The organism is Anaerosporobacter sp. (assembly GCF_031551385.1).
GTDB lineage: Bacteria > Bacillota > Clostridia > Lachnospirales > Lachnospiraceae > Anaerosporobacter.
This window is the reverse complement of sequence record NZ_JAVBNS010000198.1, coordinates 1-57,671: the sequence shown is the minus strand read 5'-3', so window position 1 is coordinate 57,671 and position 57,671 is coordinate 1. Positions and strand designations below refer to the sequence as shown.

56 protein-coding genes and 1 riboswitch (1 of these 57 running past the window's edge) are annotated in these 57,671 nt (G+C 35.7%); of the genes, 41 read left to right on the top strand and 15 right to left on the bottom strand.

Annotated elements, in window-relative coordinates:
• From RMR19_RS15685 to ald, 5 genes are all read left to right on the top strand, one after another.
• Positions 1–1,815, top strand: the 3' portion of a protein-coding gene (locus RMR19_RS15685) for an endoglucanase (protein WP_310604440.1). Its footprint begins 621 nt before the window's first position; only the last 1,815 of its 2,436 coding nucleotides appear in the window; its start codon lies beyond the left edge, outside the window; it ends in the stop codon at positions 1,813–1,815.
• A gap of 387 nt (positions 1,816–2,202) precedes the next feature.
• On the top strand, positions 2,203–3,045 hold the full coding sequence (locus RMR19_RS15680) for a MerR family transcriptional regulator (RefSeq protein ID WP_310604439.1): 843 nt from the start codon (positions 2,203–2,205) through the stop codon (positions 3,043–3,045).
• A 170-nt stretch (positions 3,046–3,215) separates the two neighbouring features.
• On the top strand, positions 3,216–3,605 hold the full coding sequence (locus RMR19_RS15675; RefSeq protein WP_310604438.1) for a hypothetical protein: 390 nt from the start codon (positions 3,216–3,218) through the stop codon (positions 3,603–3,605).
• Between the two features lie 55 nt (positions 3,606–3,660).
• Entirely contained in the window at positions 3,661–4,248 is a 588-nt protein-coding gene (locus tag RMR19_RS15670) for a hypothetical protein (protein ID WP_310604437.1), read from the top strand.
• A gap of 168 nt (positions 4,249–4,416) precedes the next feature.
• Positions 4,417–5,523: an alanine dehydrogenase gene (gene ald, locus RMR19_RS15665; RefSeq protein ID WP_310604436.1), complete on the top strand. Its 1,107-nt coding sequence runs from the start codon at positions 4,417–4,419 to the stop codon at positions 5,521–5,523.
• An 81-nt stretch (positions 5,524–5,604) separates the two neighbouring features.
• On the opposite strand, the gene RMR19_RS15660 is transcribed toward ald, so the two are convergent.
• From RMR19_RS15660 to RMR19_RS15650, 3 genes are all read right to left on the bottom strand, one after another.
• A complete protein-coding gene (locus RMR19_RS15660) occupies positions 5,605–6,036 on the bottom strand; it encodes a hypothetical protein (RefSeq protein WP_310604435.1) in 432 nt (143 codons plus the stop codon).
• A 217-nt stretch (positions 6,037–6,253) separates the two neighbouring features.
• Complete coding sequence (gene carB, locus RMR19_RS15655; protein WP_310604434.1) at positions 6,254–9,478, bottom strand: carbamoyl-phosphate synthase large subunit; 3,225 nt, start codon at positions 9,476–9,478, stop codon at positions 6,254–6,256.
• Positions 9,479–9,603: 125 nt separating this feature from the next.
• Entirely contained in the window at positions 9,604–10,020 is a 417-nt protein-coding gene (locus RMR19_RS15650) for a MerR family transcriptional regulator (RefSeq protein WP_310604433.1), read from the bottom strand.
• Positions 10,021–10,221: 201 nt separating this feature from the next.
• Between RMR19_RS15650 and RMR19_RS15645 the strand changes: the two genes are divergently transcribed.
• On the top strand, positions 10,222–11,199 hold the full coding sequence (locus tag RMR19_RS15645; protein WP_310604432.1) for an aldo/keto reductase family protein: 978 nt from the start codon (positions 10,222–10,224) through the stop codon (positions 11,197–11,199).
• Between the two features lie 4 nt (positions 11,200–11,203).
• Here the strand turns inward: RMR19_RS15645 and RMR19_RS15640 are convergent, their stop codons facing one another.
• The 7 genes from RMR19_RS15640 to pflB form a co-directional block, all read right to left on the bottom strand.
• On the bottom strand, positions 11,204–11,764 hold the full coding sequence (locus RMR19_RS15640) for a DUF6323 family protein (RefSeq protein ID WP_310604431.1): 561 nt from the start codon (positions 11,762–11,764) through the stop codon (positions 11,204–11,206).
• On the bottom strand, positions 11,757–12,611 hold the full coding sequence (locus RMR19_RS15635; protein ID WP_310604430.1) for a DUF6179 domain-containing protein: 855 nt from the start codon (positions 12,609–12,611) through the stop codon (positions 11,757–11,759). Before RMR19_RS15635 ends, RMR19_RS15640 begins: the two co-directional genes overlap by 8 nt.
• 303 nt (positions 12,612–12,914) lie before the next feature.
• Entirely contained in the window at positions 12,915–13,775 is an 861-nt protein-coding gene (locus RMR19_RS15630) for a hypothetical protein (RefSeq protein ID WP_310604429.1), read from the bottom strand.
• Complete coding sequence (locus RMR19_RS15625; RefSeq protein WP_310604428.1) at positions 13,772–15,082, bottom strand: MerR family transcriptional regulator; 1,311 nt, start codon at positions 15,080–15,082, stop codon at positions 13,772–13,774. Before RMR19_RS15625 ends, RMR19_RS15630 begins: the two co-directional genes overlap by 4 nt.
• A gap of 273 nt (positions 15,083–15,355) precedes the next feature.
• Positions 15,356–15,526, bottom strand: coding sequence for a DUF362 domain-containing protein (locus RMR19_RS15620; protein WP_310604427.1), 171 nt, complete (start codon positions 15,524–15,526; stop codon positions 15,356–15,358).
• A gap of 109 nt (positions 15,527–15,635) precedes the next feature.
• Complete coding sequence (gene pflA / locus RMR19_RS15615) at positions 15,636–16,373, bottom strand: pyruvate formate-lyase-activating protein (RefSeq protein WP_310604426.1); 738 nt, start codon at positions 16,371–16,373, stop codon at positions 15,636–15,638.
• Between the two features lie 89 nt (positions 16,374–16,462).
• A complete protein-coding gene (gene pflB, locus RMR19_RS15610) occupies positions 16,463–18,694 on the bottom strand; it encodes a formate C-acetyltransferase (RefSeq protein WP_310604425.1) in 2,232 nt (743 codons plus the stop codon).
• Between the two features lie 442 nt (positions 18,695–19,136).
• Between pflB and RMR19_RS15605 the strand changes: the two genes are divergently transcribed.
• Complete coding sequence (locus RMR19_RS15605; RefSeq protein WP_310604424.1) at positions 19,137–19,340, top strand: DUF1858 domain-containing protein; 204 nt, start codon at positions 19,137–19,139, stop codon at positions 19,338–19,340.
• Positions 19,341–19,441: 101 nt separating this feature from the next.
• Here RMR19_RS15605 and RMR19_RS15600 read toward each other — a convergent pair whose 3' ends face one another.
• A complete protein-coding gene (locus RMR19_RS15600) occupies positions 19,442–20,251 on the bottom strand; it encodes an adaptor protein MecA (protein WP_310604423.1) in 810 nt (269 codons plus the stop codon).
• A 369-nt stretch (positions 20,252–20,620) separates the two neighbouring features.
• On the opposite strand from RMR19_RS15600, the gene RMR19_RS15595 reads away from it, so the two are divergent.
• The 22 genes from RMR19_RS15595 (at position 20,621) to RMR19_RS15490 (ending at position 41,191) form a co-directional block, all read left to right on the top strand.
• A complete protein-coding gene (locus tag RMR19_RS15595; protein WP_310604422.1) occupies positions 20,621–21,985 on the top strand; it encodes a serine/threonine protein kinase in 1,365 nt (454 codons plus the stop codon).
• A gap of 15 nt (positions 21,986–22,000) precedes the next feature.
• Positions 22,001–22,606, top strand: coding sequence for a hypothetical protein (locus RMR19_RS15590; protein ID WP_310604421.1), 606 nt, complete (start codon positions 22,001–22,003; stop codon positions 22,604–22,606).
• 83 nt (positions 22,607–22,689) lie between these two features.
• Positions 22,690–23,484 (top strand): hypothetical protein, encoded by a 795-nt coding sequence (locus RMR19_RS15585; RefSeq protein ID WP_310604420.1) that lies wholly within the window; start codon positions 22,690–22,692, stop codon positions 23,482–23,484.
• A 255-nt stretch (positions 23,485–23,739) separates the two neighbouring features.
• Complete coding sequence (locus RMR19_RS15580; RefSeq protein ID WP_310604419.1) at positions 23,740–24,687, top strand: hypothetical protein; 948 nt, start codon at positions 23,740–23,742, stop codon at positions 24,685–24,687.
• 162 nt (positions 24,688–24,849) lie between these two features.
• The gene (locus tag RMR19_RS15575) at positions 24,850–26,544 is read left to right on the top strand and encodes a glycosyl hydrolase family 18 protein (RefSeq protein WP_310604418.1); all 1,695 of its coding nucleotides are present in this window, start codon (positions 24,850–24,852) and stop codon (positions 26,542–26,544) included.
• Positions 26,545–26,757: 213 nt separating this feature from the next.
• The gene (locus RMR19_RS15570) at positions 26,758–28,827 is read left to right on the top strand and encodes a glycoside hydrolase family 31 protein (RefSeq protein WP_310604417.1); all 2,070 of its coding nucleotides are present in this window, start codon (positions 26,758–26,760) and stop codon (positions 28,825–28,827) included.
• A gap of 150 nt (positions 28,828–28,977) precedes the next feature.
• On the top strand, positions 28,978–29,694 hold the full coding sequence (locus RMR19_RS15565) for an N-acetylmuramoyl-L-alanine amidase (protein WP_310604416.1): 717 nt from the start codon (positions 28,978–28,980) through the stop codon (positions 29,692–29,694).
• A gap of 216 nt (positions 29,695–29,910) precedes the next feature.
• The gene (locus tag RMR19_RS15560; protein WP_310604415.1) at positions 29,911–30,966 is read left to right on the top strand and encodes an L-threonylcarbamoyladenylate synthase; all 1,056 of its coding nucleotides are present in this window, start codon (positions 29,911–29,913) and stop codon (positions 30,964–30,966) included.
• Positions 30,967–30,984: 18 nt separating this feature from the next.
• Positions 30,985–31,437: a low molecular weight protein arginine phosphatase gene (locus RMR19_RS15555; RefSeq protein ID WP_310604414.1), complete on the top strand. Its 453-nt coding sequence runs from the start codon at positions 30,985–30,987 to the stop codon at positions 31,435–31,437.
• A 5-nt stretch (positions 31,438–31,442) separates the two neighbouring features.
• Positions 31,443–31,871 (top strand): ribose 5-phosphate isomerase B, encoded by a 429-nt coding sequence (gene rpiB / locus RMR19_RS15550; protein ID WP_310604413.1) that lies wholly within the window; start codon positions 31,443–31,445, stop codon positions 31,869–31,871.
• Between the two features lie 401 nt (positions 31,872–32,272).
• Complete coding sequence (locus RMR19_RS15545) at positions 32,273–32,575, top strand: AtpZ/AtpI family protein (RefSeq protein ID WP_310604412.1); 303 nt, start codon at positions 32,273–32,275, stop codon at positions 32,573–32,575.
• A gap of 47 nt (positions 32,576–32,622) precedes the next feature.
• A complete protein-coding gene (locus RMR19_RS15540; RefSeq protein ID WP_310604411.1) occupies positions 32,623–33,012 on the top strand; it encodes an ATP synthase subunit I in 390 nt (129 codons plus the stop codon).
• 59 nt (positions 33,013–33,071) lie between these two features.
• The gene (gene atpB, locus RMR19_RS15535; RefSeq protein WP_310604455.1) at positions 33,072–33,788 is read left to right on the top strand and encodes a F0F1 ATP synthase subunit A; all 717 of its coding nucleotides are present in this window, start codon (positions 33,072–33,074) and stop codon (positions 33,786–33,788) included.
• 30 nt (positions 33,789–33,818) lie between these two features.
• A complete protein-coding gene (gene atpE, locus RMR19_RS15530; RefSeq protein WP_310604410.1) occupies positions 33,819–34,073 on the top strand; it encodes an ATP synthase F0 subunit C in 255 nt (84 codons plus the stop codon).
• A 102-nt stretch (positions 34,074–34,175) separates the two neighbouring features.
• Complete coding sequence (atpF, locus tag RMR19_RS15525; RefSeq protein WP_310604454.1) at positions 34,176–34,694, top strand: F0F1 ATP synthase subunit B; 519 nt, start codon at positions 34,176–34,178, stop codon at positions 34,692–34,694.
• Complete coding sequence (atpH, locus tag RMR19_RS15520; RefSeq protein ID WP_310604409.1) at positions 34,682–35,227, top strand: ATP synthase F1 subunit delta; 546 nt, start codon at positions 34,682–34,684, stop codon at positions 35,225–35,227. Before atpF ends, atpH begins: the two co-directional genes overlap by 13 nt.
• A gap of 88 nt (positions 35,228–35,315) precedes the next feature.
• Positions 35,316–36,827, top strand: coding sequence for a F0F1 ATP synthase subunit alpha (gene atpA / locus RMR19_RS15515; RefSeq protein ID WP_310604408.1), 1,512 nt, complete (start codon positions 35,316–35,318; stop codon positions 36,825–36,827).
• A 14-nt stretch (positions 36,828–36,841) separates the two neighbouring features.
• Complete coding sequence (gene atpG / locus RMR19_RS15510; protein ID WP_310604407.1) at positions 36,842–37,717, top strand: ATP synthase F1 subunit gamma; 876 nt, start codon at positions 36,842–36,844, stop codon at positions 37,715–37,717.
• Positions 37,718–37,820: 103 nt separating this feature from the next.
• Entirely contained in the window at positions 37,821–39,212 is a 1,392-nt protein-coding gene (atpD, locus tag RMR19_RS15505) for a F0F1 ATP synthase subunit beta (RefSeq protein ID WP_310604406.1), read from the top strand.
• A 37-nt stretch (positions 39,213–39,249) separates the two neighbouring features.
• Entirely contained in the window at positions 39,250–39,669 is a 420-nt protein-coding gene (gene atpC / locus RMR19_RS15500) for an ATP synthase F1 subunit epsilon (RefSeq protein WP_310604405.1), read from the top strand.
• Positions 39,670–39,886: 217 nt separating this feature from the next.
• Positions 39,887–40,729: a YwmB family TATA-box binding protein gene (locus RMR19_RS15495; protein ID WP_310604404.1), complete on the top strand. Its 843-nt coding sequence runs from the start codon at positions 39,887–39,889 to the stop codon at positions 40,727–40,729.
• A gap of 228 nt (positions 40,730–40,957) precedes the next feature.
• On the top strand, positions 40,958–41,191 hold the full coding sequence (locus RMR19_RS15490) for a UDP-N-acetylenolpyruvoylglucosamine reductase (RefSeq protein ID WP_310604403.1): 234 nt from the start codon (positions 40,958–40,960) through the stop codon (positions 41,189–41,191).
• Between the two features lie 62 nt (positions 41,192–41,253).
• Here the strand turns inward: RMR19_RS15490 and RMR19_RS15485 are convergent, their stop codons facing one another.
• Positions 41,254–41,637, bottom strand: coding sequence for a hypothetical protein (locus RMR19_RS15485; protein WP_310604402.1), 384 nt, complete (start codon positions 41,635–41,637; stop codon positions 41,254–41,256).
• 215 nt (positions 41,638–41,852) lie between these two features.
• Between RMR19_RS15485 and RMR19_RS15480 the strand changes: the two genes are divergently transcribed.
• From RMR19_RS15480 to RMR19_RS15435, 10 genes are all read left to right on the top strand, one after another.
• The gene (locus RMR19_RS15480) at positions 41,853–42,680 is read left to right on the top strand and encodes a hypothetical protein (RefSeq protein WP_310604401.1); all 828 of its coding nucleotides are present in this window, start codon (positions 41,853–41,855) and stop codon (positions 42,678–42,680) included.
• A gap of 258 nt (positions 42,681–42,938) precedes the next feature.
• Positions 42,939–44,111 (top strand): class I SAM-dependent methyltransferase, encoded by a 1,173-nt coding sequence (locus RMR19_RS15475; RefSeq protein ID WP_310604400.1) that lies wholly within the window; start codon positions 42,939–42,941, stop codon positions 44,109–44,111.
• A 24-nt stretch (positions 44,112–44,135) separates the two neighbouring features.
• Positions 44,136–46,673, top strand: a complete 2,538-nt coding sequence (locus tag RMR19_RS15470; protein ID WP_310604399.1) for a hypothetical protein — start codon at positions 44,136–44,138, stop codon at positions 46,671–46,673.
• 82 nt (positions 46,674–46,755) lie between these two features.
• Positions 46,756–47,943 (top strand): phosphopentomutase, encoded by a 1,188-nt coding sequence (locus RMR19_RS15465; RefSeq protein ID WP_310604398.1) that lies wholly within the window; start codon positions 46,756–46,758, stop codon positions 47,941–47,943.
• A gap of 157 nt (positions 47,944–48,100) precedes the next feature.
• Positions 48,101–48,805: a purine-nucleoside phosphorylase gene (deoD, locus tag RMR19_RS15460; RefSeq protein ID WP_310604397.1), complete on the top strand. Its 705-nt coding sequence runs from the start codon at positions 48,101–48,103 to the stop codon at positions 48,803–48,805.
• A 25-nt stretch (positions 48,806–48,830) separates the two neighbouring features.
• Positions 48,831–49,496: a deoxyribose-phosphate aldolase gene (gene deoC, locus RMR19_RS15455; protein WP_310604396.1), complete on the top strand. Its 666-nt coding sequence runs from the start codon at positions 48,831–48,833 to the stop codon at positions 49,494–49,496.
• Between the two features lie 82 nt (positions 49,497–49,578).
• Complete coding sequence (gene cdd / locus RMR19_RS15450) at positions 49,579–49,989, top strand: cytidine deaminase (protein WP_310604395.1); 411 nt, start codon at positions 49,579–49,581, stop codon at positions 49,987–49,989.
• Between the two features lie 142 nt (positions 49,990–50,131).
• Entirely contained in the window at positions 50,132–51,457 is a 1,326-nt protein-coding gene (locus RMR19_RS15445; RefSeq protein ID WP_310604394.1) for a pyrimidine-nucleoside phosphorylase, read from the top strand.
• A gap of 96 nt (positions 51,458–51,553) precedes the next feature.
• Complete coding sequence (locus RMR19_RS15440) at positions 51,554–52,426, top strand: Yip1 family protein (protein WP_310604393.1); 873 nt, start codon at positions 51,554–51,556, stop codon at positions 52,424–52,426.
• 208 nt (positions 52,427–52,634) lie between these two features.
• A complete protein-coding gene (locus RMR19_RS15435; protein ID WP_310604392.1) occupies positions 52,635–53,651 on the top strand; it encodes a glycosyltransferase family 2 protein in 1,017 nt (338 codons plus the stop codon).
• A gap of 83 nt (positions 53,652–53,734) precedes the next feature.
• Here RMR19_RS15435 and RMR19_RS15430 read toward each other — a convergent pair whose 3' ends face one another.
• Positions 53,735–54,304, bottom strand: coding sequence for a folate family ECF transporter S component (locus RMR19_RS15430; protein ID WP_310604391.1), 570 nt, complete (start codon positions 54,302–54,304; stop codon positions 53,735–53,737).
• Positions 54,305–54,427: 123 nt separating this feature from the next.
• Positions 54,428–54,526, bottom strand: a riboswitch (THF riboswitch).
• 261 nt (positions 54,527–54,787) lie between these two features.
• Between RMR19_RS15430 and RMR19_RS15425 the strand changes: the two genes are divergently transcribed.
• Positions 54,788–55,381 (top strand): lysozyme, encoded by a 594-nt coding sequence (locus RMR19_RS15425; RefSeq protein WP_310604390.1) that lies wholly within the window; start codon positions 54,788–54,790, stop codon positions 55,379–55,381.
• A gap of 108 nt (positions 55,382–55,489) precedes the next feature.
• Here RMR19_RS15425 and RMR19_RS15420 read toward each other — a convergent pair whose 3' ends face one another.
• Positions 55,490–56,170 (bottom strand): hypothetical protein, encoded by a 681-nt coding sequence (locus tag RMR19_RS15420; RefSeq protein ID WP_310604389.1) that lies wholly within the window; start codon positions 56,168–56,170, stop codon positions 55,490–55,492.
• 136 nt (positions 56,171–56,306) lie between these two features.
• Complete coding sequence (locus tag RMR19_RS15415) at positions 56,307–56,927, bottom strand: phosphatase PAP2 family protein (RefSeq protein ID WP_310604453.1); 621 nt, start codon at positions 56,925–56,927, stop codon at positions 56,307–56,309.
• A gap of 560 nt (positions 56,928–57,487) precedes the next feature.
• Between RMR19_RS15415 and RMR19_RS15410 the strand changes: the two genes are divergently transcribed.
• On the top strand, positions 57,488–57,671 hold a 184-nt coding region (locus RMR19_RS15410; protein WP_310604388.1), incomplete at its 3' end, for a hypothetical protein.

The window sequence follows — 57,671 nt, the reverse complement described above, 5'->3', positions numbered from 1 at the left end:
GGAAAATTGCGTGGACATAGTTTATATATATCTACGGATGGAGCACAGACATTCGTTCCATTACAACAACCAGAGTCTTTATTGCCAAAGACAGAAGAATCTGGATACACAGGATATGTTGGCGCTAGATATGTGTTTGATAAAGAGTATCTCTATGTAACAATGTCGGAAGCGGCGACTTATGGTTGGAGTTTTGCTTGCTATAGTTGTGATTGTGGTATGCAAAAGAGTGGTAAGGTAGTTCGTTATCATATTGAGTCTAATGGTGAAGTTTCAGAATACAAAGACATAACACCGACAGCAGCAGATTTTGGTGTGGAGAGCTTAGATGATATTTCCTTTGGTATGGGAGGAATTGCACTTACTTATGAAAAAGAAACGGATACATCAGTATTGATTTGTAGTACAATCTGCTATCAACATCCTGGAGATATCGTATTCATATCAAGAGATGGTGGACAAACATGGAAGAAAAATCTGCAAGGGCTAGAGGTAGGTCGTATTGAATTTACCGTTCCATATATGAAACCAGAATATAATGGTCAAGAATCCTTATTACATTGGTTAACAGATATAAGGATTAATCCATATAATCCGAATCATGCCCTATTCAATAGTGGTTCAGGAGCGTTTGTAACATATAACTTACTTGCAGAGGATTGTACGTGGGAACCTGAGTGTAAAGGAATTGAAGAAACCGTACATTTGAATCTCTATGCACCGAGTCAAGGTGATGTTAAGTTAATTGATATACTAGGTGATTTAGGTGGTTTTGCATTCACAGACTTAGACCAACCGGCTGAGAATACATTTGCAGATGAATGCGGTAATCGTTATATCACTTGTATCAATGCAGACTATAGCGAGAATAATCAAGAATATGTAGTTGTAACACCTAGAGGAAATTGGACTGGTAAAACAAAGGGTGGATTAATTGTATCGAGAGATCAATGTAAGACATTTGAACATTTGCCTCAACCATACGGATTATCATCATTTATAGATGGATTGTTAGATGAGATTGTGAGACCAAATGTAAATTCTGGTTGGGCTGCAATGTCAGCTGACAGTAAAACAATTATATGGTCAATTGCGAAGGTGCTATCCCTTACAGTAAATGCTGTTGTCTATACAAAAGATGGCGGTAAGACATATCATAAATGTAAAATCTATGACAAGCAAGGTGAATGCATTAGTGAGACTTATGAATGTCCTCCTGTTCCAAATTGGAAGACTTACGATGAATTCTTTGCATATTGTAATTCCCTTCGTAATATTAAAGTAATGGCAGACCGAGTAAATCCAGAAGTGTTCTATGGTTTTGGAGAAGCTTCTCAGTTCTATGTAAGTACAGATGGTGGAGTTACATTCTATCAAAAAGATACACCAGAGAATTTCCCTATCATGGTTCTATCAGGTTTTGACTGTAATAATTATGCAGAGATTCGACTTGAGGCGAAAGAAGAGGGCGTTATCTGGATGGCATTAGGAGAGCATGGTCTTTGGAAAGTGGTGTATGATGCAGAGAATCAAGCATTTAATGCAGAACGAATTACTAAGGAAGGCGATGCCGTTAAGTGTCAAGGTATGGGACTTGGTTTGCATGGAGAGAAAGCAATCTATGTAAGTGGTACAATAGACGGAGAATATGGTTTCTTTGTTACAGAAGACGAAGGTAAGACATATGCTCGTCTTAACAATGAAAAACAAATGTATGGTGATATTATGAGTATTACAGGTGATCCTAGGGTTGCAGGTAGATTTTATCTTGCGACCGGCTCAAGAGGTGTGTTGTACGGAGTGCCAACAAAGTAAAACGGTTGAACAGTTACGAATATAAGATTATAAAACAGACTGAGGGTGTTAAGAGTGTAATTAACAAACACCTTCAGTCTTTTCATATATAAGTCTTACCATATGAAATTAAAAAAAAGCTAATATGCTCAACCATCCTGTCAGACGAAAGTGGTTGGAGTGGAAGTCAGAAGTTATCTGTCGATAACTTCTTTTTTTATTTAAAATTATAATATTGCGATATGAAAACACTATGCTATAATGTAAATATATGGTAGCTGGTAATGGGTGGCGAATATAATAGTTACCAGCTTTGTATTTAAAATTGTAGTACAAGCCATGTTACTGGTCACGGAGTGAACAGTAACGAAATATACGAATTATCAAAATAACAGAGGAGGATTATTCATGGGTGAGATTCGTTATATTATATCCGATGCGTCGAAAAAGATAGATGTTGAACCACATGCATTACGATATTGGGAAGAAGAGTTAGGACTTAACATACCTAGAAATGAGATGGGGCATCGGTATTATAGAGAGGAAGATATTAAGATACTTAAGAACGTAAAGCTTTTAAAAGAACAGGGATTTCAGTTAAGAGCAATTAAGATGATACTCCCTAATATACATAAAATTGAAACACTAGACGCAAAGAGTATGTTACTATTAAGAAACGAATTGAACGAAAGAGTATTTGAATTGGAAAGTAGACAGGAATTACGAGAATTACATGCAACAACTCACAAGATAGAGAAACAGACAGAGAATGATTGCAGCAATTTAATTCATTTGGATGAAGTACGAGGAGAACACATGAATATGAATTCAGAGGAAAATGCGAAGGTAGTAGAGGGAGAATCAGAGCAGAATGAGGAAACGACGGAGATTTGCTCTGCAAATATAGAGGAAGAAGAGACAGCACTCGATTCTATGGATACAATAAAAGAAGATATTACAAATCGGGAAGATAAGATGATTCAGTTTAAAAATATTATGAGTGAATTGATTTTAAATGCGCTTCGTGAGAGTACAGATGAGATGGCAGGAAACATTGGGAAAGTTGTATCTTTGAATGTATCAAAGGAGATAGATTTTCAATTCAGAGAAAAAGAGCAAAGAGAGGAGGAACGTTACAAGCACTTAGATGAAACAATTCGAGCATTTCAGCGTGGGAGAGCTGAAATTGCTGCGGCACAGGCAGAAGGAGGGAAGAAGAAGACGATTTTTAAACGAAAAGAGTTGATATAAGTAAAAGGTGTATGTGTGTGGAGCTACGGCAAGTGATGCGTAGCTCCTTTTTTGTGAAACCAGAAATTTTCCAGTAAGGTATACATTTAAATAGTCCTTTGATATAATTAAGAAAAGTAGAATTTGGTAACTGTAGTAGTAGAAGGTCTGAATAAAATAGAGGAGATTTTATGAAGTTTACAAAGTTTATACCACATTATTTGTTATTCTTTTTCTTGCTAATTTTAAAAGTAATATACATAGTAGATGATCCGTTAGGTAATAAGTTGGCCAACATAGCAGGTGCAACGTTTTTGCTGTGTTTAGTTGTTATGTTGGTTCTTAATATTATAAAAGGTAAAGGAACATTCAAAATCGTTTTTAACATATTGAAGATAGTACTGTATCTAGTTTTAGCATATTTATTTATAAAAGAATACAATCTAATTGATGTGAATGCGAAAGAGAGAATATCTGGTTATCTTATTAAGATAGGTTGCTTGTTTTATATAGTCTTTCCTGTGGAAACAATTATAGATTCAGCTTTGAAGGGCATGAATAAAGAGAGAGAAGAAAAGTAATGGGAAAAGATGATATGATGAATATGGAATTTCATGACTAGAAGGAGGTGCGGTGATGAAGCTCAAAAAAGTATTTATTATATGGACAGGTATCTTGTGCATACTACTTATGGCTTGTGGGAGAGAAGACATAACAGAAGATTCTATAGTAGAAACCAAGAAGACACCTAGTCAGATAGAAGACTTTTATACAATCATGAATAATGTGGATGAAACCTACACGCTTAAACTTATTGATAATAATAAAGAGGTTATTGATGAGATAACTATACCAAATAAACCTCATATAAACAAATTAGAAGATGATATCATCCAAGTTGTAATCAGCTATGGTAGTCCTTTCTACATAACGTATTTTTACGATACAAAGAATAGCCTGCTTTCACAAGCATATGATACGCCTGTACTGGTTGATAAAGGGAAGATTGTGTTTATGGAAGGTGATAAATTAATTGTCACGGATATATTTGATAGGGAGGCATACTATAAGCAGATTGAGCGAGCGTTTTCAGAAACAGTGCCTCCTTCTTCGGCAATCATAAGTGCAAGGTTTATTAACTCAGATGAGTTACAGGTTGATTATTATGTGGGGAAAGATTTTATGGAAAAGTCAGAGATTATTGACTTGGTGGAGATTGAATGAGAATGGAGCATTTTTATTATGAAGGGTTACCCTATGAAGCTGGATTTTTAATTGTAAAATTGTGCTTTTTATGGTAAAATGACTATCTAGGTTATCGTCATTTCTTAAGAGGTTTATCACCTCTGTCCATGGCGTGCTATGCTATTTAATTGATGAGGAGAAGCTTTTATGATCGTAGGTTGTGTAAAAGAAATTAAAAAATATGAATTTCGTGTTGGGCTTACGCCTGAAAATGTAAAAAGTTATGTTGATGCTGGACATGTTGTGTTGATTGAAAAGTCAGCAGGTAACGGTTCTGGATTTACGGATGATCAGTATACGGCTAACGGTGCTGAGCTTTGTGATACACCTGCTGAAGTGTATAAACGTTCAGAGATGATTGTTAAAGTGAAAGAACCGCTTGAGTCGGAATATGAGCTTATCAGAGAAGGGCAAATTCTGTTTACGTATTTGCATCTTGCTGCAGATAAACAACTTACAGATGTACTCCTTAAGTCAGGTGCAATCGGTGTTGCGTATGAGACAATCAGAGATGTAAATGGTGGCATTCCACTGCTTAAACCGATGAGTGAGATTGCTGGACGACTAAGTATCCAAGAGGGTGCAAAATATTTAGAAAAACCTTTTGGTGGACGTGGCGTGTTGCTTGCGGGTGTTCCAGGTGTTCCACGTGCAAAAGTTGCAGTATTGGGTGGTGGTGTAGTTGGTATTAATGCCTGCCGTATTGCAGTCGGAATTGGTGCAGATGTTACAGTTGTTGATAATAGCCTTGACCGTCTTACTTATCTAGATGATATTTTTGGAAATAGTATTCAAACGATTTACAGTACGGATTCTGCTATTGAGCGTCTTTGCGAAAATGCGGATCTTGTAATTGGTGCAGTTTTGATTCCTGGAGGTGCAGCACCAAAGCTTATCCGTCGCGAGTATCTTTCAAAAATGAAACCTGGAAGTGTTATTGTTGATATCGCAGTTGATCAAGGTGGATGTTGTGAAACGACACATCCAACGTATCATGATGATCCTACGTTTGTGGTAGATGGAGTTGTGCATTACTGTGTAGCAAATATGCCAGGTGCAGTGCCAAGAACTTCAACAATCGCTCTTACCAATGCGACCCTACGTTACGGTCTTGCAATTGCATCTCACGGTCTGCAAGGTGCTTGCGAAAAGCTACCAGGCATATTGCCAGGTGTTAACACATATAAAGGAAAACTGACTTGCCCTGAAGTGGCAGAAGCATTCAATATGGAATGTGAAAAGGTAGTATTTTAATAGTCATTAGATTGATTAATGAAAAAGATTGAAGTGCCTATCAAACCTATAGAGTTTGATAGGCACTTAGTGAATATTCAATCACTCACAATCCAAGTTTTTCCGTCCTCCATCGTGTACTTCTATAGGCGAGATTAACCATTCCTTTGCTTTTTCGAAATCATTTATAAAAGAAACTAAGAAGTTTGGTTTACCCAATGCCTTCTTTATTTCTTTTGCTTTTTGTCTGCTTACACCAATGAAGACGACTTTTCTAAATTGTTTTGAGCCATATAATAGCTTTTCTGTAATACTTTGAATTAATGTATCGGTAATAAAAGTTTCCTCCAAATTGACTGCCATTACAGATGGCATAGATGGTCGCTTGAATTGCTGAAAGTCTAGCTCTAGCTTTTCTAATGCAAGATTTGTATATCCATAAATTCCATCGAGATGTTCAATCCATATTTCCCCGTTATTAAAAAAGATGCAAAACGATTGCTTCATTACACCAGGTAATTCTTCTCCATTCATATGTAGGGTCTCCTTATACTATATATCAATTAGATATATCTATACGATACATAATGACAGATTCATATGATTTGTCAAGAGGATTAAACAAAAAAGAGAGCCACCCCATTAACGTAATTCAAAAGAATTGAAGTTATAGAGTAGCTCTCTTTTTTGTAGAAAAGTATTTAAAAGTTTGCATTGCAAATGCGCTCTAAAATACGAAAATCTCTACTATTTATTTAGCCTTAATTTGCTTATGCATATCTTGTAATGAAACAACTTCTCCATTACCTTGTTTGTTAACATAGGCAATACCATCAGCAGTTGCTCTTGCAGCCGCAATCGTAGTCATATAAGGAATCTTTGCTTTGATAGCAGCTTTACGTAAGTAGCTATCGTCATGAATGCTGTCTTTTCCAACTGGAGTATTGATAATTAAATCAATGTCGCCATTTGTAATCATATCTGAGATATTTGGACGGCCTTCATATAATTTGTTTACTTTTGTAGCAGCAATACCAGAACTATTGATTAATTCATATGTGTTGCCAGTTGCAAGAATCTTAAAGCCAGCTTCTGCAAATTTAGTAGCAATTTCAACAACCTCAGCTTTGTCTTTGCGGTTTACAGAGATAAGAACAGTTCCGCCAAGTGGAAGCTTAGATTGCGTAGCTTCTTGTGCTTTATAGAATGCTTCACCATCAGAAACAGATAAGCCAAGAACTTCTCCTGTAGAACGCATTTCTGGTCCTAGGATAGGGTCAACTTCTGGGAACATGTTGAATGGGAATACAGATTCCTTAACTCCATAGAATGGAATGTCTTGTTCTTTAAGTGTTGCCACTGGTGATGGACGACCAGTTATATCAGCAGTAACAATATCAGTAGCTAAAGGTACCATACGAATGTTGCAAACTTTAGATACTAGTGGAACAGTACGAGAAGCTCTTGGGTTTGCTTCTAAAACGTAAACTGTACCATCTTCAATTGCGTATTGCATATTCATTAAACCTTTAACATGCATTTCTTCTGCAATTTTTCTAGTGTATTCTTTAATTGTCTTAACGTTTTCTTCTGTAATATGTTTAGAAGGAATGATACATGCGGAGTCACCAGAGTGAACACCAGCAAGCTCAATGTGTTCCATAACAGCTGGAACAAATGCATGAGTACCATCACTGATCGCATCTGCTTCACATTCTAAAGCATGATTTAAGAAACGGTCAATAAGGATTGGGCGATCTGGAGTTACACCAACAGCCGCAGCCATGTAGCTTTCTAAGCTAGTGTCATCATATACAACTTCCATACCACGTCCACCTAATACATAAGAAGGACGAACCATTACTGGATAACCGATTCTATGAGCGATTTCAAGAGCTTCCTCTACATTTACAGCCATTCCTGATTCAGGCATTGGAATCTCTAATTTTTCCATCATTGCACGGAATAAATCACGGTCTTCTGCAAGGTCGATAACAGAAGGAGAAGTACCAAGAATCTTCACGCCATTTTTCTCTAAGTCAGCAGCTAGGTTAAGAGGTGTTTGACCACCGAATTGAGCAATAACACCAACTGGATTTTCCTTTTTGTAGATGCTTAATACATCTTCTAAAGTAAGAGGTTCAAAGTATAATTTATCAGACGTATCGTAGTCAGTTGATACCGTCTCTGGATTACAGTTTACAATAATTGTTTCAAAACCTAATTCTTTTAAAGCAAGTGAAGCATGAACGCAACAGTAGTCAAATTCGATACCTTGACCGATACGGTTTGGTCCGCCACCAAGAATCATAACTTTAGGTTTTTCGGTGTTTACTGGATTTTTATCTGGAGCATTGTAAGTAGAGTAGTAGTAAGCTTTATCTTCTGTTCCACTTACATGAACGCTTTCCCAGTTTTCTTCAACGCCAATAGCGATACGACGTTCACGGATATCTGCTTCTGGAATATCTAAAACTTGACTTAAATATTTATCAGAGAAACCATCTTTTTTAGCAGTAGTTAATGCTTCGTCAGAAGGCATTTGTCCACGGTTTGCTGCTAAAGCTTCTTCTTCCTCAACTAATTCTTTCATTTGTTCGATAAAGTAAGCTTTTACTTTTGTGATATCATGGATTTCTGCAACAGTAGCACCTTTACGAAGTGCTTCATACATAATAAAATGACGTTCACTAGAAGCAGTAATTAACATTTGTAATAGCTCTTCTTTTGTTTTTGAGCCAAAGTCTTTGGCGTTTCCTAAACCATAACGACCAGTTTCCAAACTACGGATAGCTTTTTGGAACGCTTCTTTATAGTTTTTACCAATACTCATAACTTCACCAACGGCACGCATTTGAGTACCTAATTTGTCTTCAACACCTTTGAATTTTTCAAAAGCCCAACGAGCAAATTTGATAACAACATAATCACCGTCTGGTTTGTATTTATCAAGAGTACCATATTTTCCGCAAGGAATATCTTTCAAAGTAAGACCGGTAGCCAACATCGCACTTACTAATGCGATTGGGAAACCTGTTGCTTTGGAAGCAAGTGCAGAAGAACGAGAAGTTCTTGGGTTAATTTCAATAACGATAATTCTGTCAGACACTGGGTCATGAGCGAATTGAACGTTAGTACCACCGATAACTTCAACAGATTCAACAATCTTATATGCTTGTTCTTGAAGACGTCTTTGACAATCTTCAGAAATAGTTAACATTGGTGCAGAACAGAAAGAGTCACCAGTATGCACGCCGAGTGGATCAACGTTTTCAATAAAGCATACAGTAATCATATTGTTTTCAGAGTCACGAACGATTTCTAACTCTAATTCTTCCCATCCAAGAATAGATTCTTCAACAAGAACCTGTCCAACAAGACTGGCTTGTAGACCTCTGGCGCAAACAGTCTTTAATTCGTCCTTATTATAAACAAGACCGCCACCAGCACCGCCCATTGTATAAGCAGGGCGAAGTACAACTGGATAACCAAGTTTGTCAGCGATACCAAGTGCTTCTTCTACACTGTAAGCAACTTCACTTTGAGCCATCTCAATACCAAGCTCATCCATTGCCTTTTTGAATTCAACACGGTCTTCACCACGTTCAATAGCGTCAACTTGTACACCAATAACTTTTACATTATATTTATCTAAAACGCCTGCTTTTGCTAATTCAGAACAAAGGTTTAATCCTGATTGTCCACCTAAGTTAGGTAAAAGAGCGTCAGGTCTTTCTTTAGCAATGATTTGTTCTAAGCGTTCTACATTCAATGGTTCAATATAAGTAACGTCAGCGGTTTCTGGATCTGTCATGATTGTAGCTGGATTTGAATTTACCAATACAATTTCGTAGCCCAAGTTGCGGAGTGCTTTGCAGGCTTGAGTTCCAGAGTAGTCAAACTCACAAGCTTGTCCGATAATAATTGGACCAGAACCAATAATGAGTACTTTATGGATATCTGTTCTTTGTGGCATAGTATTCCTCCTGAGTATATATATACTTTTTTTTCACTATTTAAAAGTATACCATAAGATTAGAAAAAAGAAAGAAAAATTATTCGAAAAAATGTATTTTTTATTCACTATATAAAGTGAACGGCTTATTTGACGTTTTTATAGTCGTTCCAACAGGGCCATTCCTTATTTAATTTAATTGCATCTTTGATTCCGCGATAATAACTAACCTTCTGGTGAATGTGTGCAAGATTGGATTCCATTTCCTGCATCTGGCGTATAATGTCTTGTTCATGCTCTGTTACAAGCAGTAATATTTCATCAATGTATTCCGAGATATTTTCTTCATATAGAAAGAAGTTTTGAATTTGCGCAAGTGGAAGACCAGTTTGCTTAAAGCATTGAATGCCAACTAAGCGACTAATGTGGCAGTCAGTATAGATTCGCTGGCCATTAGGAGTACGCTCTACGAGTGGTAGTAGACCTAAATCTTCATAGTAGCGAAGAGTAGAAGCGGTAATATTGAATTTTTGACAGACTTCTCTAATACTGTATGTTCCCATGAAATAATTTCCTTTCTGAAATAAATATTCTAAAACTCAAAAATATATCTTTACTTCAAGCTTACTTGAAGTGATATGATTTGTAAAGAAGATAAAATGCAAAGTGTAGGTTGCTGTTCAAATACCAAGCCTTGCGCGTTGTTGCAAGGCTATGGGTTAATAATGTGGAATAACAATCAGCTTAGAGAAGGAGCAATTCATATGAATTATCGTAATGTAGGAAAATCAGGGTTAAAAGTTAGTGAAATTGGAGTAGGTAGCTGGATGACCGACTTAAACGGATCAGAAAAAGCACAAGTAGCAGAGCAGACAATTCGTCTAGCATATGAGAAAGGCGTTAATTTCTTCGATTGTGCAGATGCATACAGTGGTGGAGATGCAGAGCGTTTTTTAGGCAGAGTACTAAAGGATTACCGCAGAAGTTCCCTTGTTGTAGCAAGTAAAGTATTTTTCCCAATGGGGCCAGGAGCGAATGAATGGGGTTTGTCTCGTAAACACATTTTTGAGAATATTGATCGCTCCCTTAGTAATATGAACATGGATTATCTGGATATGTATTTTTGTCAGAGATTTGACCCTACAACGCCAATGGAAGAAACATTGCGCGCGTTAAGTGATTTGGTTGCACAAGGAAAGATTCTTTACTATGGAGTGAGCGAAGAGTGGGGAGCAGCTAGACTTGAGGAAGCACAACGTATCATTGAGCAATACCGCCTATATCCAATAACAGTATTGCAACCACAATACAACATGGTAGACCGTTATATTGAGCATGAAATTGTAGGTGTCTGTGAGAAATACGGAATTGGTATTACGCCATTCTCACCACTAGCACAAGGACTATTAACTGGTAAATATAAAAAAGATCAGCCATATCCACAAGGCTCAAGAGCAACGCATCAGGCGGATAAGCAGATAAATAACCTACTGACAGATGAAAATCTTGCAAAGGTAGAGAAATTAAGTCAGATAGCAGAACAACTTGGTACAAATATGTCGGTACTTGCACTGGCTTGGGTTTTAAGAAAACCGATTGTAAGCAGTGTTATCATGGGAGCGAGCAAGCCAGAGCAATTAGAGAATAATATTGCAGCAAGTGAGTTGGTAATTCCTACAGATGTTTTGAATGAGATAGAAACAATTCTAGGGTTTACTAGATTTGAGCGTCATGTTGGTTAATTATTTAGAATAAATCCTCTAGTTTTAAATAAAAAAGTTCATTTTCCCAATGTGTTTCTTCATCAAAATTGCGGTATTCATTCTCTATAGGACGCATCTCGTATTCGTCACGTAGTCTTTTCTGGGATTGTGTCTTATATCCACAACGAATACCTCTTGAAAAACGTTCGAGACAGGTGCTGCGAAGATAATCCAAATCTCCAAAGCACACTGTTTCGAATTGTTCTTTCATAAATGTTAGCAATTCATCATCAGTTAGTTCATCTAAAGCTTCGTTTTTGAACAGAAAGAAAATCTCTTGCAGTTCAGAAATAGTATTTACATAATTGTCTTGATTGATATATGCCGAGTCGCAAAATGCAAATATGATCTCAGGAAGAACACTATTCCCAAGCTCCACACGACGATTCTCCTTCAAAGAGGTTTGTTTGGTTTCCATTAGAGCATTGGCATCCTCTGGAGTTAAAGTTAAGCCAAACTGCTCTGTTTTTTGATTGCAGGAGAGAACTCGTTCTAATTCTAGTCTTTTTTGTTCTTGTAACATTAGTTCAAAATAATCATCCATATAAATCGCCTCCTAAAATAGCATTAATACAGTTGTTCCTAGCAGCATTTATTAGTTCTGTAGCAATGTTTGGTATTGCTTGCGTTAGATATAGAAGTAAATCTTTTCGGTTATTCAGTTTCTGGTCAATAAATGTTGCCAGTGCAGTAGTAAGTAAATCTAGGAATACGTCACGTTCTGTCTGTAGAATGGATTGTTGTAGCTTTTCACAATCTATTGTATGGAATTGAACCGTGGGAGTATTCATTTTAAGCAAAAGGTTTACAAGAATATTTTTTAATAGGATTTCTGTCGTGTTTATTATAAGCTCGGAATAATCAGGATGATATTGCGATAGAACTCTTTGAATATACTCCTTAGGAAAAGAGGATAGCAGTAGTTGCTCCAATTCAATACATTTTAAATATTCGTATATCAAATCAATTCCATTCAAATGTTGCAGATTTGTTAGAATGGGATAGTCTATTAGAATAATATGATTCTGTGGAGCAAACTTTGGATCATACCATGTAAAAAAGCTCGGCAGACCGGCTATCAGAGTCTCCTCGTAAGCCTCATTACCATACCCGTTAAAGTTAAGCATAATGTGATTGTATAAGGTATGAGCTTGCTTTATTTTGCTGACAACAAGAGCGTATCCTTGTTCATAAGCCTGTTCGGCAGAATAGGAGGAAGTCTCCATTAAAGCAGTTGTTTCGGTCGTGGAGTCATTTTCATGAATGCAATAGAGTATTGCCTCCATAAGTTGTTGTGCCGTCTCATAGCTGACAGAAGTACTTTCCTTGCAAGTATACTTTTCTGATAATGTTTTTAGTAAGGGAAACAAGTCTTGTGGTTGAAAATCCATAGAAATGACCGTGCCTTTCTTTGAGAATAATATGTCTGCAAATGTTGATATACAGGCATAAATTCGTTTGTAGTACGATAAAGTTACCACAGTATAGATTGCAAAACAAGACTGGAAATATTTTGGATTTTGTGTTATACTAGAAGTAGAAAAAGAGAGATGATATTATTTTTTTAACATAAAAAACCCCCCTCACGATTAACGTGGGGGAGTGTAAAACAGTATGATGATTTCGGAAGGGCGGCATGACTTTGGTCATGCCGTTTCCCGTTGTATCAGTTTAGACAGAGGGATAACACACTGTCAACTTTTAATAAAAGGCTGACATTCAGGACAATAGTACACCACACCACCGAGATATGCTTCTTTTTCAATTAGACAGCCACAACGGAAACATGGCTTACCCAGCGTCTTTTTACTTACTTGTGTAATATATCCGCCAAAATACCCGAAAAGGTCTTTTTGGGTATCTAATCCACCAGATTGAATAACGGCAGGAAATACCTTTTTTATTGCATTGTACATGTTAATAAAATCAGATTCATTAAGAATTTTCATCTTACTTTTAGGGTTAACCTTTGCTTCCCATAAAATCTCATGAAGAATGGTATTGTCCAGTCCAGGAATACGGTTTTTTGTTGCTAAAAATGCTTTTGCCGAAAGGCTTCTAAGTTCAGTTTGTTTAATTAAGTTTAAAAAGAAATCCTGTGAAAATTCATCTGTTAGTATAGAGGGAAACCCTCCTTCTGTTGCCCAGCCATTTTCTCCGATTTTTATAAAAAACAATGCTCCACCGAGTGAACTAGTAAAAGATAAGTATGACTCATCGTTCAACATTAATAAAAGCTGATGTCTTTTGGGGGGCTTTGTATTTTTGGTGAAATATTGTGGAGTAAAATCAATACTTAGTGCCCTGTTCGAGATAAAAAGATATAGTCTTCCTCCAATAACCTCTGCTTTTTCTATTATCTGTCCGTTCAAAAGCGATTCATAACCCAATGCTACCGTGTTATTTGCGTCATGTGCGCAAAACATCTGACTTGGTTTCAATGCAAACCAAACGAAAGTGTGTGGGTTTTGATTGACAATAGCTCTTGTAATGGTTTTTCCTACTACTGCATTCTGTAGTTGGTTTGATATAATTTGTTTTTCAGCCAGATTCATTTTTTACGTCCTCCGTTTTGGCTTTTATAATATTCCAATGCTTCTTTCACATTGATACTATCAATTGTCATGCCTGAAATGTCACAGTTTTCGATTTTACAATCTTGAAAGCTTCCATTAATAAACGAGCTTCCCAAAAGTGATGTGTATCGAAAATCACTATTATCCATTGAACTGTCATAAAACTTACTGTTTCCCAACCATGAGTCATAGATTAATGTATTACCGAAATCACAGTCATTGACAGTCCAATTCGTCATTTTCCCATCATACCAGTCCAGTCTGTCAGCTCCGAAAAATCGAAATGAAACACCATCCATTGAGCCATCAAGCAGAGCAAAACGGTAACGGCTGCTGTTATAGATTTCATCATGTGGTTTCAGTGTTTTGATATATCGGTCCCAGCGAGAATTGGTATAAAAAGTGAATCCATTATCATCTGCGAATTGCTTCTTTTTGCCTTCCCAATCGAAATGAAATTCCCCGTCGTCCGCGTCTTTGTTGGAAAAGTAGATATTCCAACATAATATATCAGGATATGTTTGTTTTAAAAGCTCAAAGAGGTAGACGTTGTTGTCTGGGTCGTCATAAGCAATACTGCGAATTAACATGGCTTCCATTCCGACACAAACCAGATTGACAGCACCCACGTTTCTGCCATCTTGCATGACTTTATAAAACCAACGGCAACTGGGCATATCAAATCCGTCAAAATCCCAATAATATAGCTTCTCCACACCCTCTTTGCTAGTATAACAAGACTTTATTATTTCGGTCAATTCCGGAATATCCTGTTTGGATAAAGGATGCAGCGATAGATTAATTCCTGTCATATCTACAATTGATTCTGGTGGCGTCTCTAAAGTAATTTCTTTCGCTGGTTCTGATAAAACCGTTTTCAAGGCAATTTTAAGTTCTTCAGATTCCGTGCTATGAGTAGTGTCCAAATATTTATATACGCTGTCTATATTCTGTTTGTCTTTTAACATATTGAGTAGTTGCCGTAAAACCGTTCCTAACGCATTAAGTTGTTCGGTTTCCCTTTTTGTTTCATCCAAATGATTTGTAAAAACTGCGATTATTTTTGAAAGTTCATCGGATGTAAAAATCTCTTGAATAGATGGTATTGACAGTCGTAATTTACGCAAAAGTACAATCTGCTTAATCTTCTGTATATTTTCATCATCATAATAGCGGTAATCATTTTCGCTCCGAGTGCTTTTTAAGATTCCAGCGTTTTCCCAATAATGTAGTGAGCGGTGCGAAATCCCAAATCTATTTGTAACATCACCAATTTTTATAAGCATAAAACACACTTCCTTTTCTGAATTATACTACAATCTTATAGTCTTACGTAGGGTAAGTGTCAAGAAAATAAAAGCATAAAAACCATAAACGTTTTGTGTGAACAGTAACCTATAAACTTCGAGTCAACTTGCCCGAAGTTGTGCAAAACAAAAAGCAGTATCCTAAAAATAGAATACTGCTTTTTTGTTATCAATACTGCTTAATAGATGTTGTAAGTTAGTTTTTAATTACTGTCTTATGGACATCCATTACTGTATTTTAAAATATCAATATTAAGCTTCAGAGATTGAACCTGTTGGGCAAGTACCAGCACAAGTACCGCAATCGATACAAGCGTCAGCATTGATTTCGTATTGAGTTGCTCCTTCAGAAATTGCGCCTACTGGACATTCTGCTTCACATGCTCCACAGCTTACACAAGCGTCACTAATTACATATGCCATAATAGTATCCTCCTTTAATTTTTGCTAGTTCAATTGTAATATAAACAAGCATATTTTACAAGTTAAATTTGTATATTGTATATAAAGTTTATGCTAGAATGTGAACCCATTATACATTCGCGTACACAGCAATACCACTTGTTTCAAGAATCGATTTTACTTCATTGACAAGGGCAAGAGATGGCTCAGATGTTTCTTTCAGTGAATACGTATAGCCAAGTTCTTCCCACTTATATTCGCCCATTTTGTGGAATGGAAGTAGTTCAATTCGAGATACATTTGGGTAGTCTTTTAGATGTTCGGCTAGTTTCGTGATAGCTTCAATATTATCCGATAAACCAGGAACTAGCACATAGCGTATCCATGTTTTAATGTTTTTCTCTCGTATATAGTCTAAAAATGCAAGCGTATTATCAAGTGCAACACCAGTAATCGTTTTGAACACTTCGGAATCATAATTTTTAATGTCTAATAAGACTACATCTGTATACTCTAAAACTTCTTTTACCGTATCATTAAAGATAAATCCAGAAGTATCAAGAGCAGTAGAGATATCGTTTTTCTTACATAATTGAAAAGCCTCTTTTACAAAATCCGCTTGAAGTAGTGGTTCACCACCAGTAAATGTAGTTCCACCACCAGAGAATTTCATGTAGGATTTGTATTTTACAATTTCACTAACAAGCTCTTCAGGAGTATATTCTTTCCCCTTTTTTGTATCCCATGTGTCGGGATTGTGACAGTATTGACAACGTAAAGGGCAACCTTGTAAAAAGGCAACAAAGCGGATACCTGGGCCGTCAACAGTACCACAAGTTTCAATGGAATGAATTTTACCAATCGTCATAGTGTGTCCTCCGTGTAAACAAAGGGGAAGGCTGCAACAATGTTACAGTACCTCCCCCTAGATTAATTTGTTATTAGCAATTACGCGAATTAGTTGTGTTCATGGAAAGTACGGCTAATTACGTCTAATTGTTGTTCTCTTGTTAACTTGATGAAGTTAACAGCGTATCCTGATACACGAACTGTTAATTGAGGATATTTTTCTGGATGATCCATAGCGTCAATTAAAGTTTCTCTATCAAATACGTTAACGTTGATATGGTGTCCTCCATCATGGAAGTAACCATCAAGTAAGCTTGATAAGTGGTTTTCACGAGTATCTTCATCTTTACCAAGTGCATTTGGTACGATTGAGAATGTGTATGAAATACCATCTTGTGAATCTTTGTATGGTAATTTAGCAACAGAAGCCATAGATGCGATTGCACCGTTTGTATCTCTTCCGTGCATTGGGTTAGCACCAGGAGCTAAAGGAACGCCAGCTTTACGTCCGTCTGGAGTACTTCCTGTTTTCTTACCATAAACAACGTTTGAAGTGATAGTAAGGATAGAAAGTGTTGGAACAGCTTTTCTGTAAGTTTTTTGCTTACGGATTTTGCTCATAAATAATTCTACCATTTCAACTGCGATACTGTCAACTCTGTCATCGTTGTTACCGTATTTAGGGAAATCTCCTTCAACTTCGTAATCAACTACTAAACCAGATTCATCTCTGATTGCTTTAACTTTTGCGTATTTGATTGCTGATAATGAGTCAGCTACTACAGAAAGACCAGCGATACCACAAGCTTCTGTTCTTAGGATTTCAAGATCATGAAGAGCCATTTGGAATCTTTCGTAGTTATATTTATCATGCATGTAGTGAATTACGTTTAATGTATTGATGTATAATTCAGCTAACCATTCAAGAATTTGATCATATTTAACCATTACTTCATCGTAGTTTAAGTATTCAGAAGTGATTGGAGCGAATAATGGAGCGATTTGTTCTCCAAGTTTTTCATCTTTACCACCGTTGATTGCGTATAATAATGCTTTTGCAAGGTTTGCTCTAGCACCAAAGAATTGCATTTGTTTACCAATTCTCATTGCAGATACACAACAAGCGATTCCGTAGTCATCTCCCCAATAAGTTCTCATTAAATCATCGTTTTCATATTGGATAGAACTTGTAGTGATAGAAATCTTAGCACAGAACTTCTTGAATCCTTCTGGAAGAGAAGTTGACCAAAGAACTGTTAAGTTTGGTTCTGGAGCTGGTCCTAAGTTAACTAATGTGTGAAGTACACGGAAGCTGTTCTTAGTTACTAATGTTCTACCATCTGTACCCATACCACCGATTGATTCAGTAACCCAAGTTGGATCTCCTGAGAATAAATCGTTGTAAGCAGGTGTACGTAAGAAACGAATCATACGTAATTTCATTACAAAGTGATCCATGATTTCTTGTGCTTCTTCTTCTGTTAATGTACCGTTTTGGATATCTCTTTCTACATAGATATCTAAGAATGTAGATACACGACCAAGTGACATTGCGGCACCATCTTGTTCTTTAACAGCTGCTAAGTAACCGAAGTAAGTCCATTGAGTAGCTTCTACAGCGTTCTTAGCTGGTTGAGATAAATCAAAACCATAGCTTTCACCCATAGTAACTAATAATTTTAAAGCTTTGATTTGCTCAGAGATTTCTTCACGAAGTCTGATGTCTGGAGATTCAAGACAGTTGATTTCAAGACGTTTCTTTTGTTCTAACTTTTCTTGAATTAATCTGTCAACACCGTATAGAGCAACTCTTCTGTAGTCACCGATAATACGTCCACGTCCGTAAGCATCTGGAAGACCAGTAATGATTGCAGAGTGTCTAGCTTTTTTCATATCTTCTGTATAAGCATCGAATACACCGTCATTGTGTGTTTTACGGTTGCCAGTGTAGATGTTTTCTGTTTGTTTGTTTAATTCGTATCCAAAAGAGCTAAGAGCTGTTTTAACCATACGAATACCACCGTTAGGGAAGATACCTCTCTTAAGTGGTTTGTCAGTTTGGAAACCAACGATTACTTCTTTATCTTTATCAACATAACCAGCACCAAAAGCTGTGATAGAAGAAGGAATTGTAGTTTCAGCATCTAAGATACCTTTTTTTGTTTCTTCAGCCATAAGGTTTTTAACTTCGTCAAAAAGCTCAGTAGTTTTTTGAGTAGTACCTGCTAAGAAAGTGTCATCACCTTCATAAGGTGTGTAGTTTGCTTGAATAAATCCGCGGACATCAATTTCTTTTGTCCAGTCACCAGTTACAAAGCCGTCCCATTGTGGTTTACACATGATAATAATCCTCCTGTTTAAAACAATAAATAAATGATTTGTTAGGCAAATTTATACAACTATTCAGTTACTTGATAGTCAGTTTGGCTATGAATGTCTCAGCGAATGAACCGAATAGATTGTGTTCTTTGTTTCTGTCTGTATTATAAATGAATACTGTATACACGTCAAGTGGTTTGTTAAATATTTATCGATATTGTTTGTTTTTTTTGATGTACATAAAAATAGCTTAAAAGTAAGTAGAAGGCGACAAATTTTCTGATACAGCATAGCTTGCGTTGCTGTGAACGTTTTTGTGAACAGTAACTAGCTTGACTTTGGAACTATGATGGAATATAATAAAGGGGATTTGTTAATAATGTAGAAAATAAAGTTTTTGGAGCATGCAGATTTAGTATGCTAGTTAAAGCAAATTTTATTCGTAATCAAGGAGGTCAATATTATGGCTAAAGTAACTAAGGATATGATTATCGCAGATATTATCGCATTAGATCAAGGAACAGTTTCTGTATTATTAAATGCAGGTATGCACTGTATCGGTTGTCCATCTGCTCAAGGTGAATCAATCGGAGAAGCAGCTATGGTTCATGGTTTAGATGGAGATGCGCTAGTTGCAGATCTTAACGCTTATTTAGAAAGCAAATAATAAGTAGGTTTAAGTAGAAAAAAGGCTATCACAAAGATAAAATACGATTCTTTGTGATAGCCTTTTTTGGTTGTTGAACGCTATGTTATTGTAAATATATATTACATAACAGATAAGATCTGTATTGCATTCTCTTTTACAATCGGTTCGAAATGCTCTGCATAGTAATTAGCAGTTGCATAGGTTGTTTTTTCTGACTTACCATACTCTGTTAGGATATTGCATACTTTATTAAACTCTTCTGGAGAGTGTTCTGACTTTGTAATTAATAGATAGTAACGTGAGTTAGATGGATTCTTATATAAGGTGTTTTGACCTTTGTACATAGAAACAAGGATTCCAGATACGGATATAACAGTGTCAAGGCAGTCAAAAGAGAATACCTTGGTCATATTCGTAGTAATTGTAACGGAACTTTGAACATTGGAAGTTTCCGTAGTTTCTGAAGCTGTTTCTTCTGTATGTGACTTGATTGCTTTTGGAAGAGGAATAAAGTCTTCCGTATCTTTATCATCATCTTTCAATGTGTCATCAAGCAATTGGTTTAATTGATCAAAACAATTAATAATCTCATCTGCATAAGGGGCATCGTCTAAGTCTATATCATCGGAACTGTCATCTGTATCGGCAGTAAACTTAGAGAACCTAGTATCAAGTTCGTCGGGATCTTCCACTTTAGTAATAACTAAGATGAGACATTCACTAGAGATTGGAATTGCTTCAATCATCAATGGAATATCATCTGCTTCAAATCCAAATTCGCAAGAAGCTTGTTGCATCATATCACGAAAAAGTTCTTTTGCTTTTTCGGTTCCGTATGCGAGCTCGCTAATTTTGAGTTCACGATCTATTAAGTCATCTTTATTCAAAGTACATCGAATCTGGCTGTCATTGATTTTTTCGATTTTCATAGAATCACATCCTTTTCTATGTTACTGAAAACTCAGATAGTTGTTAGGTGCCATAATAACTAGTTTAAATAGAGATATACTCATCTGTAAACAAAGTATAATTCATACATGCCATAAAGTCAATAACATAAAATGCATACGAAATGATTGGAAAAACTTCTATTTTGTACAATAGATAGCAGATGAAATAGTACAAAAACAGGAATAGTGTTTGTAAAATATAGCCAAAGAAATGAGAGAAAATTTGTATAAAAACAATATAAAATTACAATTGCATATTTGAATCGTAGTAGTTATAATAGGGAGTGAGATGTTATAATTTTACAAAGTATTTGTGATAACAAGGAAAGGAGAATATAAAATTAGTGTTTGCTAGAAAAATATCAAGTAATTAAAAAGCTAGGCACTGGGGGTACAAGCACTGTGTTTTTAGCAAAACATCGTTTTCTTCATTCACTTCGAGTAATTAAGTGTCGAAGTAAAAGCGATAGTATCAATCAACATTCTTTGAAAGAATCTATTATTTTAAGTCAATTACATCATAGTCGAATCCCTGCTATGTATGACATAGAGGAAGATGAACGCAATACTTATCTTATTATGGAGTACTGTGATGGCAAATCGTTAAAATCTTTAATACGAACTGGTGAGGTTATCTCAGAGGAGCGTATTCTTCAATTATCATTACAAATTTGTGAAGTAATTCAATATCTACACAATCAAAAAAATCCCATTCTTTATCTTGATTTAAAACCAGATAATATACTTGTTTCAGGCCAAGAAATTACACTAATCGACTATGGATCTGCAAGATACAAAAACGAAGATAAAGTGATAGAAGTTGTTGCAGGAACGATTGGATATGCAGCTCCAGAGCAATATACTGGGGGAGTTTTGAGTGAAAAGACAGATATATATGGAATCGGTATGGTTATGTATTCTATGGTAACTGGCGTTGTTTTTGTGAGCAAAGATTCCTATATTGAAAATGTAGATTTAAAAGGAAGATGTTCTAAGCAATTAAAGAAAATCATCAATCGATGTATTAAAGAAAATCCCAAATTACGATATCAAGGTATCGAACAAGTTATAACAGCATTAAGTAAGATACAAAAAAGAGGAAACAATAACTGTAAGGCGATAACATCTCTTACTATTGCAGTTGCAGGAGTTCAAACGAGAGTAGGGACTACCCATATAGCACTTGCTTTTAATAAGTATTTGAATCAATTCTCTGGAAGAAGTTTGTATATTGAGAATAATAGCAGTGGGCATAGTATAGCTCTTATTAATAGCAAAGGAAATTTTAATTTAGAGAATGGAATTTATGTATCAAAATATTTGCAGATTCTTCCTTGTGTGGTGGAACAGACAAGTGAATTTGCAAAAGAGTATGATACCGTAATTGTAGACTATGGAATCTTAACGGAGGAAAATAGACAGGAGTTTGCACAGGCGGACATATGCTTGCTTGTAATGACATCTAAGCCGTGGGAAATGTCTTCTCTAATGCAAGATAGGATACAAAGTATTGGCAAGCCAGTAGTGCTTCTTTTGAATCTTACATCGTTAAAAGAGTATGAGTATGTTCTTATGAATATACATGCCAGATTCGTTTATCGAATTCCCTATATATCAGATATTCTGCTTGATAGTTGCGATAAGTCAGTATGGGAATTGTTACATACAATGCTTATGGATTTGATGGAGATAGTTTGTCAGGAGTCAAATTAGTAAGAGGGAGGGAGAATGTTTGTAAGAAAAAATCAAAAGCAAAATAAAACTACCATCGCTATGATAGGGACACTATCTGGAGTCGGTGTTACATACGCAGCAATATCGTTTGCAACATATCTTACATATTACGGTAACTACCGTGTTGCACTAATAGAAGGAAATGAAAGTATGCATTTCTCCTATATAAGAAGGGCTGCCAGTATAAAGAGAACAACAAGTACTACGGAGCAGGCAGAGTACTTTCGTGTGGGAGGAATTGATTACTATCCAAGTTCTGGCGAAGAGCCTTGGTTACAGTTACAAGCAATGCCATACGATTATGTGCTTGTTGATTATGGTACATATGAAGAGGCAAGGAAAAATCAATATGCAAGATGTAATTATCGTTTTCTGATTGGAAGTCTGTGTGAGTGGAAAAGAGAAGGATATGAAGCTGTTCTTCAAAAGGAGGTTGTTGGAGTAAAGATGGATTTCTGTCTTGCAACGCTTGGTTTGAAGTACGATATGAAAGATTTTAATAAAGAGTTTGCTATAAAGCTATATGGAATTCCCTGCATCTATGATCCATTTGTTTTGGTAAAGGAAGTAATACAATTTTGGAGAAGTTTTTCTATCTAAATAAACACGCCAAATAAGATGAATTAGCAGGAAATGTATGCTGTTTGAGCATTAGAAATAGTTAGCATAGAGAGGAGTGGTTCATGTCTGTAATTAGAAAGGGTAGAAGAAGGATAGCGAAGAGAAAAGCTATCATAATTTGTGCTACATGTTTAGGTATAGGAAGTGTAGGGATTTTAGGAGGAAGTATCTTATATAAGAAAACAATTTCTAAAAACCAAGAGTCACGGAATATACCATATGTAGAGGAAATGATGCAGTTGGAAAATAATATGACTGATATGTTAGAAAGTAATAATGAATTAAGTACGGATTTTCCATATGAAATAGTAGAAAACGTAGCAGACGATTTACGAAAGCATGTCTATCATTTTATTGAGATAACAGATGCGCTATGTAGTGGAGATTATGTGGATGTTCGTATTCAATTTCCGAATGGTTCTGATTATATTGTTCTGTCAAAAAAACGTGTGTTGGCATGTTCTCGTTATGATGAAGTAGCGCAGACTGAGAATAGTCTTTGGCTAGAAGTATCAGAAGAAGAGATATTAATGTTATCAAGTGCTGCTGTAGATGCATATTTTAGCGGACAAGCAAACATCTATGCAATACAATATATATCACAGAATCAGAAAGAAGCAGTTGTCACTTATCCTGAAAATGATGTTGTTTCTGCATTAATTCAAGAAAATCCCAATGTAGTAAAGAATGCGATTGCTCATATGGAAAATCGTACAAGGGAACGAGTTACAATGCAAGTTAAAGAGTACGCAAGTCAAGGTGTAGGGGATGTTAATACTACACAAAATGTAAAGGAGGGAATAGGAAAACAGGAAGAGATGGATTACAGCTATATTGATACCAAGTATGTAGATTAGTAAAAAGTAACGGTATATGATAGGAATAGATATATCACACAACGCAACCTTTTTATCCTAAAGCACCTTAATGGATTAATGCCATATTCATATACCGTGAAATACAAACTATACATTATAGAGCTAAATAGTTACACTTTTGCTAGATTATATGATATACTATATCTGTTTAGCAGAACTAGAGTTTTGCTAAAACAACAAAATTAGTCTTAATGCGTATATAAGGTGTATTGCCTAATACAGATAGGAGTAATCATGAACACATATGATATTCGAGAGCAGATAAAAAGGGAGAACAGGAATAAACTCATTGGTGAAATTGGAGTAGTTCTGTTTTTGTTAGCAATTATATTCTCTATTATCTTCATAGGTAAGTTATCTAATCCATTTCATGTAATAGAGGGGAAAGAAGGATTAAATCTGGAGAAAGAATATGATGCGGGAGCTAGTTACGTAAAAGTAACAGATGCATCACTGGAGTTTACAGGGTATTATAAAGAAGATAAGAACGGAAAGATTCTTTACAATTGTTATGCCACTCTTATAGGAGAGGAACAGTTCTTTGTGTTTGTACCAGCGAGCCGATCAGGAGAAGATATTGATAGCCCAGAGGAGCTTCTAACAAACTATTCATTTACAGCCCACATGCATACAGATGCAGATTTGTTAAATATCGTGGCCGAAGATTATAAAATGACTACGGAGGAATGGATTGATACTGGAGTTATATCAACAATAGTTCTGGATGAAGCCAATTCTGATATGACAAGAATGTATATAATATGGGTGGCGCTTATCTGCGTTGTTTTACTATGTCTTGCTTATTGCATTGTTTCATATAATAACTTAAAGGATATATATAAACGAAAAGAAGTTATGGATCTTACCCGTTATGGTGAGGTTGATAACATATTAGATTGCATTAATGAGGAAGTTGATAGCAGTCTTGAATTTGACTCCATCAATATGAAGATAACGAAGAATTATTTGATTGCATTTATTAATGGTAAGATATATATAGGAAAGAGAACGTCAATATCAAAGGTAGAAGTAGTATCAAAAGTAAAGAAAGTATACGGAATTGTTAAGCTTGGTTATGAGGATTTTCTTCAGATTTATGAAGGGGATAAAAAGGTATTTGAGATACCAAGTTTTAGTGAAGTAGAGGTAGTAGAAGTACTTACTATTATGAATTCGGATTAGCTTAATAAATTATTAAGGAATAATGAGTATAAACGGCGAGAAAAACATAGAAATGACATAAAAATACTGCTATAATTGTAGATAACGTACGTAGGATGACGAGGTTCAAATTGGCATTGTTGTCGTAATTAAAGTATCGTAATAAATTATGGAGGAATACGCATGAAACAGAAGATTAGATTAGCGCTAATAAGTATAATCTTACTCTTGGGGATTGTCATTACAGCAGCGATTGTGGTATATAACAAATTTGCTCCGAGCAAAGAGGTTATGGACCTTTATGAATATTATAAGGCAACAGATAACGAAGAGGTTGTTCTTGTTTTGCAAAATAGCATATATGAGCAAAGAGGACAAATCATTGATGGACAAATCTATGTTGATTATGATACGGTAACGACATATTTTAATAAACGATTTTATTGGGATAATAATGAAAGTCTATTAGTATACACTACTCCTACTGAGATTATTAAAGCAGAAGTGGGAAGCAAAGACTATTATATAAACAAAAGTAAGAAATCCATGAACTATCCAATAGCTAAGATGGAGGATGGAGTAGTATACATTGCTCTTGATTATGTGAAAGAATTTTCGGATATAGAATATACATTATATGAGAATCCAAACAGAATTGTAGTTTCTTATATATGGGGAGAGGAATTCCTATATGCGGATATAAAAGAAGCAACACAGCTTCGGAATGAACCAACAGCTAAGAGCCCTATATTGAAGCAATTGAAAAAGGGCGACCATGTAGAGCTTATTGTTGATGATGGTGAGATTGATGGAAAATTCACTAGAGTTATGACAGAGGATGGCATCATTGGATATGTTAAGAATTCAATGGCAAAGAATGCCTACTATGAAGTTATAGAAAGTGATTTTAAAGCCCCAGAGTATACAAGCATATTAAAGGATTATAAAGTGAACTTAACATTTCATCAAGTTACAAACCAAACAGCAAATGGTTACGTGCTAGAGTTACTTGGCAATACAAAAGGAGTAACGACAATATCACCAACATGGTTCAAGGTATCAAGTGTAGAAGGTGATGTGGAGTCCTTAGCAAGTGAAACATATGTAGGACGTGCACATAACTATGGTGTCGAAGTTTGGGCATTGGTCGATGATTTTACAAACGGTATTGATATGAAAGAATTGTTAGCCTATACGAGCAGAAGAGAGAAGTTATCGAATGAGTTAATTGCGTTGGCGATTAAATATAACCTAGATGGTTTAAATTTGGATTTTGAGAAAATTCCACAGGCAGCAGGTGCAGACTTCATTCAATTCCTACGTGAAATGTCTGTAAAATGCCGTAATAATAGTATAATTTTATCGGTAGATAATTATGTTCCAAGTGCGTATACTTCTTATTATGATAGAGCAGAACAGGGTGTACTTGTGGATTATGTAGTGACTATGGCATATGATGAACATATCAGTAGTTCGGACGGAAGTGGTTCTGTAGCTTCCATCGGTTTTGTGGAAGATGCCGTTACGAATGTCGTTAAGGAAGTTCCAGCCGAGAAAAACATAATTGCAATCCCTTTCTATACTAGATTATGGGAAGAGACAGCAGAGGGCGTAACAGCGAAAGCATACTCGATGCAACAAGCACAAAACATTCTAGACCAGAATCAAGCGGAAGCTACTTGGGATGATGAGACAAAACAATACTATGCGGAATATGAAAGTGGCGGAAAAACATATAAGATATGGTTAGAAGAGGAAGAGTCCTTAGAGGAAAAGCTTAAAGTTATTATGAACAACGACGTTGCAGGTATTGCAAGTTGGAAGCTTGGACTTGAGAAGAGCAGTGTTTGGAGCACGATTTTAAAGTATGTTAATTAAGTTCGTTTGTTAGTCGGTAAGAACGAGGATTTGAATTGATCTTGTCGTTCTGATATGAGATATAAATTCCCATGCAAGATTTTCATTTTTGAATCTGAAATTTTGCATGGGATTTTTTTGTTCATAATCGTAACTTGAAAGACGCAGTTTGGGCGAGTTACATGGTTTGGATGTATGATACTATTAAGAATGAAAGAGCAGGAGGAATACGGTATGCATTTTATTAGTGAGAATAATCGTTTGGTTTGCATTAATCAAACAGAGAGAATGTGGATTGAACCTTGGGGTGAAAATTCTCTACGTGTACGTGTGACAAGAGAAGCAAATATGGATCAGAATGATTGGGCATTAACAGAAGAACCAATTGCTTGTAATGCAGAGATTTGCATTGAAAAGGTTGACATCGTTGAGCCTTGGTATAAAGGTGAAGAGAGAGCAAAACACACGCAACAATTTGATGTTGCAAGCATTCGTAACGGTAAAATTATGGCTAATATTAATCATGAAGGTTGGTTGTCTTTCTATGATGAGAAAGGTAATGTACTTTTAGAAGAATATTGGAGAAACCGTTATCGTATTGACCGTTATTGTGTACCTTACTGTGTTGATGCTAGAGAATTGAAAGCAATACCTGGTGGAAGTGATTATCATGCCGTTCTTCGTTTTGAAGCATATGAGGATGAAAAAATCTTTGGTATGGGACAATACCAAGAAGGCAATTTAGATAAAAAAGGTTCGGTTTTAGACCTTTGCCAAAGAAACACACAAGCAAGTGTACCTTTCATGGTTTCCAGCAGAGGCTACGGAATGTTATGGAATAACCCTGCAATTGGAACAGCTACATTTGGTACGAATAAAACAGAATGGTTTGCAAAGAGCACGAAAAAGATTGATTATTTCATAACTGTTGGTGATACACCAGCACAAATTATTGAACAATATTCAGCAGTTACAGGTCGTGTACCAATGATGCCTGAGTATGGTATGGGATTTTGGCAATGTAAACTACGTTACCGTTCACAAGAGGAATTACTAAGTGTAGTTCGTGAACACAAACGTAGAGGTCTTCCAATGGATGTAATCGTTGCAGACTTCTTCCACTGGACAACACAAGGTGACTTTAAATTTGATCCGAAATACTGGCCAGATGTAGAAGCGATGACAAAAGAATTAAAATCATATGGAGTAGAATTAATGGCGTCTGTATGGCCTACAGTAGATTCAAGAAGTGAGAATTTCGCTAAGATGAATCAAGATGGTTTACTAGTTACTTGTGATCGTGGAGTTAACATTCATATGAACTGGATGGGTGAAACCGTATTCTTTGATGCAACAAACCCAGAATCACGCAAATATGTATGGGAAAGATGTAAAGAAAACTATTATGATAAGGGCGTTAATCTATTCTGGTTAGATGAAGCAGAACCTGAATTTGGACCTTATGATTATGATATCTATCGTTACCACCAAGGAAGTGCGTTACAATGCAGTAACATCTATCCTGCTATGTATGCAAAAGGTTTCTATGATGGAATGGTAGCAGAAGGAAACACAGAGCTTGTAAACTTAGTTCGTTGTGCATGGGCAGGTAGCCAAAAGTATGGTGCACTTATCTGGTCTGGTGATGTTCATTCTTCCTTCCGTGCAATGAGAGAACAATTACAAGCGGGTCTTAATATTGCGATGGCAGGTATTCCATGGTGGACAACAGATATCGGTGGATTCCTAGGTGGCGATATTACAGATGAGAAATTCCATGAATTATTAGTTCGTTGGTTTGCTTGGGGCGTATTCTGTCCAGTATTCCGTCTTCATGGAGAACGTCCACCATTCTATGAATTAGAAGAAGAATTCGTTGGTGGTGTTCGTCAATTCTCTTCAGGACAAGACAATGAAGTTTGGTCATTTGGTGAAGAGAACTATGAAATCTTAAAAGGTTTCTTATTCATGAGAGAACGTCTTCGTCCATACATTCGTGAATGCATGAAACGAGCTCATGAAGTGGGAAGTCCAGTTATGCGTCCAATGTTCTATGAATTCTCAGAAGATAAGACTTGTTGGGAATTGAAAGACCAATATATGTTTGGACCAGATATCTTGGTAGCTCCAATTATGGAAGAAAACGTGACAAAACGTTCTGTATACCTTCCAGCAGGGCTTTCATGGACAGATGCTAAGACAAGTAAAGTATATGAAGGTGGTCAATGGATTGAAGTGGATGCTCCAATTGATACGATTCCATTGTTTGTTAGGGAAGGAAAATCTTATCCGATTTATGAGTAGGAAGGGTAAGAAGTAATTTAGAATAAAAATAAATAGCAGATAGATTATAAGGCATTAGAGCGGAGACGTTCTAGTGCCTTTTTTGCGAATAGTTCGAATCCCTATATCATAAGATGTAAAAAGAACATATCGCTAGGATAAGACAAGACTATGAATAAGAAAAAAATTATTACGATATTGGCAAGTGCATTATTAATAATTGGGCTTTCAACGGCTGTTGGTATCAAAACATATAATGTATTCAATGAAAGTGACAAGAACCCAGAACCACTCATCCCTAAATGCACTGTAATTATTGACGCAGGTCATGGTGGTTTTGACCCAGGTAAGATAGGTGTAAATAATGCAAAAGAAAAAGACATTAATTTATTGATTGCTTTAAAGTTAGAAAAGCTATTAGAGCAAAATGATATTACCGTTATAATGACAAGGGAGACGGATGAGGGCTTATATCAAGCGTCGGATTCAAATAAGAAAAATGCGGATTTAAAGAAAAGGGTAGAAATTATTAATTCCAGTGATGCTGTTATCGCAGTAAGTATTCACCAAAATTCTTTTTCAGAGGAAAGTTCTTCAGGGGCACAAGTATTTTATCATAATAAATCACCAGAGGGAAAAATCTTAGCTGAGATTATTCAAGAACAGGTAAAAGAGACAATAAATGATGGAAACCATCGTGTGGCAAAATCGAATGAAAGTTATTATATGTTAAAGAAAACGGAGTGCCCACTTGTTATTGTGGAATGCGGCTTTTTATCTAATTGGCGAGAGGCAGAATTGCTTGTTAGTGAGAAGTACCAAGATAAGATGGCATGGGCAATCCATCTTGGGATTATGAATTATCTGAATACATATGTGTATGAGTAACTTGCATGGTTAATGTCGGATTCCGAGCTTTGTACTACGTTGCAGGACTGTTGCCTACTTGTACGTTTACAAAAAACATTTGCAAAATTATAAAAGGTATGCAAATATAGTAAGTAGTGTTATAATAAAGGTCGATAGAATTGGTCAAGAGAGTATTAAAATAAACGAGGTTCAAATTAGAATCATAGTCCTACCTAGGAAAAGGCGATGAAAGTTATGAAAACAATAGTAAAAAAGATAAATGAAGAAAACATGGAGGCGGGCTGTTTACAAGAGGCTGTTTCCATACTACAAAGAAAAGGTCTTGTTGCAATCCCAACAGAGACAGTCTATGGTCTTGGTGGTGATGCACTGGATGCGGAGGCATCGAAGAAGATATATGAAGCAAAAGGAAGACCGTCGGACAATCCGCTAATTGTTCATATTGCGGAGGTCGATAGTCTTGGGGAGCTTACGAAAGAAGTTCCTGAGAAAGCGTATAAACTGGCAGAGGCGTTTTGGCCGGGCCCATTGACGATGATTATGCAAAAGAGTGATAACGTACCATATGGTACAACAGGCGGTTTGAATACGGTGGCAATTCGTATGCCAAGTAATAAAATTGCACTGGAATTAATTCGTGAATCGGGAGTCTATATTGCGGCACCAAGTGCGAATACATCTGGTAGACCAAGCCCAACGAAAGCGGAGCATGTCATTGAGGACCTCAGTGGCAAAATCGATATGATTATTGATGGCGGAGCTGTTGGAATTGGACTAGAATCAACAATTGTTGACTTGACAGGTGAAGTACCAATGATTTTAAGACCTGGATTTATAACAAAGCAAATGCTAGAAGACGTGATAGGTCAGGTTGAAGTGGACAAAGCCATTATTGCAAAGAGTGTAGATCCAAGCCTGAAACCGAAAGCACCAGGAATGAAGTATAAACATTATGCACCAAAAGCAGAACTTACGATTGTAGAGGGTGCAGAGCAGGCAGTGGTAGACAAGATTAATGCCTGTGCAAAGCAAAAGATGGAAGCAGGATATCAAGTAGGAGTTATTGCAACGGACGAAACATTTGCAAGATATGAGGCAAGCATTGTGAAAACAATTGGCTCAAGATATGATGAAGAGCAGATTGCGAGAGGTTTGTATGCGATTCTTAGAGAATTCGATGAACAGCAAGTAGATGTGATATATTCAGAAGGATTTGCAGAGAGTAACCTAGGTCAAGCTATTATGAACCGTTTGCTAAAAGCAGCTGGTTACCATGTAATAGAAGTGTAGTAACGGGGGTGGATTGCAGTGATTAAGTATGAAAGATTGATTTTTGTATGTACTGGGAATACGTGCAGAGGTCCTATGGCTGAAGTGATTTTTAGAAGTTTGGAAACAGAGAGCGATATGGAGGTAATGTCACGAGGTTTGGTTGTTTTATTTCCAGAACCATCAAATCCGAAAGCAGACACAGTGGTACGAAATCATAATCTCTCAATCGGGGATCATATGTCGAAACCTCTCGAACAAGAGGATATTGATGAAGATACGTTAATTCTTACAATGACATTAGAACAGAAAGAAAAAGTTCAACGTGAATATGAGAATAGTGTGAATGTGTATACGTTAAAAGAATTCATCGGAGAAGACGGCGATGTAAGTGATCCATACGGAAAAGATCTTACCGATTATGAAGAGTGTTACATTGAATTAGCAAAACTAATCAAGAAAACAGTATATAAACTAAACGAGGAGGACTAAGGAAGATGATAGCGTTAGGTTGTGATCATGGTGGATATGATTTAAAGAAGGAGATTATTCAGTATTTAGAGTCAAAGAATATTCCTTACAAAGATTTGGGATGTGACAGTACAGAAGCAGTTGATTATCCTGTATATGCAAGAAAGGTTACAGATGCAATACTTTCAGGTGAATGTGAAAAAGGAATTCTAATCTGCGGAACTGGTATTGGAATCTCAATCGCAGCAAACAAAGTAAAGGGTATTCGTGCAGCATTATGCCACGATGTATTCAGTGCAGAGGCAACAAGACTTCATAACAATGCAAACATTCTTGCTATGGGTGGAAGAATTGTTGGACCAGGATTAGCAATTAAGATTGTTGATACATTCCTTCATACAGATTTCTCAAATGATGAGAGACATATTAACAGAATTGCTCAAATTGAAGATTAATAGTAGATAAATAAGATGGTGTTAGTTTGGAGAGAATCCGAATTAGCACCATTTTTGTGTATAAAAAGTGTTGATTTGTATTAAATGAATAAAATAGATAGATAATATGTATAATTTTAAGGGACAAAAAAATAGGAAATTAGTATTAAGAGGAACTGCAAAAATACCGTAAAACGTACGGTTAAGTGACTTTGTGGAAACGATTGGATGGCATTTGAGAGCTTATTTTGTGGACTTTTCGAAAAAAAATGGTATAATAAACATATGATTTCATACAAATATGGAAGTATTTTCATATAATACAACAAATTGTTGTCGAATGTAGTAATATATCAATTAAACCTAGAAATGTAATTTATTGAATTTTATGTCGATATGATAACAATGTATGAGGAGTAACCATGAAAAAAGAAAACAGAGAAATATTCCATGCATTAGGTTTAATTACACAGATTGGCCTGACATTGCTAACAACAGTGTTCTTATGTGTCTTTATTGGACATAAGATGGATGCGACATTCGGCACGAGTTTTTGGTTTCCTATTTGGCTTCTACTTGGATTATTAGCAGGATTTCGGAATATTTATGAGCTTGTTAAGAAATTCTATTCTAAAGATAAGCAAAAAGAGGATAAGGAATTAGAGTACTTTGAAAGTTTAAAGAGAAAGGACTCTAGCAAGAAATCAAAAAAGCTGAATAAGTAGTTGTAAATCTTCCATGAAAAATGATTGAGATAGGAGATTTTAGTTGTATGAAAAATATGAATGAAACATTAAAGGATTTAATTATTGGTATTGTTGTATCAGCAGTTGTCACTTGTATAGTTGGGACATTAATAGCCAACAATAAAGTATCATTCCTCTTAGGAGAGCTTCTCGGAACAGTAATTGCAATTATGATTGTAATTCACCTGAACGCAACTATATCGAAATCACTTGATATGGATGAAGGAGGAGCTACGAGTTACACAAAGAAGATGGCTATTCTTCGCATTTTTATTATGGGTTGCGCAGTTGTGGTAGCATTAACATTTCCTAATGTATTTAGTCTTATAGGGACTTTGTTGGGTATATTAGGGCTTAAATTTAGTGCGTATTTACAACCGTTAACTAATAAATTTATTACGAAAAAAATATTTTAACGAAGGAGGGTGGGAACGTGTATCAAGGGATAGCTGCCGTGTCCGGTAGTTTTGCCAGAATGGGAATACTTCATGCATCTGAAGAAGTTGATTTTGGAATTACTGGGTACCAAAAATATACGTTGTTTGGTCAAGAGTTATATTTTACTACAACGCATATTTCAATAATTATTGTTGCACTGACATTAATTATCTTTGCCTTAATTGCAAATCGGGCAATTAAGAGAGCCGATCCCGATAAAGTACCAGGTGCTTTTCTGAACATTGTTGAGTATATGGTGCAAGCGTTTGATAACTTAACGTTGAGCAACATGGGCACTAAGCATGGACCTAAGTTCTGCAATTACATCGGAACGTTATTTCTGTTTATATTGCTTAGCAATATATCCGGTCTGTTCGGACTTAGACCACCAACTGCCGATTACGGTACAACATTGGCGTTGGCGTTAATGACTTTTGTGATAATTCACTACAATGGATTTAAGTATCAAAAGGCAAGCCATATAACAGATTTGTTTAAGCCATTGTTGCTATCGCCAATTAATATCATTGGTGAAATTGCAACTCCGCTTTCAATGTCCTTACGTTTATTTGGTAATGTTTTATCTGGTACAGTTATGATGGGACTTATTTATGGTCTGTTACCAAAATTATTAACATTAGTATGGCCAGGTGTTTTACATGTATATTTCGATGTATTCTCTGGCGCTATCCAGACATATGTATTCTGTATGTTAACGATGGTATTTGTATCAAGCACATTTGATGAAGCTTAGTATTATTAGTATTAAAGGAGGAAATTAATTATGGAAAAAGCTATCGTATTAGCAGCTTCAGCTATTGGAGCAGGTATCGCAATGATCGCAGGTGTTGGTCCTGGTATTGGACAAGGTGTTGCAGCAGGACATGCAGCAGCAGCAGTAGGACGTAATCCAGGAGCAAGAGGTAATATCGTATCAACAATGTTACTTGGACAAGCCGTAGCCGAAACTACAGGTCTTTATGGTTTTGCCGTAGCTATTATCTTACTATACGCTAACCCATTAATCGGAAAGCTATAATTAGTTAAGTTTTAGATACAAACTTAGACTAAACCGAAGGGAGGTCAAAAAGTGAGTAGTATAATACTTGCAAGTTCGGGTGTACTCGAAGCTAGTGAAGGCATGGCAGGAAGAATCTTTGGTTTGGACGCACAGATGCTTGTTGATGCATGTATTCTTGCATTAGCAGTGTTTACGTTGTTTACATTATTGTCATATCTTCTATTTAATCCTGCACGTGAATTGCTAAGAAAACGTCAAGAGAAAATTCAATCAGAAATGGATTTCGCTGCAACAGAAAAAGCAGAAGCAGTGCAATTCAAGAGCGAATATGACAGCAAATTAAAGAGTGTAGATAAAGAGGCAGAAGAGATTCTTAGTCAAACTAGAAAGAAAGCACTTAAGAAAGAAACAGAAATCGTTGATGAGGCGAAAGCAGAAGCTGTTCGTATCATTGATAGAGCAAATAAAGAAGCAGAACTTGAGAAGAGCAAGATGAAGGATGAAGTGAAACAAGAGATGATATCCGTTGCTTCTATCATGGCTGGTAAAATTATATCAACTTCAATTGATGACAAAGAACAAGCCAGATTAATTGAAGATACATTAACAGAAATGGGTGATGATACATGGCAAAGTTAGTTTCAAAAACCTATGGCGAAGCATTATTTGATCTTGCTTTAGAAGAGGGAACACTTACTACCATTATCGAAGAAGTAAATGTGGCGAAGGAAGCAATTGCTGAAAACCCAGATTTAATGAAGTTTCTTAATCATCCTAAAATCGATAAAGAGGAAAAAATATCTGTTATTGAGAACATATTCAAAGGAAGAGTATCTGATTCTTTGGTAGGATTCTTAGTTATTATTGTTCGTAAGGACAGATACAGAGACCTTGATGGTATATTTGAGTATTTTAATACGAAAGTAAGAGAATATAAGAATATAGGAGTGGCTACCGTTACATCTGCTGTGGAATTAACAAAGGAGCAGATGGAGCAAGTGGAACAAAGATTGCTTCAAACTACAAAATATAACCAGGTTGAGTTATCATTCATGGTGGATGAAAGCTTAATAGGTGGACTAGTTATTCGTATTGGTGACAGAGTTGTAGATAGTAGTATTCGAACAAAACTACAAGTTCTTGAGAAGAATCTAAAGAATACAGCTGTGTAGACGAACGAAGGACAAAATAAAATAGCAACTTAGATATACTCTGAGTGGTTATATACTATATGAACAGGAAAGAAGGTGCTTATATATCATGAATTTGAGACCAGAAGAAATTAGTTCTGTTATCAAAGAACAGATCAAAAATTATAGTACAAAGTTAGAAGTGTCTGACGTTGGTACTGTAATCACAGTTGGTGATGGTATTGCACGTATTCACGGGCTTGAAAAAGCAATGCAAGGTGAACTACTTGAATTTCCTGGCGACGTTTATGGAATGGTATTAAACCTAGAAGAAGATAATGTAGGTGCTGTATTACTAGGTGATAATAAGAATATCAACGAAGGTGATACAGTGAAAACAACAGGTAGAGTAGTAGAAGTTCCTGTTGGTGATGCATTACTTGGTCGTGTTGTTAATGCGCTTGGTCAACCTATTGATGGTAAAGGACCAGTTGATACAGATAAATATCGTCAAATTGAAAGAGTTGCATCTGGTGTTATCTCTAGAAAATCCGTAGATACGCCTTTACAAACAGGTATTAAAGCAATCGATGCCATGGTTCCAATCGGACGTGGACAACGTGAGCTTATCATTGGTGATAGACAAACAGGAAAAACTGCAATTGCACTTGATACAATCATTAACCAAAAGGGACAAAATGTTAAATGTATCTATGTTGCAATTGGACAAAAATCTTCTACTGTTGCAACAATCGTTAAATCATTAGAAGAACATGGTGCAATGGATTATACAACAATCGTTGCATCTACAGCAAGTGAACTTGCACCATTACAGTATATCGCTCCATATTCAGGATGTGCTATGGGTGAAGAATGGATGGAAGCAGGACAAGATGTGTTAATCATCTATGATGATTTAAGTAAGCATGCAACAGCTTACCGTACACTTTCTTTACTACTTCGTAGACCACCAGGTCGTGAAGCGTACCCAGGTGATGTATTCTACCTTCATTCAAGATTGCTTGAAAGAGCAGCTCGTCTTTCAGATGAATTAGGAGGCGGTTCTTTAACTGCATTACCAATCATTGAAACACAAGCTGGTGACGTTTCTGCATATATTCCAACAAATGTAATCTCTATCACAGATGGTCAGATTTACTTGGAAACAGAAATGTTCAATGCTGGTTTCCGTCCAGCTATTAATGCGGGACTTTCTGTATCTCGTGTTGGTGGTTCAGCGCAAATCAAGGCAATGAAGAAAATTGCAGGTCCAATCCGTATTGACTTAGCGCAATATCGTGAATTGGCATCTTTTGCTCAGTTCGGTTCAGACCTAGATGCTGATACGAAAGAGAAACTTGCACAAGGTGAGAGAATCAAAGAAGTTTTAAAACAACCACAATACAATCCAATGCCAGTAGAGTATCAAGTTATTATCATCTATGCTGCTACGAAGAAGTATCTTCTTGATGTTGAAGTAAGTAGAATCCTAGAATTTGAAAAAGAATTCTTTGAATTCATCGATACAAAATATCCTGAAGTACCATCAGCGATTAAAGCTGAAAAAGTAATCAGTGATGAGACAGAAAATGTACTTGTTAAAGCTATTGAGGAATTCAAAAAAGAATTTAATCGTGGATAGAGGGGTGTGACGTTATGGCCTCAATGAGAGAGATTAAGAGACGTAAAGGCAGTATACAAAGCACCCAACAGATTACCAAAGCAATGAAGCTAGTTTCCACTGTAAAACTTCAAAGAGCAAAAGGTAGAGCAGAGAGTTCAAAACCGTATTTTGATTATATGTATAATACAGTTAGCTCAATGCTTGCAAAATCTGGAGATATTACGCATCCATATCTACAAGCAGGAGATTCACCAAAGAAAGCGATTATCGTAATTACATCGAATCGTGGTCTTGCAGGTGGATATAATTCAAATATTACGAAGCTAATCAGAAATTCTGATATTAAGAAAGAAGATGCTGTAATTTATGCCATTGGTAGAAAAGGTAGAGATGCTTTAGCTAGATATGGTTATGAAGTAAAAGCAGATTATTCGGAAGTAATAAATGAACCGATGTACAAGGATGCGGCTGAAATTGGTGCTGCGGTATTAGAAGCGTTCTCAAACAATGAAGTAGGCGAGATTTATATTGCTTATACAAGATTTAAGAATACGGTTACTCATATTCCAAGTTTGATTAAGTTGCTTCCTGTTGACCCTGATTTAGGGAAAGAGGAAGCAACAGCAGAGGCAAATTCGGTTGAAGCTCTTACGTTAATGAACTATGAGCCAGATGCAGAGGAAGCATTGGATATGATTATCCCTAAATATATGAATAGCTTAATCTATGGTGCTCTAGTAGAGGCAATTGCTAGTGAAAACGGCGCAAGAATGCAAGCCATGGATTCAGCGACTAATAATGCGGAAGAAATGATTGATAGCCTTTCATTAAGCTATAACCGCGCAAGACAAACTTCGATAACACAAGAGTTAACGGAAATTGTTGCGGGAGCTTCTGCGATTAGTTAAAAGAATAGTATTGGTATAGGAACTGAAAAGGTAACTATACAGATAATTGTAACTTGAAGGACGAAGTCCTGAGTAGTTACCTGAAAAGGAGTGAAGCAGAAAAATGGCAGATAAAAATGTTGGTAAAATCACTCAGATTATCGGTGCGGTACTTGATATAAAGTATAGTGAAGGTAAACTTCCTGAAATATATGATGCAATTGACATTCCTACAACAGATGGTAACAAATTAGTTGTAGAGGTAGCGCAACATCTTGGTGATGATACAGTTAGGTGTATCGCCATGGGTCCTACAGACGGTTTAGTTCGTGGTATGGATGCCATTGCAACAGGTGCACCGATATCTGTACCAGTTGGAGATCAAACACTTGGACGTATGTTCAACGTACTTGGTCAACCAATCGATGGTAAACCAGTGCCAGAAGGCATTGAATTTAATCCAATTCATAGAAAAGCACCAGCATATGAAGAACAATCTACATCAACTGAGATGTTAGAAACAGGTATTAAAGTAGTAGACTTACTTTGTCCATATCTTAAAGGTGGTAAGATTGGTCTATTCGGTGGTGCTGGTGTAGGTAAAACGGTTCTTATCCAAGAGCTTATTACAAACATTGCAACTGAGCATGGTGGATACTCTGTATTCACTGGTGTTGGTGAAAGAACAAGAGAAGGTAATGACCTTTATTATGAAATGATGGAATCAGGAGTTCTTGCTAAAACTGCCATGGTATTTGGTCAGATGAATGAGCCACCTGGAGCGAGAATGCGTGTTGGTCTTACTGGACTAACAATTGCTGAAAACTTCCGTGATAAAGAAGGACAAGACGTGTTATTATTCATTGATAACATCTTCCGTTTTACACAAGCAGGTTCAGAGGTTTCTGCGTTGCTTGGACGTATGCCAAGTGCCGTTGGTTACCAACCAACTCTTCAAACAGAAATGGGTGCTCTACAAGAGCGTATTACGTCAACGAAAAATGGTTCTATTACATCTGTTCAAGCTGTATATGTACCAGCCGATGACTTAACTGACCCAGCTCCAGCAACTACATTCGCCCATCTTGATGCGAAGACAGTACTTTCTCGTTCTATCGTAGAACTTGGTATCTACCCAGCAGTAGATCCACTTGAATCGACTTCGAGAATTCTTGATCCTCGTGTTGTTGGTGAGGAACATTATAGTGTAGCACGTAGAGTTCAAGAGATTCTTCAAAAATACAAAGAGTTACAAGATATTATTGCAATCCTTGGTATGGATGAATTATCAGAAGAAGAAAAACTTATTGTATCAAGAGCGAGAAAGATACAAAGATTCCTTTCTCAGCCTTTCAACGTTGCAGAGCAATTTACAGGCTTAGAAGGTAAATATGTACCGATTGCTGAGACAATTCAAGGCTTCAAAGAAATTATTGAAGGTAAACACGATGATATACCTGAGAGTTACTTCCTTAATGCAGGTAATATAGATGACGTTCTTGCCCGCGTTAAATAGGTATACGTTGCAGTTACTGGAAAGTTGAGGTGCTTGAATGGCAGATACAAAAACATTTAATCTACAAGTAGTTACACCTGACCGAATCTTCTTTCAAGGCGAGGCAGAGATGATTGAACTAAAAACAACAGAAGGTGACATTGGTGTGTTAAAAGATCATATTCCTTTAACTGCAATTGTTGCACCTGGTGTACTTAGAATTATCAATGGTGGCGAAGTGAAGGAAGCAGCTTTATTAAGCGGTTTCATCGAAATTCTTCAAGATAAAGTTATTGTATTAGCAGAATCTTGTGAATGGCCAGATGAAATTGATATCAATCGTGCAAACGAAGCAAAAATTCGTGCAGAGCGTCGTCTAAAAGCTACAGATGCAGGACAAATTAACATTACTCGTGCAGAAATGGCGTTACATCGCTCGTTAATTCGTATTGAATTAGCTGAAAAGTCAAAACACTAAAATATTGAACCAGCTACATAGTCTAAAAAGGACTGTGTGGCTGGTTTTTTATATTTGAATAAATATTTCCTAGTATTCATGAATGTCTGTTTATAACATTTTGACTCTTTGTATTTAAATCATAGAAAACCACCATATGTTTAAAAGAATAAATTCTGGGAATAATTAAAACATCAAAGAAACATGAAAAATATTCCAATAATATAGAGGTGATGATATGAATCAATATACAGAGAAAGCAAAAGGCTGGATTGTAGAAGTTTTGAGGGACATGAAAAAAATTCCGCGTGTTATGAAAAGGCAGAATAGAAAAGTGAGAATGATCGCATACACAGCGGTTGTTTTCTGGATTGCGGTGTTATCGCAAGTGGTGGTAAACCGTTATTTCACAGATGATAGTAAGCTGGTTGATGCATTTACAAAAGCAAATTCGGTTATTATGAATAGCAATTTATATGTAGTTACGGATATGGGAACGAAGTTTATGAGTGAGGAAGATGAGAAGAATTTACTGCAGTATATGTCTTCTGAGATTGGTTTGACGGAAGAATGTAAAATTACTCGTGAAGAGGATTCGGATACAATTCTAACAAAGAAGGAATCGGATCAAGCGACAACGGTTATTAAATTGATAAGAAATCGTGAAAAGACAAAACAAGGAACTTATGTGGTAAGGAGATATCTAATTGTTGATATTACGATTAAAGAAGACGTTAATAGTATTCTTGTTTATAAGAAAAAAACAGAGAAGATTATAGCAAAGTTAGATGCAACGACTTCAGAAAGTCAAGTGACATTTACAGGAACATATGATGGTAAATTAACAATAGAGGAACGAAATAATATTGCAAACCAGTTTGTCAGAGATTTGCAAGCGAATATTGTTGTGGAACAACGAGGGGATGAGTTGTATACGATTTATGCATATACGGGGCTAATTAACGATTATGTTAAATCGGAAGGCAATAAGATTAATGTAAATATTGCATTTACTTATAATGAGAAAAAGAATAAGACGAATCTGTATGTAGCAACTCCTATTTTGAATCAGGATTATTAAATTAATGAAGACAAAAACCGCGTATCTAGTAGTGTTAGTAGAGACGCGGTTGACTTTGGTTTATGGATTTTTGCTGATATGTAGTATTTGAAGTGGTGGTAATAATGGAGGTATATTGGTGCTTAAATAATCTGTGCATTATGCTATACTAAGTATAGAAACCAGTGTCTATAAGTAGATAGGCATTGAGAAATTGATACTTTCTGCAATAGGAAAGGGGTAATTATTATGACAAAAATTAAAGAAGATGCAATTCGAATGATACAAAAGATGCCAGATGACAAGGTGATATATATTCTTAAAATTATGGAAGGTATAAATGGTTTGTATGAGGATAAAGAGATGCAGGAAAGAGAAGCTGCATTTCAAAAGCTGGAGGAACTAAGAAAATCAGTTCCAGATTTGGATTATGAAAAGGAGCTTGCTGAGTCTAGGGAGGAAAGATATGCGAATTTTAATTGATACCAATGTATTGTTGGACTATCTAATGAAGCGTACTCCTTATGAAGAGGATGCAAAACAAATTATTGAAAATATTTCTCAGTATACCATACAGAAAAAATACAATCACTGCCACCAGTTGCAAAAGTTTCAACAATATCCATATGACAGTCTTCGTCATTATCAGGGTGTTGTTCACGAATTTCTTTAAAATATTTTTTGTTATATGTAGAATACTTGTTAGCTTTGATACAGGCACATTCTTCCCTGATAGGTATTAAGTCCTCTTCAGGGATTGAATTTTCTAAACGTTCTGTAATCTCTGTTGCCCACTTACGAATTTCATTTGCAGACTCGTCACCTGTTACATAATCCAAACCATGAAGAATCTCATCTGCCTTTCCCTTACCAAGTCGTAAGTCAATCTGTTTATGTAATTTATCGTAGTGTTTTTTGACGTTATCCATTGCGTTCATCCATCCTTTCGCTTATAAAAATATTTTACGGTAGTGCCTTTTGAACAATTATTTTAATTATAACATAAGAACGTTGATAACAATATGTCATATTATTAGAATACATCATATGTTGAAAGAGGAAGGTTACTGAATTATTTTATAATTGCACATATCGTTTTTTATCTCATATATTAAATAGTGATATAACATTGAGGAGATAAAACATGAGTAATGATACATGCAAATGCAGTCAGACTACAAATGAGTACATGGATTTCTTGACGAATAATTTCTTGAGTTATGATGATATGTACCGTGACATGATAAATTCAAATATTACTAGTAAGCATTGCAGGTTTAGAAGCGATTCGAGCGATAGTAGATGTGCAGAAGGAATGGCAGAAGAAGCTGTAGAGAATGTAAAGGAAGCGCTGGAAAATGAGGATAGTATTGTTGAAAGAGTAGTAGAAGAGACAAACGAAGAAACAGAAAGATTTAATAGAAGAGCGATGTCAGAAGATATGGACTTGGAAGAATTGATTAATGAATATAAAAGAGGAGGTTGTAATCCTTACTGTATGCCAATTGGAGTTCGAATCCCTAATTCTTGTTACGAGGAAGAGATGCCAGAGTTTTTACGTCCAAATCATAGGGAAGTAGAGGAAGAGACGTTAGACGATGATATCAATTATATGAAGGGTATGTACCCAAGAGCAGCAAGAAGAGTACTAGAGAGTATAGAGGATGAATGTGATAAGTTAGAGTATGCAGGAAGCTGTATGTTTGATGAGTTCCCAGATCGTACAAATATTAGTAGAATCATTCTTCGTATTTATGAAAATGTTAGGGATTTAGAGTCAAATCCAGAAAATGAAAAAGATGGTGAGGTAGAGACAAAACAGTATTGTGGTGGCAGGTATTGTCCGAATAACCGTTGCGTAGATTGCTACGATGATGGAAGACCAAACTGGTTATATCAATTAATCCAAACAATGCTTTTTCAAGAGATGATAAATCGAAGAAGAAGATACCGCTATCGCAGATGGAGATAATAATGTGAAAAATCAGGCTGCTGTAAGTTCGTAAGAACTTGCAGCAGTTTTCGCTGTGTATAATGAGGTTACTACGAACATTTTGTGTGAATAGTAAAGGTAATTAGAAATAAAAGAATTTTTTAAGAATTATATTGTTGTAGAACCGTGGAAAAATAGGTACAATATAACATATGACAAGTAGCCTTGCTACTTGTCATATGTTAACAACGTTAACAGTCTGTTATTATACAGTAGAAGTAAAAAGGAGAAATAACCATGGATAGTAACATTGTCTCAATACTGAATGAGACTTTAAATATAGATTTATTAGATATCATTATTAGTAACCCAACAAAAAAAGAAGGGGTTACTAAGATTAAGATAAGACCAATACTTTTGCAAGATGTGTTACATTTTCAAGTAGAACAATATGAAGGAAAACAAGTCTTTCATAGTAATGATACAAAAGAAGATATTATGGAAAAGGCAGAGAAGTGGTTAACAGAAGACTTTAAGCAAGTAGAGATACGGACAAAAGAGAGACAATATATCATATTAATAAGCAAAAAAGGAAAAGTTACAATTAAGAAGAAGGAACAGAAAGTAATAGGAGTAAAGCAAAATCTTACTCATAATCGTACAAAACAATATCTGCTACAAGAAGGGACAGTCGTTCCGTTTTTAGTAGACCTTGGAGTTATGACAGCGGAAGGAAAGATTGTACATGCGAAGTATGATAAATTTAAGCAGATAAACCGTTATCTTGAATTTATAGAAGACATTATACCAAGCTTAGAAGCTGTTCTTAAACAAAAAGACGAGTTAACAATTATTGATTTTGGATGTGGAAAGTCATACTTAACATTTGCGATGTATTATTACCTACATGAAGTGAAGGGGTATAACATCCATGTAATTGGACTTGACTTAAAAGACGAAGTTATTAAAAACTGCAATGGTTTAGCCAAACGATACGAATACAAGAAACTAGAATTCCTACATGGAGATATCGCAACATATGAAGGAGTAGATTTTGTAGACATGGTAGTAACACTACACGCATGCGACACAGCAACGGATTATGCATTGCATAAAGCCGTTACATGGGGAGCAAAAGTAATCCTATCCGTACCATGTTGCCAACATGAAGTAAACAAGCAAATCCAATGTGATATACTAGAACCTGTACTAAAATACGGATTAATACAGGAAAGAACGTCTGCCCTAATCACTGACTCAATGAGAGCCTCCCTACTCGAAATCCTAGGCTACAAAACACAAATCCTAGAATTTATCGATATGGAACATACACCAAAGAATATCTTAATAAGAGCAGTAAAAACTGGAACACCAAAAAACCAGAAAGAATTACTAGAGAAATATATGAGCTGTAAGGAATATCTGCATATTGAACCAACATTATATAAACTGTGCAAAGATATTATTTAAAATAAAAATAACGAAAGGAATAGTATGTTAAAACATATATATAGATTTATAGTATTGGTGATTGTGTTTGTGGCGGCGGTTTTCTTCATGGGAAATAACATCAAGGAAGAAGAAATGGAAAGCAGTGCAACAACGGTAATGGCAGCTACCACATTTCCGGTAATGTATATAGAGACGGAACGAGGACTAATGAATCCGTTGCATGGGTACAGTACGAATATAGATGCCAATATGTTGCGAGAGACAATTACGGTGTTAGATAGTAGCCAAGCAGTTAATATCAGTATTGATCAAAAGAAATTAATTGTAAAGAAGCTCAATTACGAAGTGCGAGATGTGAATCAGTATGATTTAATAGAGCAAGGCTCTATAAGTGCACTTACACAAAACGATGATTATACAACAGCAAAGATAAAAGTCAAAGAGACGCTAGAAGAGAATCAAGAATATGCAATGAAGATTACGGCGGTAACTTCAACAGGGAAGAAGATACATTTTTATACGAGAATTAAAAAGATTACGAACTCGTATTTAAATGAAAAATATGACTTTGTAGAAAAGATTCATAAGGCAATCTTGGATAAAGACAAGGATGCAGGGATTGGAAGTTACTTAGAGACTAATTCGACAATGGATAATTCTAGCTATGCCTATGTAAATATTAATTCAAGCTATGATATGGTTATGTGGAAGAGCTTAGAGCCTAAGCTTGTATCAGATGTGATAACTCGAATTACAGAGATGAATCAAGATACGGCATCGTTTGAATTGAAGTATAAAGTAGAAGTAAATACAGATACAGGAGTGGAACAGTATACCGTTTCAGAATTTTTCCGTGTAAAATATACAGCGGCAAGAATGTATTTGCTCTATTATGAGAGAAAAGCAGAGGCAGACTTTAATTCGGATTATATCAGTATAAAAAAAGGTGAGTTAAAGATTGGGGTATCGAGTGACTATGAAATACCATTTTTAACGAATCAAGCGGAAACAAAACTTAGTTTTGTACGTAATAAAACATTGTGGTATTATGATATGATAGCAAATTCGATGGTTAAAGTGTTTACATTTAAACAAGAAAAGTCGGATTTTATTCGAGATGATTACGATCAACATGATATTAAGATACTGAACATTGATGCGGATGGAAATATAGACTTTGTTGTATATGGATATATGAACAGAGGGGAATATGAAGGTCGTACAGCGGTTATTCTATATCATTTCTCTTCGGTTGATAATCGTGTAGAAGAGAAAGTGTATATTCCAATGAATATACCATATGATGTTATGAAGCAGGATTTAGAAGGATTTAGTTATGTGAATCGTTCAAGTGTGTTTTATTTTTCGCTGCAAGATCGAATCTTTGCCTATAATATGATTACAAAGAAGATCGAAACTGTTGTAGAAAATGCGGACCCAGAAAATATAATGACATCACAAGAGAATTCCTATATTGCGTGGACGGATAATAATGAACTTGGTAAAGCAGAGAATATCGTTTTGCTTGACTTAGAAACCGGTGCTAAGAGTTATATTAAAGCAAAGGAAGGGCAGAGCGTTCGCATCTTTGGCAAAATAGATGAGAATCTGATTTTTGGTTATGTGAAGGTTTCTGATTTATCAACGGGAACAGATGGAGAAGTTTTAGCTCCAGCATATAAGATTTCTATTGTAAATAAAGAGCAGCAAGAATTGAAGTCATATTCAGTTAAAAAATACTATACGGTAAAAGTAGCAGTAAATGATAACGTTATTGAGTTGACAAGGGTTCAAAAATCATCAAGTGATGAGACGAATTATGCGTTGGCAGAATCGGATTACATTCTCAATAAATCAAAAACAGATACCTCTAAGATTGAGGTAACAACGAGAGTAACGGATAAGATGTTGACAGAGTTGTATCTTACAATTCCAGAGACAATTACGTTAACGAAGAAGCCAGATGTGAAATCAACAGTAAATACGGTAATTAAAGAAGATAAAACATTACGATTAGATATTGACCGAAGCAGTAGAGAACGGTATTATGTATATGCACTAGGTGAAGTTCTTGAGGTGTATGATAATGCAGGTGATGCAATTATACTAGCCGATCAGAAGATGGGTTCTGTTATTAACCAAAACTTTAAAGTTGTTTGGGAACGCGGAAATAAATCAACAAGAGCGAGTTTAAGCAGTATTACTCCTGTTTATGCAAGTGAATTATCGAGTAAGAAAGCCTGTGCAAAGATGCTTTTATCTAATTCTGGAGTGAATGTTACAGCAAATCAGATCGGTGATAAAAAACGTTCTATTATGGATATACTAACACAGTATATGAAGAAAGAGCCGATTAATCTGACTGGAAGTACTTTAGAAGAGGTTCTTTACTACGTTAGTAAAGGAAGAGCAGTTATTGCTATGAAGAATAATGGGCAAGCAGTATTGATTATTGGATATGATGAATTCAATATTACTATGATTGACCCGGAACTCGGTAAGACATGGAAGGAAGGCTACAAGGATAGTTCCAAGATGTTTGAAAAAGCAGGAAATATCTTTATTAGTTTTATAGAGTAAGTTAAAAAAGAAGAAAAGTTTGCGTGAGCGCTGCGAGCGCAAACTTTAAAAACAAAAGAAGCAGCGCAGAAAAGAGGTATGCATGAAGAAACGTGTATTTTTAATTGTATTAGATAGTTTTGGTATTGGGGAAATGCCAGATGCAGCAAGCTATGGAGACGAAGGAAGCAATACAGTAAAGGCGGCATCTACAAGTCAATATTTTCGTATGCCGAATATGAAAAAGCTTGGTTTTTTTAATATTGATGGTGTTGAAATTGAAAGACCCGAAGAAGAGTGGGCGAAGGAAGACGTTACACCAACAGGAGCATATGCTCGTATGACAGAGTCTTCAAAAGGAAAAGACACAACAATTGGACATTGGGAAATTGCAGGTGTTATATCAGAGAAACCACTTCCAACATTTCCAGATGGATTCCCAAGAGAGTTGCTTGATAAGTTTGAAGCACGCACTGGTAGAAAAGTAATCTGTAATAAACCATATTCAGGAACAGATGTAATACGTGATTATGGTGATGAGCATGTGAAGACAGGAGCGTTAATTGTCTATACATCAGCAGATAGTGTGTTCCAAATTGCAGCTCATGAGTCAATCGTTTCAATTGAGCAACTATATGAGTATTGTGAAATAGCAAGAGAACTTTGTGAAGGTGAATATGGCGTGGGTCGTGTTATTGCAAGACCGTTCGAAGGCGAATCTCCAGACTTCAAACGTACTTCAAGACGTCATGATTACTCTTTAGTACCACCAAACACAACAATGCTTGATCAATTACTAGAAGCAGATTTAGATGTATTAGCTGTTGGTAAGATCAATGATATATTTGCAGGAAAAGGTATTGGCGAGATGGTTCGTACTGCGAACAACACAGAAGGTATTGAACGTACACTTGAATATATGAAACGTGATTTCAATGGCTTATGCTTTACAAATCTAGTAGATTTCGATATGTTATATGGTCACAGAAATGATGCAGAGGGTTATGCAAAAGCACTTACTTACTTTGATGAAAGATTACCTGAATTAATAGCAGGATTAAGAGAAGATGATATCCTTATGATTACAGCAGACCATGGTTGCGATCCAGTAACACCATCTACTGATCATTCCCGTGAGTATACACCATTTGTAATCTATGGTGATAAGGTTAAGAAAAATACGAACTTGGGAACAAGAGAATCGTTTGCAGATATTGCGGCAACAATCTTAGATTACTTCAATGTTACATCTAAAGTAGCAGGAAAATCAGTATTACCAGAAATTATGTAACAAGAATTATTTGTGAAGAGGTCTTTTTTTTACCCTTGCTTATAAGTAATTTATATAAATAACATTAGTAAAAGTGAAAAAATGCTGTAGTTTCATTGATAAAATCATTGAAATATAGTATAATTGAGTTCCAATTTAATTTATTAGGAGGTAGATTATGTCAACACCACATAATGCAGCACAACCAGGAGATATTGCAAAAACAGTCTTAATGCCAGGAGATCCACTAAGAGCAAAATATATAGCAGATAACTTTTTAGAAGATGTAACTTGTTTTAATACCGTACGTAACATGTTCGGTTATACAGGAACATACAAAGGAAAAAGAGTGTCTGTTATGGGTGGCGGAATGGGTATGCCGTCAATCGGTATCTATTCGTATGAGTTATATCATTTCTATGATGTAGAAAGTATTATTCGTATCGGTTCAGCGGGTGGTATCGGAGATGATATCAAAGTTCGTGACGTTGTAATTGGTATGGGAGCGTCAACAGATTCTAATTATGCAGAGCAATACAAATTACCAGGAACATATGCTCCAATTGCAGACTTCTCACTTCTTCGTAAAGCAGTTGAAGTAGCAGAAGAAAAGAATATTAAAGTAGTTGTTGGTAATATCTTATCATCGGATCACTTCTACAATGATTATGATAAGACAAATGAATTATGGAAGAAGATGAATGTTGCAGCAGTTGAGATGGAAGCAGCAGCATTATATATGATTGCAGCTAGAGCAAACAAGAAAGCGTTATGTATTCTTACTGTATCAGACCATGTATTTACAGGCGAAGCCCTTCCAGCAGAAGAAAGACAAACAAGCTTTAGAGAAATGATGGAAGTTGCGTTAGAAATCGCAGAATAATGATACGTAGAGAGGATATGTAGTGATGGATAAAAAAGATATTTTTAAAACAGTTGATCACACATTGTTAGGAATCACTTCTACTTGGGAAGAGATCAAAACAATTTGTGATGATGCAATGCATTACCAAACAGCAAGTGTTTGTATACCACCTTCTTACGTAAAGCAAGCGAAGGAGTATATGGGAGATAAGATGGCAGTTTGTACGGTTATTGGTTTCCCTAATGGATATAATACAACTGCAGTGAAAGCATTTGAAACAAAAGATGCGATTGATAATGGAGCAGACGAAATCGATATGGTTATCAATCTTGGATGGGCAAAAGATAAACGCTTTGATTTAATCGAGCAAGAAATCAAAACATTAAAAGAAGTTTGCAAAGATAAGATTCTTAAAGTTATCATTGAGACTTGTGTTTTAACAGAGGAAGAGAAGATTGAGATGTGTAAAGTTGTTACAAACGCAGGCGCAGATTTCATCAAAACTTCAACAGGTTTCTCTACAGCAGGTGCTACATTTGATGATATCGCATTATTTGCAAAAAACATCGGTGAAGGTATTAAGATGAAAGCTGCTGGTGGAATTTCTTCTTTTGATGATGCGGAGAAATTCATTGCGCTTGGAGCATCAAGACTAGGTACAAGCCGTATCGTAAAATTAGCGAAAAACGAAAATGCTACAGGATATTAAATAAAAAGATAAAGATGGGGTATTACGAGGGAAAAACACCTCAATAATACCCTCTCTTTTTCATTATGGAGAGGATGATTACATGGAGAATAAAGAACTTATTAGAATGGCAATTGATGGTTTGCAATATTCTTATGCGCCATATTCTAACTTTAATGTTTCGGCTGTACTAGTTGCGAAAAACGGAACAATCTTTACTGGTTGCAATATAGAGAATGCGGGCTACACACCTACGAATTGTGCAGAACGTACAGCTATCTTTAAAGCGGTAAGTGAAGGGGTTAAAGAGTTTGAAAAGATAGTTATCGTTGGCGGAAAGAACCGCAAAGTAGAGAGTTTGACTGCTCCTTGTGGCGTTTGCAGACAGGTAATGATGGAGTTTTGTAATCCTAAAACATTTAAAATTGTTTTGGCAAAGTCGGAAGACAAATATAAAGAATTTACATTAGAAGAGCTATTGCCACTAGGTTTTGGCCCTGAGGATTTGAAGTAGAAAAGTGTGAAGTGATTGGTTTGTGCGACATGGTTGAAGGAAAATAATCGTAAAGGTGAATATGCAGCCCAAGGATTTCTTCAACTATATTTATTTGGGCGATACCACAAGATGGTTTGTGGTGGCATTGGTATAGAATAGTATGAGAATGGTAGATTTGATTAGCAAGAAAAAAAGCAGTGAAATTCTTACAGATGAAGAAATTCAATTTATGATAGACGGATACGTGAAAGAAGAGATCCCTGATTATCAGATGTCAGCGATGCTTATGGCGATCTGCTTTAATGGAATGACAGATCATGAGATGGCAGTAATGACAGGTGCTATGGCTCATTCGGGCGATATGGTAGATTTGTCTGCTATTGAAGGAATTAAGGTGGATAAGCATAGTACAGGTGGTGTGGGTGATAAAACAACACTTGTTATTGCGCCAATTGTTGCTGCGTGTGGTGGAAAAGTAGCGAAGATGTCTGGTAGAGGACTTGGCCATACAGGCGGAACTGTTGATAAGATGGAATCTATACCAGGAATGAGAACTTCGATACCAAGAGATGAATTCTTTGATATTGTGAATAAGACGGGATTGAGTGTCATTGGTCAATCAGGTAATCTTGCACCAGCCGATAAGAAACTCTATGCACTTCGTGATGTTACAGCTACTGTAAATAGCATTCCGCTAATAGCATCTTCTATTATGAGTAAGAAACTTGCTGCTGGTAGTGATAGTATTTTACTTGACGTTAAAACTGGTAGTGGAGCTTTCATGAAGACGCTTGATGATTCTATTTTACTTGCAAGTAAGATGGTAGCTATTGGTGAACATGAAGGTAGACGAATGGTTGCATTAATTACAGATATGGACACTCCACTTGGGAATGCAATCGGAAGTTCCTTGGAAGTAATTGAAGCAATTCAGACCTTACAAGGAAACGGGCCAGAGGACCTTACAAGTATTTGTCTTAGTCTTTCTGCAAATATGCTTCATTTATCGGGGATGGGTGATGTGGAAACTTGCAAAAACATGGCAAGAGAAGCAATTGCATCAGGTAGAGCACTTGGTAAATTGATTGATATGGTAGAGGCACAAGGCGGAGATTCTAGTGTTGTTAAAGATACGAATGCATTTGAGAAGGCACCATTAAGTTACGAAGTTCGCTCTGATCGTGATGGTTATGTTACACATATGAATACAGAGAGATGTGGAATTGCTTCCGTTGCATTGGGTGCTGGACGCGTAACAAAAGAAAGTGCAATTGATTATTCGGCTGGTATTATATTAGATAAGAAAGTCGGAGCATTTGTTAACAAAGGGGACTTACTAGCTACGTTATATGCATCAGATGAGAAGATGTTTGCAGAAGCGGAGTCCATTTTACTAGAAGCTTATACAATTTCAGATGAAAAGCCAAAGATGGAGCCGTTAATATTTGCAAGGGTTAGCAAAGAAGGAATTGAAAAGTATTCCTAATCTATGGTATAGTTTATTTGGTGACTATATACGCTGATGGGTATTTATCCCTATGTGATGTAGTTGCCAAAAAAACGAGAGTGAGGAAATTTTAGTATGGCAAATTTTTGTGGTAAATGTGGGAAACCTTTGCAAGATGGAGAAGTTTGTTCTTGTTCTGCTTCTACAGTGAACGAGCAGCCTGTGAATGCAGAACAAGTAAATGCACAGCCTGTAAATGAACAACCAGTGCAACCTGTACAGCAAGCAAATGTTGGAGGACAAGTGAATATGCAACCCGTACAAGGTCAACCATCACAAGGTGAGGCGAATAGCCAACCAAATCAGTTCAGCCAACAAGCATCACAGGCGGCAGCAGTAGCAGGAAAATATGCAAAAAATATATGGCAAATCCTATTAGACATATGGAAAGCGCCAGCAGATAACTTAAAGAGTTTTGTTAACGAAAGTAATTTTGTTAATGCACTTATCGTAATAGGTGCAGAAGCTTTGTTGACAATGCTCTTTTCGTGTGTTCTTGTTCGTCAATTTTATAAGTTGATGATGGGATTTATTGGTGGGTTAGCATATTTTATGGATGATATAGATGTTAATTATTTCTCGACATGTCTTGGCGCATTGATTATGACAGTACTAAGTGCTTGTATATTTGCTGGTGTAACAATGTTAATTGTAAAACAAGTAGGTAAAGCAAATAAAACATTTAAAGAGGCAATTTGTATCACGGCAACAAAAAGTATGGCACTATTACCATTCCTAGTAGTTGGATTAGTATTATCTATAATTAATTTACCAATTGGACTACTATTTGTAGGATTTGGTGGAGTTTTAGGATTATTATATGTACATACATCATTAGATGATGGTTCAATTGAGAATTCAAATAAACGTATCTATGTAACATTTTTAATAATTGCGATTCATGTAATTGCATTAGCGTTAATATCATATCTTTATATGAAAATATAAAAAAATATGCACTCCTTGAACTTACAGAATTGATAAAACAAGGAGTGCATGTAAAAAAATAATAGAATTATGTAAGTTGAATTTGCAAATACTATTAATGAAAAACAGTATTTTAAAAATGGCTATTACTAGAGTAGAATCTAGTTGACTATATACGAAGAAAAAACAAGGGTTATTACACAAGAGAGCAACACGCAGAGGAGGAGTTATGAAACTATTATCAGTAGCAATACCGAGTTATAATTCGGAAGAATACCTAGGCAGGGCTGTTGAAACCTTATTAACTGGTGGGGAAGAGTTAGAAATTATTATTGTAAATGATGGTTCAAAAGATGGCACAGGGAAACTGGCAGATGACTATCAAGAGAAGCATCCGACCATTATTAAGGCAGTTCATCAAGAAAATGGGGGACATGGACAAGCAGTCAATACGGGACTTAAGAATGCGACAGGGTTGTATTTCAAAGTAGTCGATAGTGACGATTGGGTAAATGAAAAATCACTAAAGAAAGTTTTGAATTTACTTAGAAAGATGCGTGATGAGAAGACAGAACTAGATTTGTTAATTGCTAATTATGTATATGAAAAAGTAGAATTAAACAAGCAAAAGGCAATTAATTATAGAGGCGCAATGCCAAAGGATTGTATCTTTGGTTGGGATGATTTGAAACATTTTAGACAAAGTCAAAACATTCTAATGCATTCCGTATTCTACCGCACACAATTATTACGTGATTGCAAATTACAGTTGCCTAAGCATACTTTTTATGTAGATAATCTTTTTGTATATCAACCACTTCCTTATGTGAAGACAATGTATTATTTGGACGAGAATTTCTATCGTTACTATATCGGCAGGGAAGACCAATCTGTTAATGAACAAGTGATTATGAAAAGGATTGATCAACAGATTCGCGTAACAAAATTAATGATTGAATCAACGGATGTGTTTGCGGTTGAAAGTAAGAAACTTAGAAATTATATGTTGAAATATGCGACTATAATGATGATGGTATGTTCGGTATATCTTGTTAAGATTGGAACAGAGGAAAGTCTGAACGAGAAGAAGAAACTATGGAACTATCTAAAAGTAACGAATCCTAGAATGTATCAAAAGATTCGTAATAGTGTGCTAGGTCATAGTATGCATCTTCCGGGTCATGTAGGACGTGTGATAATCAAGATGGGATATCGTATCTCTCAAAAAATATTTGGATTTGGATGATAAAAAGGTATACAACATTGGTGGGAGTTTTAAGAACTGTCTGTTTGTTGTATACCTTTATTTTGTATATAGTTATATGCTATCTATGATTCTATAGCAATTTGATTTTGACGAAATGCCGTTTGCAAAGCGCGCATTATGATAAATAATAAAAATGCATTAACTACAAGCATAGTTGCAGACTTTGGAAGTCTACTAAAAAATAATGCTTTGTATGGTGAACCAAATAAAATGGAAAGGTTCCATGTATTAAAAAAGATTGAAATTGCAAATTCACAGACACTTGCTGCGATGGCTCTTGCTATTGTAACTTTAGATTTGTAAAATACAAGACCAAACAAAAATCCCATTAATGCATAAGTAACTGTAAAACCAAAGAAAAAGGAACTCCCTTTTCCGCCTGTTATTAACATCTTAACAACATCGCCTAATGCGCCGACGCTAAGTCCCATAATTGGCCCGCCAAGCATACCGGCAGCAGCAATTATGATAAAACCAAGACGGATTTCGATTGTCTGTGTAATTGAAATATCAAAAAATGATACAATAATATACATAGCAACCATAAGTGCACAAAATACAAGATTACGAAGTTTGCTGAAGTTCGTAATTTGCTTCTTTAGATTTAGTGCTTCTTTACTAATAAAATGCATAATAAAAACACCTCCATAGTGTAGTGGTAGTAATGTAGAATACCAAAAACCAAGGTATATCAACATTGCTACATGTTAACAAGTTATAACCTGGCTACAATATGAGATGTCTCACTCAACTGCAGCAACGGGATGCGAATAATATACCGCAAGTATTACCTTTTCGTTCTAATGACAACTCCCCGTTCACTAGACACTTAACGCATATTATCCTACTTTGCTTTGTTAGCAGATACATTATATAACTAGTTAATTTAGAATGTCAAGTGATGAATAAAATAAATTGTTTGTTTAGTTAAATCAATGTCTCATGTTTACATTTGTAGGACATTTTACTTTTTATATAACGAATGCATTCAAAGCGAATCGAAAGATTCGTTAAAAAGTGGTGGTTGGGTGGGAAAGTGAAAAATTATTAAATTATTACTCATGATAGTGTAATAATTTAATAATAAAAAATCTATTATGCAAAGGAGATTAATTATGAATTTAGGTTCGGATGGCGCGAAAATTATTAAGGATCATGAGGGATTTAGTTTGAAATTTTATGGGGATCCAAAAGGGTATCCAACTGTTGGTTGGGGACATTTGATAACATCTTCTAAAGTCTATACTAAAAATACAACAGGTAATCCAAAGGATTCGCTTCTGACTCAAGCACAAGCTGATGCTTTATCAACATCTTTAAATTTGGGTTATACTTCACCAATTTCTCAGACTAAAGCAGACAGTTTTTTCTCTACGGATACTTCAGCAGCTGTAGCGGATATAAATGCTCTAACACTTCCTGCAGGTGCTAAATTATCACAGTGTCAATTTGATGCACTTGTTTCATTGCGATTTAATTGTGGTAGGGGTGTGCTTGATACTGTGGATGTGAAAAGTATGCTTTCATATCCACAAATATATTCAACATTTGTAGGATTTATTTCTACAAATGAGCTCGATTATTGTTCAAGATTAGTCAGCAAAGCATTTTCATATGATAGAACCTTACAACCAAGAAGAAATGCAGAAGCAACTTTATTTTGCTCAAGCATGAGATATACTCACAAATATCCAGTATATACATTATAATTTAATCAAATATTCTGTAAAATAACGTTTCAGACAGTAAGAAGGAAGATTAGCCTTTAGGCTGATCTTCCTTCTTACTTAATGTTTAAAGCGAAAACATCATTTCATTTAATCAGTAGCTTTTTTTAGTTCAAAAACAGTAGCTTCTAGCATCAAAATGAGTCTATCATTATTAACAACTAAAAAACTTATAGGGATAGAAAATCCTGAAGAATAAGATGATACGGATATTGCTCTTACTTCATCATTTATGTTTAGGCTTGACAGATCAATTTTATACAATCTATAAAAAGAGTCCTTGTTGTAACATATTGCTGTAATATTATAGATTGGATTTTGTAGTTCATATTGATAAGGCTCATAGTTTTCTAGTCCTATTGATGAAAAGAAGTCTTTATTAATTATAATTTCATCATCAATAATTTTTTGCCCTGTAGGATATTCAGAAGCATCATTCCATGAGTTTGCAAATCCTAAAAGCTTTTCAACTTTCCAAGTACCATAGATGAATTTTTCTGTTTCACTATCCAAATCTAATTTGCCTAAAAAAGGTTCAGATGTATTAGTTGGAATAATAATATCATCATCTTTTTTTTCATCTTCTGTTGGTGAATTACTATTATTTGCATTTATCTCTTGCTTTATAACAGTATCTAATGATGATTCAGCAGTAGATGTCTCTTTTGCAAACCCATCATTTGGATTTTTTGATACAGATGCATTACTACACCCAATCAAATAGGTGGATAGTATAGATAAAAATGTAAATATTAATATTTTCCTTCTCATTTTCCCCTCCGAATTATGGTTTATAAGTTATTATAAACCATAAAAAGTAATTGGTAAACAGATTCTTTTGTTTTAAGGTACCGGAATATGAATAAATAAAAAAGGAGCTGTTTCAGCTCCTTTTTGTATAAAAAGTTTATGCTTCTGTATGTGATTCGGATAACGCTTGCTGTTTGTTAAATAACTTAGCATAGTTAGGTGCATATACAATTAGATACATAACTACGCATAAAACGGCAGCAGCGATACCGTCAAAAACGGAATGTTGTTTTAAGAATACAGTTGCTAAACAGATAAGGACACAAAGGACGAATGAACCACGTCGAATCCAGCTTTTATTCTTTAAGCTAGCAGATTGCATAATTGCAATGTGTATTCCAATGGAGTTAAATACATGGATGCTTGGACATACATTTGTTGACGTATCTGAGGCATATAGATTCTTAACGATATCGACTAAGAAGTTGTCTCTTGCAAATGTAGTTGGTCTTAAATCCTGACCGTTTGGCCAAATCGTGTAGATTGCTAAACAAATTGTCATACCGATAAAGAGAAAGGCACAACATTTGTAGAAGTCTTCTTTTGAAGTAAAAAGAAAATACGCAATGACTCCAGCGATGTATATAAACCAAAGATAGTACGGAATGACAAACAATTCATTAAATGGAATGAAATCATCTAGTCGTATGTGTACAGAAGTATAATTTGCAGTAATTGTTTTTTCTAAATAGAAAAACCACGGGAAATAGATAAACATGTAGAGGAGTACCCATGCATGTTTGTATTTTTTTAATAAATTTGTTATAACGTTGCCCTTTTGGGGTGTGCGGTGAGACGTTGTTTGCTTTGTTTGATTCAACGGTATGCCACCTTTCTCTAAAATAAATGAACTGTTCAATATACTAATACCATATGTGATTATAGCATAGGATAGGTAGGGGTGCAATGGATGGAAAGCTTAAGATTTCTTAATAATTTCTAAAGTTTGTGGTGCAAAACTTTGTTGCGTTTTGAAGCGTCTTCGCTACTGCCCTATAATACGAAATACACTACACGCCTAAGTGCTTCGTTATCGTTTACATACAGTTGAAAGATGCTTAGGAATGCTTGAAAGATTTTTTATTGCTATATCAGAAGGGGATACATAGAATCATGGAATAAATTTATAAATTGGTAGTAAATTAGTATTAATTTGAAATTTTTGATTGATTTATGGTTATTTTTGTTGTATAATCGTTCCAACCGGTTTGAGTACTAATTTTTACTAATTATTTTGAGATTTTCCTAGGTATATCTCTCATTCAAGGGAGGAACATTATGTTCAAAAAATTTTTATCTTATATTTTTATAGCTAGTATTATTGTTTCAAGCATTACAACTCCAATATCTGCATCAGCAAATGCACCTAAAAGTGATTATGTGATTCTTAAACAAACGGAGGACTCTGTTATTGTAGAAACAAAGGAAATGACTACACAAGAAGCAAATCTTAAACAATCAG

Coding starts and splice junctions, on each gene's coding strand:
- RMR19_RS15680 (WP_310604439.1), top strand. CDS start 2,203: ATGGGTGAGATTCGTTATATTATATCCGATGCGTCGAAAAAGATAGAT.
- RMR19_RS15675 (WP_310604438.1), top strand. CDS start 3,216: ATGAAGTTTACAAAGTTTATACCACATTATTTGTTATTCTTTTTCTTG.
- RMR19_RS15670 (WP_310604437.1), top strand. CDS start 3,661: ATGAAGCTCAAAAAAGTATTTATTATATGGACAGGTATCTTGTGCATA.
- ald (WP_310604436.1), top strand. CDS start 4,417: ATGATCGTAGGTTGTGTAAAAGAAATTAAAAAATATGAATTTCGTGTT.
- RMR19_RS15660 (WP_310604435.1), bottom strand. CDS start 6,036: ATGAATGGAGAAGAATTACCTGGTGTAATGAAGCAATCGTTTTGCATC.
- carB (WP_310604434.1), bottom strand. CDS start 9,478: ATGCCACAAAGAACAGATATCCATAAAGTACTCATTATTGGTTCTGGT.
- RMR19_RS15650 (WP_310604433.1), bottom strand. CDS start 10,020: ATGGGAACATACAGTATTAGAGAAGTCTGTCAAAAATTCAATATTACC.
- RMR19_RS15645 (WP_310604432.1), top strand. CDS start 10,222: ATGAATTATCGTAATGTAGGAAAATCAGGGTTAAAAGTTAGTGAAATT.
- RMR19_RS15640 (WP_310604431.1), bottom strand. CDS start 11,764: ATGGATGATTATTTTGAACTAATGTTACAAGAACAAAAAAGACTAGAA.
- RMR19_RS15635 (WP_310604430.1), bottom strand. CDS start 12,611: ATGGATTTTCAACCACAAGACTTGTTTCCCTTACTAAAAACATTATCA.
- RMR19_RS15630 (WP_310604429.1), bottom strand. CDS start 13,775: ATGAATCTGGCTGAAAAACAAATTATATCAAACCAACTACAGAATGCA.
- RMR19_RS15625 (WP_310604428.1), bottom strand. CDS start 15,082: ATGCTTATAAAAATTGGTGATGTTACAAATAGATTTGGGATTTCGCAC.
- RMR19_RS15620 (WP_310604427.1), bottom strand. CDS start 15,526: ATGGCATATGTAATTAGTGACGCTTGTGTAAGCTGTGGAGCATGTGAA.
- pflA (WP_310604426.1), bottom strand. CDS start 16,373: ATGACGATTGGTAAAATTCATTCCATTGAAACTTGTGGTACTGTTGAC.
- pflB (WP_310604425.1), bottom strand. CDS start 18,694: ATGTGTAAACCACAATGGGACGGCTTTGTAACTGGTGACTGGACAAAA.
- RMR19_RS15605 (WP_310604424.1), top strand. CDS start 19,137: ATGGCTAAAGTAACTAAGGATATGATTATCGCAGATATTATCGCATTA.
- RMR19_RS15600 (WP_310604423.1), bottom strand. CDS start 20,251: ATGAAAATCGAAAAAATCAATGACAGCCAGATTCGATGTACTTTGAAT.
- RMR19_RS15590 (WP_310604421.1), top strand. CDS start 22,001: ATGTTTGTAAGAAAAAATCAAAAGCAAAATAAAACTACCATCGCTATG.
- RMR19_RS15585 (WP_310604420.1), top strand. CDS start 22,690: ATGTCTGTAATTAGAAAGGGTAGAAGAAGGATAGCGAAGAGAAAAGCT.
- RMR19_RS15580 (WP_310604419.1), top strand. CDS start 23,740: ATGAACACATATGATATTCGAGAGCAGATAAAAAGGGAGAACAGGAAT.
- RMR19_RS15575 (WP_310604418.1), top strand. CDS start 24,850: ATGAAACAGAAGATTAGATTAGCGCTAATAAGTATAATCTTACTCTTG.
- RMR19_RS15570 (WP_310604417.1), top strand. CDS start 26,758: ATGCATTTTATTAGTGAGAATAATCGTTTGGTTTGCATTAATCAAACA.
- RMR19_RS15565 (WP_310604416.1), top strand. CDS start 28,978: ATGAATAAGAAAAAAATTATTACGATATTGGCAAGTGCATTATTAATA.
- RMR19_RS15560 (WP_310604415.1), top strand. CDS start 29,911: ATGAAAACAATAGTAAAAAAGATAAATGAAGAAAACATGGAGGCGGGC.
- rpiB (WP_310604413.1), top strand. CDS start 31,443: ATGATAGCGTTAGGTTGTGATCATGGTGGATATGATTTAAAGAAGGAG.
- RMR19_RS15545 (WP_310604412.1), top strand. CDS start 32,273: ATGAAAAAAGAAAACAGAGAAATATTCCATGCATTAGGTTTAATTACA.
- RMR19_RS15540 (WP_310604411.1), top strand. CDS start 32,623: ATGAAAAATATGAATGAAACATTAAAGGATTTAATTATTGGTATTGTT.
- atpB (WP_310604455.1), top strand. CDS start 33,072: ATGGGAATACTTCATGCATCTGAAGAAGTTGATTTTGGAATTACTGGG.
- atpE (WP_310604410.1), top strand. CDS start 33,819: ATGGAAAAAGCTATCGTATTAGCAGCTTCAGCTATTGGAGCAGGTATC.
- atpF (WP_310604454.1), top strand. CDS start 34,176: ATGGCAGGAAGAATCTTTGGTTTGGACGCACAGATGCTTGTTGATGCA.
- atpH (WP_310604409.1), top strand. CDS start 34,682: ATGGCAAAGTTAGTTTCAAAAACCTATGGCGAAGCATTATTTGATCTT.
- atpA (WP_310604408.1), top strand. CDS start 35,316: ATGAATTTGAGACCAGAAGAAATTAGTTCTGTTATCAAAGAACAGATC.
- atpG (WP_310604407.1), top strand. CDS start 36,842: ATGGCCTCAATGAGAGAGATTAAGAGACGTAAAGGCAGTATACAAAGC.
- atpD (WP_310604406.1), top strand. CDS start 37,821: ATGGCAGATAAAAATGTTGGTAAAATCACTCAGATTATCGGTGCGGTA.
- atpC (WP_310604405.1), top strand. CDS start 39,250: ATGGCAGATACAAAAACATTTAATCTACAAGTAGTTACACCTGACCGA.
- RMR19_RS15495 (WP_310604404.1), top strand. CDS start 39,887: ATGAATCAATATACAGAGAAAGCAAAAGGCTGGATTGTAGAAGTTTTG.
- RMR19_RS15490 (WP_310604403.1), top strand. CDS start 40,958: ATGACAAAAATTAAAGAAGATGCAATTCGAATGATACAAAAGATGCCA.
- RMR19_RS15485 (WP_310604402.1), bottom strand. CDS start 41,637: ATGGATAACGTCAAAAAACACTACGATAAATTACATAAACAGATTGAC.
- RMR19_RS15480 (WP_310604401.1), top strand. CDS start 41,853: ATGAGTAATGATACATGCAAATGCAGTCAGACTACAAATGAGTACATG.
- RMR19_RS15475 (WP_310604400.1), top strand. CDS start 42,939: ATGGATAGTAACATTGTCTCAATACTGAATGAGACTTTAAATATAGAT.
- RMR19_RS15470 (WP_310604399.1), top strand. CDS start 44,136: ATGTTAAAACATATATATAGATTTATAGTATTGGTGATTGTGTTTGTG.
- RMR19_RS15465 (WP_310604398.1), top strand. CDS start 46,756: ATGAAGAAACGTGTATTTTTAATTGTATTAGATAGTTTTGGTATTGGG.
- deoD (WP_310604397.1), top strand. CDS start 48,101: ATGTCAACACCACATAATGCAGCACAACCAGGAGATATTGCAAAAACA.
- deoC (WP_310604396.1), top strand. CDS start 48,831: ATGGATAAAAAAGATATTTTTAAAACAGTTGATCACACATTGTTAGGA.
- cdd (WP_310604395.1), top strand. CDS start 49,579: ATGGAGAATAAAGAACTTATTAGAATGGCAATTGATGGTTTGCAATAT.
- RMR19_RS15445 (WP_310604394.1), top strand. CDS start 50,132: ATGAGAATGGTAGATTTGATTAGCAAGAAAAAAAGCAGTGAAATTCTT.
- RMR19_RS15440 (WP_310604393.1), top strand. CDS start 51,554: ATGGCAAATTTTTGTGGTAAATGTGGGAAACCTTTGCAAGATGGAGAA.
- RMR19_RS15435 (WP_310604392.1), top strand. CDS start 52,635: ATGAAACTATTATCAGTAGCAATACCGAGTTATAATTCGGAAGAATAC.
- RMR19_RS15430 (WP_310604391.1), bottom strand. CDS start 54,304: ATGCATTTTATTAGTAAAGAAGCACTAAATCTAAAGAAGCAAATTACG.
- RMR19_RS15425 (WP_310604390.1), top strand. CDS start 54,788: ATGAATTTAGGTTCGGATGGCGCGAAAATTATTAAGGATCATGAGGGA.
- RMR19_RS15420 (WP_310604389.1), bottom strand. CDS start 56,170: ATGAGAAGGAAAATATTAATATTTACATTTTTATCTATACTATCCACC.
- RMR19_RS15415 (WP_310604453.1), bottom strand. CDS start 56,927: ATGTTTATCTATTTCCCGTGGTTTTTCTATTTAGAAAAAACAATTACT.